We start from the raw sequence: 54,725 nt of genomic DNA, 5'->3' as shown, positions 1-54,725 counted from the left end.
GTCGCGGCGGGGGAGCCGCGGTCGTTCGAGGCGTACTACCCGCCCCCGCTCGACGCCTGGTACGAGGTGCGGGCGTTTCCCGGGCCGGACGGCCTGTCGGTGTACTTCCACGACGTCACCGGCCGGCGGCGCGCCGAGGAGCAGCGCCTGCTGGCCCGCACCGCGGCGGACGCGGCGACCCACCGGCTCGCCGTCCTGGCCACCGTGAGCGACGACCTCAGCTCGACGCTCGACACGGACTACGCCGTCGGCCGGCTCGCGCGGCACCTCGTCCGCGAGTTCGGCTCCTGGTGCCTGGTGACGCTCTGGGACGAGGAGCACCGGCTGCGCGACATCGCGGGCTGGCACGCCGAGCCGCACCTGCGCCCCGCCGTCGCGCGCTACGCCCGGCTGCGCCTCGGAGCGCTCGCGCCCGGGTCCTACCTGCACCGGGCGCTGCGCAGCGGCGAGCTGGTGGTGGTGCCGGACGCGACGGAGCGGATCTCCGTGCTCCTGAGCGGCGAGGCGCGCGACGTGCTGCTCGGCCTGGCCCCGCGTGCCGCGTACGCGGTGCCGATGCGCGCCCGTGGGCGCACCGTCGGCGCCATCACCCTGTTCCTCGACGACGACCAGCCGGACCTCGCGGACGAGGACGTCGCACTCCTGGTGCAGGTGGCGGACCGCGCGGGGGTCGCGCTCGACAACGCGCAGCTCTACCAGGGCCAGCGGCGGATGGCCGAGACGCTGCAGCGCGCGCTCCTGACCGCGCCGGCGCAGCCGCCGGACCTCGACCTCGCGGTCCGCTACGTCCCCGCCGCGAGCGCGGCGCAGGTCGGCGGCGACTGGTACGACGCGTTCGTCCAGCCGGACGGCGCGACGGTGCTGGTGATCGGCGACGTCATGGGCCACGACCGCCACGCGGCGGCGGCGATGAGCCAGGTCCGCACGCTGCTGCGCGGCATCGGGGCGACGAGCGGCGGCACGCCCGCGCAGATGCTCACCGCCCTCGACACGACGATGGAGCGGCTGCGGGTGGAGGCGATGGCGTCCGCCGTCGTCCTGCGCCTCGAGCAGGGCGCCGAGGACCGGGCGGCGGGGCGGACCACGCTGCGCTGGACGAACGCGGGGCACCTGCCACCGCTGCTCGTCACCCCGGACGGCACCGTGCGCGAGCTGCGCACCGAGCCGGAGCTGGTGCTCGGGGTCACCGCGGGCGGCGGCCGCACCGACGCGCAGGTGCCCGTGCCGCGCGGCTCGACGGTCCTGCTGTTCACGGACGGCCTGGTGGAGCGGCGCGGCGAGCACCTGCAGGACGGCCTGGACCGCCTGGCGGAGCTGGTCGCACGGCTGGTGCCCGAGGCCCGCCGGCGGGCCGGGGAGCACGCCGTGCTCGACGCCGCGTGGCTGGCCGACGCGGTGCTCAGCCGCGGCACGGCCGGCGACGCCCCCGACGACGACATCGCCCTGCTGGTGGCCCACCTGGCCCTCCAGGACGGGACCGAGGAGGGCGCGGGACCAGGGCCGGACGTCGATGGCGGGTCGGGCGCGGACGTGTGACGCTGGGCGGACGGTGCGGCGCCCCGGTGGTCGGGGCGCGCCCGCCCACGCACGCGAGGGGGCCTGCGATGGAGCTGCCGACGTCCACGGCCGGCGGGTCGGCGACGACGTTCCCGCCGGGCCCGGGCCGGGTCCCCGAGCCGTGCCTGGATGCGCCGCCCGAGGCGCCGGCGGGCCCGCCGGCGTGGCTGCCGGCCGGCGCGGGTCAGCGGGTGCCGGACCACGTCGTCGACCGGTTCCCCGACCGGTCCGCCGCCGTGCGGACCGTGGGCGTCGAGGAGGAGCTGCTGCTGGTGGACCCCGGCAGCGGACGGGCGGTGCCGGTGGCGCCGGCGGTGCTCGCGCTCGCCGCCGACGCCGCCGGGGCGCCGCTGCTGACCTCCGAGCTGCAGCAGGAGCAGGTCGAGACCGCCACGCCCCCGCGCACGGCGCTCGGTGCCGTGGAGGACGACCTGCGGCTGCTGCGCGCGTGCGCCGGGCGCGCCGCCCGGGCGGCGGGGGTGCTGGCGGTGCCGCTCGCGACCGCCCCGCTGCCGGGCCGGCCCTCGCTGACGCACGACGCCCGGTACGAGGCGATCCGCGACCGGTTCGCGCTGACGTGCCTCCAGCAGCTGACGTGCGGCTGCCACGTGCACGTCGCGGTGCGGTCGGCGCGGGAGGGGGTCGCCGTGCTCGACCGCGTGCGGGTCTGGCTGCCCGTCGTGGCGGCGCTCGCGGCCAACTCGCCCTTCGCGGACGGCGAGGACACCGGGTACGCCGGCTACCGCACGCAGGTGTGGTGGCGGTGGCCCACGACCGGCCCGGCCGACCTGTACGGCTCGGTGGCGGCGTACCGCGAGCGGCTGCGCCGGTACCTGGACTCCGGCGTGCTGCTCGACGCCGGCATGCTCTACGCCGACGCCCGGCTGTCGCACCGGTACCCGACGGTCGAGGTGCGCGTGGCGGACGTGTGCCGGGACGTCGAGGACGCCGTGCTGGTCGCGGCGCTCGCGCGCGGCCTGGTCGACACCGCCGCCCGGGAGTGGCGCGCGGGCCTGCCGGCACCGGCCGTCGACACGGGGCTGCTGCGGCTCGCGGCCTGGCGGGCGAGCCGGTCCGGGGTGTCGGGCGAGCTGCTGCACCCGCTCTCGGGGCTGCCGGTGCCGGCGGGGTCCGCCGTGGCGGCGCTGCTCGCGCACGTCGCGCCGGCCCTCGAGGCGACCGGCGACCGGGCCGTCGCCGAGCGGCGCGCGGAGCAGGTGCTCGCCCGGGGCACCGGGGCGACGTGGCAGCGGGAGGAGGCGGCCCGCGCCGGGCTCGCCGGGATGGTGCGGCGGTCGGCGGTGTGAGCGCGGGGCCACGCCGGGCGCCGCGACGCCCCGGCGTCCGCCCGCCGTCCGCGCACCCGCCCCGCCCCGGCCACCTCGCCGTCGTCCGGCGTTCACCGCCCGCGCCGAGACTGGCCGCAGGCGCGGACGACCGGAGGGGACGACCATGCAGGCGGTGCGGGACGCGGGTGCGCGGTACTCGTGGGTGCAGGTCGACGACCCCGTGTACGTCGTGGACCTGCACACCTCGGCGGGCCGGCCGGCGGAGCGCTGGCGGCTCGTGGGCGCGGGCGACGTGCTCGAGGTGCTCGAGTGGGTGGCGCGCCACCAGCAGGGCCGGGCGGCGGCCGTGAGCCTCGAGGTCGAGGACGCGGGCGGCACCGCTCTCGTCCAGCTCACCCCGGCGACCGGGCTGCGGCGCGTCTCGGGCTGGTGAGGCGGGGCGGCGCGCCGCCCGGCAGACTGGTGCGCGTCCCCTCACCCCGGAGGAGGTGCCCGTCGTGGCCCGTCCGCCCCTGCCCCCCGACGCCGTCGCCATGCTGCGGCGCCCGAACCCCGCCGTGATGGCGACGCTCCGGTCCGACGGCACGCCCGTGTCCGCCGCCACCTGGTACCTCTGGCGGGAGGACGGCCGGGTGCTGCTCAACCTGGACGGCTCCCGGGTGCGGCTGCGGCACCTGCGTCGCGACCCCCGCGTGACGCTGACCGTGCTCGACGGCGACGACTGGTACACGCACGTCACCCTGGTGGGGCGGGTCGTGGAGCTGACGGAGGACGTCGACCGCTCGGGCATCGACCGGCTGTCGCGGCACTACACCGGGCACCCGTACCCGGACCGCGAGAGCCCCCGGTGGGACGCGGTGGTGGAGGTCGAGCGCTGGCACGGCTGGGGCGCGCACCGCGCGTGACCGGCAGGTCGCGACCGGCAGCTCGACCGCGCCGGGTCAGGTGCGGACCACGAGCACCGGGCAGGGGGCGTGCAGGACCAGCGCGTGGCTGGTGGCGCCCAGCGGGATCCGCGGGACGCCGTCCGTCCCGCGGCTGCCGACGACCAGCAGCCGCGCGCCGGCGGCGGCCGTGAGCAGCGCGATCGCGGGGTGGGACTGCACGAGCCGCCGGTCCACGGCGAGCCCCGGGAAGTCGTCGGCGAGGTCGTCCGCCGCACCGTCGACCAGCGCCCGGTCCCCGGCCTCGCCGGGCGGCTGCCAGGCGTGCAGCAGCTCCAGGCGGGCACCGACGCGGTCGGCCTCGCGGGCACCGGCGCGGACGGCGGCCTGGGCGTCGGGCGAGTGGTCGAGGCCGACGACGACGCGGTTCTCGGCGTGCCCCGTCAGCGGCGGGACCACGGCGACCGAGCAGGAGGCCCCGGCGGCGACCTGGTAGGACAGCGAGCCGGAGAACACGCGCTGCGCGGCGGTGGTGCGGCGGGTGCCCACGACCACCAGCTGCGCGGTGCGCGAACGCTGCGTGAGCGCCCGGGCGGGTGTGTCGAGGTCCACCTCGGCCCGGACGGTCAGGCCCGGCTCGGCGCGGCGCACCCGGTCGGCCTCGCGGCGGAGCATCTCGTGGACCCCGCCGTCCACGGCCTGCGACCAGGCGGCCTCCTGCCCGGGTGCCGGCTTGCCGACGGCGTGCACCAGCAGCAGCTCCGTGCGGCGCGCCCACGCCGCCTCGGCGGCCCAGTGCACGGCACGCCTGCTGGAGAGCGTCCCCTCCACGCCGACGACGACCTCGTGACCCATCGCAGCGCCTCCTGCCCGCGTGCTCCCACGCTACGGCGGCGGGGTGCGCCCGGTCAGGGGCCGGTCGGCACGTCGCCCCGAGCCGATGGGCCCGGTGCCGGGACGTCGGACCCGCGGTCTCGTGACGTCCGCCCGTGCCGGTCGCCCACCCGTCCCTGCCACGGTGCGAGCACGGGGCCGCGGCCCCGTGCCGCACGGTGCGGCGCTCGCGGGAGGGAGAGGACCACGATGGACCGGTTGAGCGGGAAGGTCGCCGTCATCACGGGAGCGGCGAGCGGCATGGGGCTGGCCGCGGCGGAGCTGTTCGCCCGGGAGGGGGCGCGGGTGGTGGCCGCCGACGTCGTCGCGGACGTGCTGGAGGCGCAGGTGGGCCGGCTCGCGGGCGACCTGACGGCGGTACCGCTCGACGTCGTGCGGGCGGATCAGTGGGCGCACGTCGTGGACACGGCCGTCCGCGCGTACGGCGGCGTGGACGTGCTGGTCAACAACGCGGGCGTGTTCCTCGCCAAGGGCGTGCTCGAGACCGAGCGCGAGGACTGGGACCGGATCCTGTCGGTCAACGCCATGGGCGTCTGGCTCGGCATGAAGGCGGTGATCCCGCAGATGCAGGCGCGCGGCGGCGGGTCCATCGTGAACTGCTCGTCGATCGCGGGGCTGATCGGCGGCGAGGCGGACGGGCACGGCGCGGCGTACAGCGCGTCGAAGGGCGCGGTGCGGTCGATGACGAAGCACGCGGCGCAGTGGTTCGCCGGCGACGGCATCCGCGTGAACTCGGTGCACCCGGGCGCGGTGTTCACCGGGATGGCCCGGGCGGCCGGGATCGAGTCGCTGGAGGCCATGGCGGCGTTCGACCAGGGCCGCACGCCGCTGCCGCCCCACGCCGGGGAGCCGATGGACATCGCGTACGGCTACCTGTACCTGGCCAGCGACGAGTCGAAGTTCGTGACCGGCGCGGAGCTGGTGATCGACGGCGGCTGGACCACGCACTGACGACGCGCGACCGCGGCCCGCGTCAGGCGTCAGGCGTCGGGCGTCGGGCGTCAGGCGAGGGTGAGGAACAGCTTCTCGAGCTCGTCGGGCGTGAGGCCGTCCTCGGTGCGCACGGAGCCGGGCTCGACGAGGCACTCCTTCATGGCGGTGGCGATCACCGTGTAGCCGGCGCGGTCGAGCGCGCTGGAGACGGCGGCGAGCTGCGTGACGACGTCGCGGCACGACCCGCCGTTCTCGACGGCGTCGATGACGGCGTTGAGCTGTCCGCGCGCGCGGCGCAGGCGGTTGAGGATGCGGCGGGCGGCCTCGGGGTCGGTGGTGGCGGGCATGGGGTCCTCCCGGGTGGTGGGCGCCGGCGGGAGCGCCCGGGGGAGCGCTCCGCGAGCCGGCGCGGTGCTGCGCCACTATGCCCCCGGGGGTATCCGCCGGGCAAGCAGGCGGGTCAGCGGGGCGCGCGGCCGGTGCCCGCCGTGCCGCTGCTTCCCGCGGGCCCGCCGGCGCTCGCGGCGCCGGCCTGCTCCCGGGCGTCGGCGAGCAGCCGGTCCGCGAGCTCGGCGAGCGCGCGGGCCGTGGCCAGCTCCTCGCCGACCTCCCGCACGTCGACGTCGTGCGGGTGCCGGTGCGCGCGTCCCGTCCCCGTGAGGCGCTTCGCGTCGCTCACCGTGAGCACGGCGTGCGCCGTCGTCGTGCCGTGGCCGCGCGACGGCACGTCGGGCGCCGCCGCCAGGTAGACCCGCACGTGCCACGCGAGCGAGACCGGGGGGAGCCGGGCGTCGCGCGACGCGCCGGCCGCCTGGTCCGCGGCCGGCGGCAGGAGCTCGACGGACACGAGCACGCTCGCGCCGCTGCGGTGGCACTCCAGCTCCCGCACGTGCGTGCCGACCTGCTCCCGCAGCGCGGTGAGCACCACGCCGCAGACCGGGCGGGACGCGTCGAGGGTGGTCACCAGGTGGCTGATGCGCTCCGCCCGCGCCCGCACCACCGCCGCGCAGACCAGGTCCCGGGCCGCGGCGTCGCCCCGCGGCGTCGGCGCGGACCGCACCGCGAGGTACGCCCGGCCGGGGTGCTCGTGCTCGAGGCGGACCAGGGCCCCGCGCGACTGCCAGGACACGGCGGCGAACGGGGTGCTGTCCACGGTGCCCTCCCGGTGTGTGCGCTGCACCGCCATGCCACCGGGCGTCCGCCGCCACCGGAAGGGCCGAACGGCCGGGCGGGGCGGGACGGACGGGCACCGGGGGGCGGGCGGGGTCCGAAGTCCCGCGCGCGACGGCCCGTCGGCCCCTGCCCGGCGCGCACCCGGCCTCCGTAGCGTCGGCGGTGGACGCAGAGCCGGGCGAGAGGTGGAGGAGCGGTCCGATGAGCAACGAGGTCGTCGTCGGGGTGGAGGGCACCGTCTCCAGCGAGGGTGCCGTGAGCTGGGGCGCGGAGGCCGCGGCGGCCCGCGGCGCGGAGCTGCTGCTGGTGCACGCGCTCGGTGACGTCGAGTGGGACGACGCGCTCGCGGACGCCGCCCGCGACGTGCTCGACCGGGCCGCCGCGCACGCACGCGAGGTCAGCCCGTCCGTGAAGATCCGCACGGAGGTGGAGGCCGACCGGCCCGCCCGCTGCCTCGTGCGGCGCTCGGGCTCCGCCCGGCTGCTCGTGGTCGGCACCCGCCGGCTGACGCCGGCGCAGCGGGTGTTCTCCGGGTCGCGGTCGTACGAGATCGCCGCGGCCGCGAGCTGCTCCGTCGCCGTCGTCCCGGCGGTGCCGGTGGAGGCGGACAACCGCGTGGTCGTCGGGGTCGACGGCTCGCCGGACAGCGTGGCCGCCGTGGCCGCCGGGGCGCAGGAGGCCGAGCGTCACGGCGCGGTGCTGCAGGTGGTGCACGCCTGGGAGGAGCCGGCGCTCCTGCTCGCGCAGGGGTACGTGCCGCCGGACATGACGGCGCGGCTGCGCGAGAGCGAGGCCGCGGTCCTGGCGCACGCCACGGCCGGGCTCGCGGACCGGTTCCCGGACCTGGAGGTCGAGCGCACGCTCGTGAAGGCGCAGCCCGCGACCGCTCTGCTCGCCGCGGGCTCGCACGCGCGGCTGGTCGTGGTCGGCAGCCGGGGCCTGCACGGCGTCTCGCGGCTGCTCGTCGGCTCGACGAGCCACGCCGTGATCCTGCACGCCCGGCGGCCGGTGCTCGTGGTCCGGGCCTGACCGGACCCGAGGCGTCAGGGGCCGGCAGGCGGTGCGGCGGGCGCACCGCTCCGGTCGACGCCGTCGCGGCGCGCGCCGTCGTGGCGCGCGCGCAGCCGCTTGTGCGTGGCGTCGGCGAGGGCGACCAGCGCCCCGGTCGCCACGGCGCCGGCCCAGCCGCGCGCGTCGGGCCACGTGCCGCCGAGCAGGGACGCCAGCGGGGGCAGGCCCACGAAGAGCGCGAGCGCGGCGGCCTCGCTCGCCAGCGCCCAGGGCAGCAGGGGGTTGCCGCGCAGCCCCGAGCGGGTGACCGGGCGGGTGCGGCTGCGGCACGCGACCGCGTTGACGAGCTGCCCGAGCACGATCGCGGCGAACGCCGCACCGGAGGCCGTCGCGAGCAGCGCCGGGCCGGGCGTCGCACCCCAGGTCCAGCCGCCGGCGAGCAGGACGACCAGGAACGTCGTGAGCGAGCCGACCGCCTCCGCGAGTCCGAGCACGCCGAACGCGCGCCCCAGCAGGTGCCGGTCCACGAGGTGCTCGGCACGCACCGGCCCGTGCAGGGTGCGCGGGTGCGGGGGCTCGGCGCCCAGCGCGAGCGCCGGCAGCAGGTCCGTCCCGATGTCGAGCGCGAGCACCTGGAGCACGCCGATCGCGAGCGGCACCTGCCCGGCGGTCAGCGCCCAGAGCACGAACGGCGCCAGCTCCGCGACGTTGTCGGTGAGGTGGTAGGTGAGGAAGCGCCGGATGTTGTGGGTGGTGGCCCGGCCGAGCTCGACCGCGGCGACGATCGTGCCGAAGTGGTCGTCCAGCAGCACGAGGTCCGAGGCCTCGCGCGCGACGTCGCTCCCGCCGCGGCCCATCGCCACGCCGACGTCCGCCGCGCGCAGCGCGGGTGCGTCGTTGACGCCGTCGCCGGTCATGGCGACGACGTGGCCGCGGGACTGCAGCGCCACGGCGATGCGCAGCTTGTCCTCCGGGCTGACGCGGGCGACGACGGCGCCGTCCGGGACGTCGAGGACGGCGGCCAGCGCGGCGGGGTCGTCGGGCAGGTCCGCACCGACCAGCACCGGGCCGTCGCCGCGCAGCAGGCCCACCTGCCGGGCGACGGCCCCGGCGGTCGCCGGGTGGTCGCCGGTGACCATCGCGAGCCGGATCCCGGCCTCGTGGCACGCCGCGACCGCGCCGGCCACGTCGTCCAGGGGCGGGTCCTCGAGCGCCAGGAGGCCGGTGAGCACCAGGTCGTGCTCGGGGTCGGCCTCGGCGGCCAGGCCGGGGGCCGCGCGCCGCGCGACCGCGACCACCCGCAGCCCGGACGCGGCGAGCTCGTCGGCGCGCGCGGCCGCCCGGACGGCGTCCGCGCCGGGCAGGCAGACCGCGAGCACCGACTCCGGCGCCCCGAGGACGTGCAGCACGTCCGGCGGGGCACCGGCCCCCGCGCCACCGGGCGGGGACGCGGGACCGCCCGGCGACCCGGCGCCCGGCACCAGCACCGCCGACCGCCGGCGCGCGGCCGTGTACGGGTAGCGGCGCAGCGGGACCGGCCGCGGCGCCGCCGTCAGCCGGCGGTCCACCACGTCGAGCGCGGCCTCCATCGGGTCGCCGTCCGCCGTCCACCCGCCCGGCCCGGGCACCGCCCGCCCCTGCACGCACAGCGCCGCCGACCGCGCCGCCCGCCGCACCGCGTCGTCCGCGGTGCCGTCCGCGGAGCCGTCCCCGGTGCCGTCCCCGGCCGGGCCGGGCGACGCGGGCAGCGGGACGGTGGGGTCGTAGTCGGACCCGGGGAGCGCCACCTCGCCGTGCGGCGTCCACACGCGCGCCACCGTCATGTGGTTGCGCGTCAGGGTCCCGGTCTTGTCGGTGCAGACGAACGTCGTCGCGCCGAGCGTCTCCACCGCGTCGAGGCGGCGGACCAGCGCCTGCCGCCCGGCCATCAGCTGGGCCGAGCGGGCGAGCGACAGCGTCACCGTCGGCAGCAGGCCCTCGGGGACGAGCGCCACCATGACGCCGAGCCCGAACACCAGCGCGTCGACGGTGCTGAGCCCCAGCAGCAGCGCGCCGCCGGCCAGCACCACGCCGACCGCGAACGCGGTGTACGACACGAGGCGCACCACCCGGTCGAGCTCGCGGGCCAGCGGGGTGCGGGTCGTGCCGGTCCCGCGGGTCAGCGCCGAGATCCCGGCGAGCCGCGTCGCACCGCCGGTGCGCTCCGCGCGGGCCTCCGCCTCGCCCTCGACCACGAACGTGCCGCACAGCAGCTCGTCCCCGGGTCCGGGGCGCGCGGCGACGCTCTCCCCGGTGAGCAGCGACTCGTCCACCGACAGCGCGTGCGCCTCCAGCACGCGCAGGTCGGCGCACACCCGGTCGCCGGCGGCCAGCAGCACGACGTCGCCGACGACGACCTGAGCCGTGTCGACCGTGCGCACCTCGCCGTCGCGCCGCACGCGGGCCCGGGAGGGCACGAGCACGGCGAGCCGCTCGGCGGCGCGGTCGGCCCGGTGCTCCTGCCAGAACGCGAAGCAGCCGTTGACCACGACCACCACGCCCACCGCCACGGCCAGGGGCGCCATGCCCGCGAGCAGCGCCAGCACGGCGGCCACCCAGAGCATGACGGCGAACCGGTGGGTCATCTGCGCGAGCAGCTGGCGCACCGGGTGCGGGCGGGCCGGGGGAGGCAGCGCGTTGGGGCCGTCGCGGCGCAGCACCGCCGCCGCCTCCGCGGAGCTCAGCCCGCGCGCCGCCGCCGGCGGGGCGACCACCCCGCCGCGCTCCGGGGTCATCGGGCCGCGGGCAGCGTCCCGGCCAGCAGGCGCCCCCACTCCTGGGCGGCCGCCAGCTCGCCCTCCGCCAGGCCGTCGGCCATGCCGAGCACCTCGAACGACCGGGCCTCCACGACGGGGACCGCGCCGCGGTGCCGCAGCGCGCGCTCGGCGGACCGGGCGGCCGAGCCCGGCAGGTTCGGCCGGCGCAGCTTCGTGTCGAACGTCGCGACGAGGAGCGTGTGCGCGGGCATGCGGACGACGTCGAGCCACTCCCGGATGCCGGCGTGCGGGGACACGAGCGCCTCGGCCCCCGTCCGCGCCTCCCGGGCCGCGGACGCCCGGGTCGACTCGCGGCTCATGCCGAAGGCGTGGGTCGGGCCGCCGACCACCAGCAGGGTGACCTCCTCGGGGACCGCGGTGCCGCCGGGCTCCGCGAGCAGGGCCCCGACCTCCACCACCCGCACGGGGACCGTCTCGCGCAGCCCGTCGGCGACGGCGTGCGCGACGTCGCGCGTGCTGCCGAACATCGACTCGTACACCACCAGCGCGGACACCGCGTCACGCCCCCGGGCGGCGGGGCGCCCCGAGCGGGCGGGCGGGGACGGACGCCCCGCGGGGTGCCGCGACGCCCGCGACGCCCCCGCCGGCCGTGCCCCCGCCGGCGCGGTCGGACCCCGCGACGTCGGGCAGGTGCGCGCGGGCCCACGCGACGGCCTCCGCGCGGCACGTGACGCCGAGCTTGCGGTGGATGCTGAGCACCTGCGACTTCACGGTGTTGCGCGACACGTACAGCCGCCCGGCCACCTCGTCGAGCGTCTGCGCGCTGAGGAGCTCCCGCAGCACGACGCGCTCGCGCTCGCTCAGCGCCGGCACCCCCGGCGCGATCCCGGCACCCGGTGCCGGCGACAGGTCCTGGCTCACGACGCCCTCCTCCTGCTCCGCGGCTCACCGAGCCAGGCGCACCTCGCGGTGCTCGATCTCCGAGATGTCGGCGGACGAGGCCGCCAGCAGCCGGTCCGCGAGCTCCCGCAGCGCCCGGGCCGCGGCGAGCTCGTCGCCGATCTCCGGCACGTCGGTCTCGCCCGGACGGCGACGCGCCCGGCCGGTCCCGCTCATGCGGGTGCCCGCGGAGGTGCTGAGGATCGCGTGGGCGGTGGTCGTGGTGTGATCCGCGGCGGGGACGTCGGAGGCCTCGAACAGGTCGATCCGCACGTCCCAGGTGTGCGTCATGGTGGTCGTCGTCCCTCCGGGTCGGTGCGGCACCGGGTGGTGCGCCGCGGCTGCTGGTGTGCTGCCTCAGCGTGGCGGGAGGGCGTGCGCGCACGTCAGAGCCGGACGGTCCGGGCGGCGGGCACCGAAGGTCCCGATCCGGTCGCCGGTCCCGGCCCGGACGGGTCGCTCGGCCGGGCGCTGAGGGCGTTCGGCCCTGGGGCGGGCGGGCGGCCCGCGGCAGCGTGGTGCCACCTGGCAGAGCACGCACCCGGAGGGGGACGTCATGAGCACCGCGCACCAGCCCTCGCACCGGACCGTCCACCCGACGGTCCTCGTGGAGACCGACCTGGTCTCGACCGCCTCGGCGCGCCGGTGGCTCGCCGTGACGCGGCTCGCGATCGGGTTCGTCTTCCTGTGGGCGTTCCTGGACAAGCTGTTCGGCCTCACCTACTCGACGGGGGCCGTCGTCGACGGGCAGCAGCTCGGGACGGCCTGGGTCGACGGCGGGTCGCCGACAGCGGGGTACCTGGCGTCGGTGACCGGCCCGGCCGAGGGGTTCTTCGACTGGCTCGACCCGACCGTCGCCGACTGGCTGTTCATGCTCGCGCTCGCGGGCATCGGCATCGCGGTCGTCACCGGGGCGGGGCTGTCCGTGGCCGCCGGCGCCGGCACGCTCCTCATGGCCCTGATGTGGCTCGCGGAGTGGCCGCCGACGCAGGGGTCGACCAACCCGGCCGTCGACTCGCACGTGATCTTCGCGCTCGTGCTCATCGTCTGCGCGGTCCTGCGCTCGGGCGACACCTGGGGCGTCGGGCGATGGTGGGCGCAGACGCCGGCGGTCCGCCGCTGGCCCGTCCTGCGCTGACCCCGGTCGGGTCGTGCGCCGCTCACCGGGGCGCGGCGCACGACCTCGCTCCCGTCCCCGGCGAGGTCACGATGAGAGCCGCAGTGGGGGACCGGATCGTCGTCCCCGGACCGCAGGTGGACGCCCCGGACCGCGACGGCGAGATCGTCGCCGTCCCGCACCCCGACGGGTCGCCGCCGTACTCCGTGCGCTGGTCGGACACCGGCCACGTGGGCCTGTTCTTCCCCGGTCCGGGCGTGACCGTGCACCACGGCGACGAACCGCCGCGCCACCGCACCTGACACGGGCCGCGCCCCGCGCCGCCCGGCCGCCCGACCCCGAAGGGACCGACCATGAAGCACCTGCTGATCCTGGGCGGCGGCACCGCCGGGACGATGGTCGCCAACCGGCTGCTGCACCGGCTGCGGGTGGAGCGCGACTTCTGGCGCCTGACCGTGGTGGACCGCGACGACCGGCACCTCTACCAGCCGGGCCTGCTCACCGTGCCGTTCGGGGCGGCGACGCCCGACCAGCTCGTCCGGTCCCGGCGCCGGTACCTGGAGCCGGGCGTCGAGCTGGTGCTCGGCGAGGTCGAGGGCGTCGACCCGGCCCGCGGCCGGGTGCACCTGGAGGACGGCCGCGTCCTGCCGTACGACTACCTGGTCGTCGCGAGCGGGACGTCGCCGCGGCCCGACCAGACCCCGGGCATGGCCGGGGACCAGTGGCGGCGGCGGGTGCACGAGTTCTACACGCCCGACGGCGCCGTCGCGCTGCACCGCCGGCTCGAGCGGTGGCTCGGCGGGCGGGTCGTCGTGCACGTCACGGAGATGCCCATCAAGTGCCCGGTCGCGCCCCTGGAGTTCACCTTCCTGCTCGACGACGCGCTGCGCCGCGGAGGCCTGCGGGCCGGCACGGAGCTGACGTACGTCACGCCGCTGGACGGCGCGTTCACCCAGCCGGTCGCCCGCGAGCGGCTCGGCGGCATGCTCGACGCGCGCGGCGTCCGGGTGCGGACGGACTTCGTCGTCGACCGGGTCGACGACGGGCGCCTCGTGTCCGTCGACGACCGGGAGGTCCCGTTCGACCTGCTCGTCACGGTGCCCGTCAACCTCGGGGCCGACTTCGTGGCGCGCTCCGGGATGGGGGACGAGCTCCAGGACGTGCCGGTGGACCCCGGCACGCTGATGTCGCGGGCCCACCCGGGGGTGTTCGCGGTCGGGGACGCCACGGACGTGCCGACGTCCAAGGCCGGCTCGGTGGCGCACTTCGAGGCCGACGTGTTCGCCGACAACCTCGTGTCCTACGACCGCGGGCGGCCCATGACCCGGCTGTACGACGGCCACGCGAACTGCTTCGTCGAGTCGGGCCGGGGCCGCGCCCTGCTGCTCGACTTCGGCTACGACGCCGAGCCGCTGCCCGGCCGGTACCCGCTGCCGGTGGTCGGGCCGCTGAGCCTGCTCGCCGAGACGCGGGCGAACCACTGGGCGAAGGCCGCGACGCAGCGCCTGTACTGGAACGTGCTGCTGCACGGACGCCCGGTCCCGATCCCCAGCCGCGCCCCGCGGCGCGAACCCGCCGCGACCCGTGCCGCGGCCTGACCAGGAGGACGCCATGCCCGTGGTGCAGATCCGCGAGCGCGCGGTGCACGTCGACGACGAGGGGTTCCTCAGCCGCCCCGAGGAGTGGGACGAGGACCTCGCGAAGGCGCTCGCGGAGCAGATCGGGATCACCCTGACCGACCGGCACTGGGAGGTGCTGCGCTTCCTGCGCGCCGACTACGCGGAGCGGGGCCAGACCCCCACGACGCGCCGGGTCGACGTGGTCGGCGGCGTCCCGGTCAAGGAGCAGTTCGCGCTCTTCCCCCGCAAGCCCGGCCGCAAGATGGCCTACGTCGCGGGACTGCCCAAGCCGCACGGCTGCGTCTGAGGAGGACCCGTGACCGACACGACGGCCGCACCCCGGCCCGCGATCGTCCCCGACTTCGGCGACGACGCCGGCGACGACCGGACGATCGCCATCATCTGCTCCAAGGGCAACCTCGACATGGCGTACCCGGGGCTGATCATCGCCAACGCCGCCCTCGGCGAGGGCGTGGAGACGCACCTGTTCTTCACGTTCTGGGGCTTCGACATGGTGGTGCGCTCGCGGATGCACGACCTGCGGTTCTCGCCCGTCGCCAACACCGCGATGCACCTGCCGCTGCGGGACCTGCGGCTGCCCCAGGCGGTGGCCCCGGCCCCCGGGGTCTCGGCGGTGACGACCCGCATGATGCGCCGCCAGCTGCGCGACCTCGGGATCCCGGACGTCCCGGAGCTGCTCGACCAGATCGTCGCGGCCGGCGGGCACCTGTGGGGCTGCCGGATGTCGGCCGACATGTTCGCGCTCGACGAGTCGGACCTGCGCGAGGACCTGGAGGGGATCATCAGCGCGGCGGAGTTCGTCGAGAAGACGGCGGGCGCGCAGCTGCTGTTCGTCTGACGGGCCCTGCCGGTCAGTCGCGCAGCAGCCGCGCGGCGAGCACGGCCGCCTGGGTGCGCCGCTCGACGCCGAGCTTCGCGAGCACGTGCGAGACGTAGTTCTTCACGGTCTTCTCCGCGAGGTACATGCGCTCGCCGATCTGGCGGTTCGTCAGGCCCTCGGCGATGTACGCCAGGATGTGCCGCTCCTGCTCGGTGAGGTCGTGCAGCTCGTCGGGCTCCGGGGGGCCGGCCCGCAGCCGCGCGAGCACGCGTCCCGTGACCGCCGGGTCGAGCATCGAGTGCCCGGCCGCGACGTGCCGGATCGCGGCGAGCAGCTCGCCGCCGCCGATCTCCTTGAGCACGTAGCCCGCGGCGCCGGCGAGGATCGCGGCGAACAGGGCCTCGTCGTCGTCGTACGACGTGAGGATCAGCGCGGCGACCGACGGGTCCTGGGACCGCACCTGGCGGCACACCTCGATGCCGCTGCCGTCGGGGAGCCGCGCGTCGAGCACGGCCACGTCGGGCCGCAGCGCGGGGATGCGCCGCGTCGCCTCGGCGGCCGACCCGCTCTCGCCGACGACCTCGATGTCCGGCTCCTGGCCGAGCAGGTCGCGCAGGCCGCGCCGCACCACCTCGTGGTCGTCGAGGACGAACACGCGGATCTGTGCAGCGGCGCCGCTCTGGGCCATGCTGGTGTTGTACCGCACACCGGCACCCCGGGGCACCCCCCCCGGGCGAGCGAGCAGGTGGGGGCAGGCATGTCGACGGTCGGCGGACGGACGGCGTCGGCGAGGGCCGACGGACTCGCCGTGGCACGGCGGCACGCCCGCGCGCTCATCGACACGATGGTCGCGGTGCAGGACGACGGCGACCTGCGCGACGTGCTCGGCCGGCTCGCGCAGGCCGCGTGCGTGCTGACCGACGCCCGCTACGGCGCGCTCGCCGTGGTGGGCCCCGACCTGAGCATCGGCACCTCGGTCACGGCCGGCGTGCCCGAGGTCCCCGGGCAGCGCGCGTGGGAGCCGCCGGGCGGGCGCGGCGTGCTGCGCGCGCTCGTCGACGACCCCCGGCCGCTGCGGGTGCACGACCTCGCGGTGCACCCGGCCGCCGCGGCGGACCCGCCCCGGCACCCCGGGCTGCACACGTTCCTCGGGGTGCCCGTCCTCGTGCGCTCGCGGGTCTTCGGCGTGCTCTACCTGGCCCACAAGCGGGGCGGCGCGGACTTCACCGCGGACGACGAGGAGCTCATGGTCTCCCTCGCCGCGGCGGCCGGGGTCGCGATCGACAACGCCCGGCAGTACCACGCGGGCCGGCACCGGCAGCAGTGGCTCGAGGCGTCGGTCGAGATCGAGCAGCAGCTGCTCGCCGGCCTGCCCCGCTCCGCGGCGCTGACGCTGGTCTGCGACCGGGCCCGCGAGCTCGCGCGGGCGGACCTGGTGTGCGTGCTGCTGCCCGACGGGGACGACCTGGTCGTGCACGCCGCGAGCGGGCGCGCCGCCGGCGGGGTGCGGGGGGCGCGCGTGCCCGTCGGGCGGTCGCTCAGCGGGGCGGTGCTGCGCGCCGGGGCGCCGGAGGGGGTCGTGGACTTCCGCACCGACCCGCGCGCCGCCACGCTGCGGGGCGCGCCGGTGCTCGGGCCGGCGCGGATCGTGCCGATGTCCGCGCGCGGGCACGCGCTGGGCGTGCTGCTCGTCGCCCGCCGGCCGGGCGCGTCGCCGCTCGGGGAGCACGACAGCGCGATGGTGGACGCCTTCGCCCGGCAGGCGGCGATGGCCCTGGAGCTCGCGACGTCCCAGGTGCAGCGCGGCACGCTGGCGGTCTACCGGGACCGCGAGCGGATCGCCCGGGACCTGCACGACCTCGTCATCCAGCGCATCTTCGGCACGGGCCTCACCGTCCAGAGCATGCGCCCCCGGTTGCCGCAGGAGCTGCGTCCCGCGGCGGACGAGGTGGTCGGCCAGCTCGACGAGGCCATCCGCGACCTGCGGTCGGCGATCTTCGCCCTGCAGCGCCCGGGGATGGCGGAGGGGCTGCGGGGGCGGGTGACGGAGACGGTCGGCGCGGTGGTCCCGGCGCTCGGCTGCGAGCCGCGCATCCGCATGGAGGGGCCGCTGGACACCGTGGTGCCGGAGCCGGTCGCCGGGCACCTGACGTCCGTGCTCACGGAGGCGCTGACGAACGTCGCGCGGCACGCCCAGGCGCACACCGTGCAGGTGCTGGTCTCCGCCCGGCCGGACGCCCTCACCCTGCAGGTGGACGACGACGGCGCGGGGCTGTCCGAGGGCGCCGTCGTCCCCGGGAACGGCCTGCGCAACATGCGCTCGCGGGCCGCGGAGCTGGGCGGCGGCCTCAGCATCCGGGAGCGCCCGGAGGGCGGGACGCGGCTGGTGTGGAGCGTGCCGCTGGGGCCGGTCCGCCCGCCCGGGGCGGGGCCCTGAGCGCGCGGGACGGTCGGCGACCGCGGAGGGGACGACCGGCACCTGCGCCCCGCAGGGGCCCGTCCTAGCGTCACGGGTGACGGCAGCACGCCGTCGCTCGGCGCGGGACGGAGGGAGTCCGGCATGGGCCACGAGGTCGTCGTCGGGGTGGACGGCACCCAGTCGAGCCGTCGCGCGGTGCAGTGGGGCGCGCAGGAGGCGTGGGCGCGGCGGACGGAGCTGGTGCTCGTGCACGCCACGGGTCGCCCCTCGCCGGGGCTCGAGGCGGCGTGGGACGCGATGCTCGAGGCCGAGGTCGCCGCGATGCTGGACCGGGAGGCCGGCCGGGCGCGGCACGACCTGCCGGAGCTGAAGATCCGCACGGAGGTGGACGCCGACACGCCCGCGCGCTGCCTGACCCGTCGCTCGGCGACCGCGCGCCTGGTCGTCGTCGGCACCCGCCGCATGACCGCCGCGGAGCGGGTGTTCACGGGCTCGCTCGCGTACCAGGTGGTCGCCGGGTCGCACTGCTCCGTCGCCGTGGTGCCGCCCGTGACCGGACCGGCGGAGGACCGCGTCGTGGTCGGTGCGGACGGCTCGCCGGACAGCGTCGCCGCCGTGCGCGCGGGCGCCGAGCAGGCCGACCGCGCCGGCGCCGTGCTGGAGGTGGTGCACGCCTGGCAGGAGCCCGCCGTGATCATGAGCGCCACGTGGCTGCCGCCGGACCTGTCCGACGTCACGCGCGAGGAGGAGGAGGTCGTGCTGGCCGAGGCGTCCGCCGGGCTCGGCGAGGACTTCCCCGACCTGGAGATCGAGAGGACGCTCGTGCGCGCGCAGCCCGCCGCGGCGCTGCTGGCCGCCGCGGCCTCGGCACGGCTGCTCGTCGTCGGCAGCCGCGGGCTGCACGGGGTGGCGCGGATGCTGCTCGGCTCGACGAGCCACGCGGTCGTCCTGCACTCGCCGTGCCCGGTGCTGGTCGTGCGGCGCTGACGGGAACGGCGCCGGGGCAGGGAGGACGTGAGCCATGCACGAGCAGACGATGACGCCCGCGGACGGCACGCCGGTCGGCGGGAGGGTCGGCCGGCCGCGTCCGGGACCGGACTTCGCGTGGCACCTGGTGGGCAGCTCGCACGTCGCGGGGACGGCCGACGGCTGCTACGAGGTCCGCTGCATCCGGGACCTGCGGTGGGAGGCGGTGTTCGTGCCCGCGACCGGGACGCCGCCGCAGCTCATCGAGGGGCGCGGCACGATCTTCCGGACGTTCGACGAGGCGCTCGAGGCGGTCGAGGAGTTCGACCACGGGCGCCGCGGGCTGCGCGGGCTGGCGCGCCGGCGCCGGCCGGGTGCCCGCCCCTGACCACCGTGGTACCGGACCCACCGCCCAGAGAGAGGACACCGCCGTGCGCACGCTTCCCCGGGATCCCCGGCACGCCGCCGAGGACGACGACCAGCCCGTCTACCGCGTCGACTTCGTCGCGCACGGCCGGCCCTCCGGCGAGGTGCACCGCGTCTTCGAGGCGCGTGACGTGCTGGAGGTGCAGGGGTGGGCGCAGCGTCGCGCCGGGGGCCGGGACTACGTGATCTCGGTCGAGTACCCCGGCGTGCACGGCACGGGCCTGGCCCGCGTGCTGTCCTCGCACGGCTGACGGCGCCCGAGGGTCGGCTGCGGCGGGGCGCGGGGTCGTTCGGCCCTGGGCGGTCCCGGCTCCCGGGCGGGACCGTGGGTCCGTCGGCCGGGTCGTCGTGCCCGCGCCCCGGAGGAGGGAGCACCCGATGAGCGGCGAGGTCGTCGTGGGCGTCGCGGGCACGCCGTCGAGCGAGCAGGCGGTCCGGTGGGCCGCGGACGCGGCGCGGGCCCGCGGGGCGACGCTCGTGGTCGTCCACGCCCTGGGGCTGCCGGTGAGCGGGTTCGAGAGCGTGTGGGACGACGCGGTCGGGGCCGGCGTGCAGCGGATGCTCGCGCACGAGGTCGAGGTCGCCACGCAGGACCACCCGGGCCTGACGGTGCGCACGGAGATCGACCTGGAGACCCCCGGCCGGGCGCTGACCCGCCGGTCGGGCACCGCGCGGCTGCTCGTCGTCGGCACCCGCCGCACCACCGCCGCGCACCGCGTGTACTCCGGCTCCTTCGCGTACCAGGTGGTCGCGGGCTCGCACTGCCCGGTGGCGGTCGTCCCGCCGTCCCTGCGCGTCCCGGAGAACCGCGTCGTCGTCGGTGTCGACGGCTCCCGCGACAGCGTCGCCGCCGTGGCCGCCGCCGCGCAGGAGGCCGACCGGGTCGGGGCCTCGCTCCAGGTCGTGCACGCCTGGCAGGAGCCCGCGGTGCTGGCGTCCGTGGGCTGGGTGCCGCCCGAGCTGCCGTCGGCGGTGCAGGACGAGGAGCGCGTCGTGCTCGGGGAGTCCACCGCGGGGCTCGGGGAGATGTACCCCGACCTGGAGGTCGAGCGCACGCTCGTGCAGGCGGACGCCGCCGCCGCGCTGCTCGCGACCTGCGCCACCGCCCGTCTCGTGGTGGTCGGCAGCCACGGGCGCGGCGGCGTGGCGCGGATGCTGCTCGGCTCGGTGAGCCACGCGCTGGTGCTGCACGCGCCGTGCCCCGTCCTGGTCGTCCGGTCGCACTGAGCCGTCCGCCGGGGCGGCACCGGGGCGCACGTCCCGCATCGAGGGGAGAGGCATCATGACCGAGGTCGTCGTCGGGGTCGCGGGCACGCTGTCGAGCGAGCGCGCGGTGCACTGGGCAGGGGAGCAGGCAGCGGCGCGCGGGGCCGAGCTGGTGCTCGTCCACGCCGTGGGCCGGCCGCGCGCCGGCTACGGCGAGGTCTGGGAGGAGGCCGTGCGCGCGGGCGTCCGGGAGATGCTCGAGCGGGAGGCGGAGCGCGTGTGCGCCGCGGTCCCCGACCTGAAGGCGCGCACCGAGATCGACCTCGAGACCCCCGCGCGCAGCCTCACGGAGCGCTCGGCGGGCGCCGCCCTGGTCGTGGTCGGCACGCGGCGGCTCGGACCCACCCAGCGCGTGTTCTCCGGCTCCCTGGCCTACCAGGTGGTCGCGGGCGCGCAGTGCCCCGTCGCCGTGGTGCCCCCGCTGACCCGCCCCGCCGCCGACCGCGTGGTGGTCGGGACCGACGGCTCGGCCGAGAGCGCCGCCGCGGTCCGCGCGGCGGCGGTCGAGGCGGCGCGCACCGGCGGCGTGCTCGACGTCGTGCACGCCTGGCAGGAGGCCTCGGTGCTGTGGGCGGTCCGCGTGCCGCCGGACCTCGGGTCCGCGACGCACGCGCACGCCCGCGCCGTGCTGGAGGCGGCGTCGGCGGGGCTCGAGGAGGAGCACCCGGGCCTGGAGGTCCGGCGGCGGCTCGTCGAGACCGACCCGGCCGGCGCGCTGCTCGCCGCCGCCGACAGCGCGCGGCTCCTGGTGGTCGGCAGCCGCGGGCTGCACGGCGTCTCGCGGATGCTGCTCGGCTCGACGAGCCACGCGGTGGTCCTGCACTCCCCGTGCCCCGTGCTGGTCGAGCGCGGCTGAGGTGCCCGGTGGACCGCCCCGCGTCCGCCGGTGCGGAGCGCGCGACGGGCCCGGCGGCGCCCGACCCCGCCGCCTCGCTGCGCCTGCGGGGCGAGGTCGCGCTGCTGCGCTCCGACGCCCGGCTGGCCGTGGACGAGACGCTCCGGCGCGTCGCCGCGGTCCGCGCCCGGCTCGTCGAGCTGCACGGCACGGACCCGGTGGAGCGGGTCGCGTGGTGGGTGCGCAGCCCGGAGAGCATCGTCGCCGCCGCCCTGCGCCGGGGCCCGGAGCCGTCGCCGGGCGCGCTGCGGCGCGGGGTCACGGACGTCGCGGGGGTCCGGCTCGTGTGCACGTCGCGCGGCGACCTGCGGCCGGTGCTCGGCGCGCTGCTCGCGGGGCCCGGCGCGGGCCTGCTGGCGGTCGACGACCACCTCGCCCACCCGCCGGCGTCCGGCTGCCGCGCCCTGCACGCCGTGCTCGCGGTGCCGGTCGCGCTGCCGGGCGGCCCCGGGACCCGCACCGTGGAGGTCCAGGTCCTCACGGCGGTCATGGACGCGTGGGACGCGGTCCGGCGGTCGCTGGACGACCACGCCCCGGAGGACCTGCGGGCGCGGCTGCGGTCGGCGGCCGACCGTGCCGACCGGCTCGACCGCCAGCTCGACCGGATCCGCGCGGACGTCGCCGCCCGGGGAGGGGAGTGACCGTGCTGGCGTGGGAGGTGCGGCCGGCCGGCGTGCTCGCACGCGTCGAGCGCCCGGTGCCCGCGCCGGGTCCGGGGGAGCTGCTCGTGCGCGTCGAGGCGTGCGGCGTCTGCCGCACCGACCTGCACGTCCTCGACGGCGACCTGCCGCCCCACCGCCCGGCCGTCGTCCCCGGGCACGAGGCCGTGGGGCGCGTCGTGGACGCCGCACCCGACGTCTCCGGGTGGGCGACCGGGGACGCGGCCGGCATCGCCTGGCTGCGGCACACCTGCGGCACGTGCGCCGACTGCCGCGCCGGACGCGAGAACCTCTGCCGGGCCTCGCGCTACACCGGGTGGGACGCCGACGGCGGGTACGCCCCGTACGCGACCGTGCCCGCCGCCTACGCCTACCACTGGCCCGAGCAGCTCGACCCGGCCACGCACGCGCCGCTGCTGTGCGCCGGGATCATCGGGTTCCGGGCCCTGTCCCGCGCGGAGCTGCCCGCCGGCGGCGTGCTCGGCCTGTACGGGTTCGGCGGCTCGGCGCACCTGACCGCCCAGGTCGCGCTCGCCCGCGGCGCCCGGGTGCACGTCCTGACACGCGGGGCGGACGCCCGCCGCCTCGCGCTCGAGCTGGGCTGCGCGTCCGCGGGCGGCGCGACCGACGCCCCGCCGGAGCCGCTCGACGCCGCGATCGTGTTCGCACCGGCCGGGGAGATCGTGCCGGTGGCGCTCGCGGCCGTGCGGCCCGGCGGCACGGTGGCCGTCGCCGGCATCCACCTCAGCGACGTGCCGCCGCTCGACTACCGGCGCCACCTGTTCCACGAGCGCACCCTGCGGTCGGTCGAGGCGAACACTCGCGAGGACGGCCGGGCGTTCCTCGCGGAGGCCGTCCGGGCCGGCGTCCGCGTGCACGCCGTGCCGTACCCGCTCGACCGCGCCGACGCGGCGCTCGCCGACCTGCGCGCGGGGCGGTTCGCGGGCGCCGCGGTGCTGCTGCCCGGGCCGAAGAGCCCACCCGGCGGCGTCCGGGCGCGGGCATCCTGGTGACGGCCGGTGACCCCGGCCCCCTGCACGACCCGCCCACCCACGAGGAGAGCACCATGAGCACCGTCACGCCCACCGCCGCCCGTACCACCACCCCGCTGCGCGCGGTCCGCGACGCCCTGGACCACCTGCGCGACGAGCCCGCGCCGCTGTGGGCGCCCGGCAGCCGCGCCCGGCTGACCGGCTGGGTGGCGGGGAGCATGGTCGCCTGGACCGTGGCCGGCGTCGCCGCGACGGCCGCGCTCGGCGCGCTGGTGCGGCTCGCCGGCTGAGCGGCGTCGCCGTCAGCGCGGCGCCGGAGCCTCGGCGGCGAGCGCGTCGAGCGTCCGCCGGGTCGTCGCGAGGGCCGCGTCCAGGACGTCGTCCGGCGCGGTGAGCGCGAGCCGCACGTAGCCGTCCTGCGCGGTGTACACGGTGCCGGCCGAGGTGACGACGCCGTGGCCCCGCAGGGCGGCGACGAGCTCGGCGCTGGTGCGACCGGTGCGCCGGGCGTCCACCCACAGGTAGAACCCGCCGAGCGCGGCGACCGGCTCCTGCGGCGCCCACGGCCCGAGCAGGCGGACCGCGCGCTCGGACCGCGCCCGGTAGACGGCTGCGAGCTCGGCGCCGCGGCCGGGCAGCGACCGCAGCGCCTCGGCGGCGACGAGCTGGGCCGTGACCGGTGCGCAGCCCGCCGTGGTGCCGTGCAGCGCGGCGACGGCCTCCCGCAGGGCCGGGGGTGCCACGAGGGCGCCGACCCGCAGGCCCGTCATCGACCACGTCTTGGAGAAGGTCCGGGCCGCGAGCGTGCGGTCGTGGCCGCCGTCCGCGAGCGGTGACGGGGCGCGGCCGCCCGCGAACACGACGGCCTCGTAGGCCTCGTCGGACAGCACGAACGCGTCGTGCTCCCGCGCCAGCGCGACGACGTCCCGCAGCGCCGCGGACGACGCCACCGCGCCCGTGGGGTTGCTCGGGGAGTTCACGACCACCAGGCGGGCGCCCGCGCGCAGCCCCGCCTCCACGGCGTCCAGGTCGGCGAACGCGTCGCCGGACGGGCCCTGCCGGTAGGGCAGCACCGCGATCCCCAGACGGTCGGCGAGCACCCGGTAGTTGGGCCAGGCGGGGTCGGGCACCACGGCCGCACCCCCGGGCGCGCACGTCGCCGCCAGGGCGACCGCGACGGCACCGGTCCCTCCCACGGTGATGACGACGTCGGCGGGGTCGGGGCGGAACCCGGTGCCGGCCTCGACGTCCTCGGCGACCAGCGCCCGCAGGTCGCTGAGGCCGAGCTTCGGCGTGTAGCCGGTGCGCCCGGCGCGCAGGCTCGCGACCGCCGCCTCCACGAGGACCCCGGGCAGCGGCTGGTCCGGCTCGCCGATCGAGAGGTCCACCTCGTCCGGGGCGGTCTCGGTGGCCATCATGCGGGCGACCGCGTCCCCCGCGGCGGGCGAGGGGGGCTGCGTCGGGGCGGGCGGCGTCGGGGGAGTCGGGGGCACCGAGGGGCCTCTCGTGCGTCGGGAACATGTCGGCCCGACCGCGAGGAGGGGCGTCCCGGCCATCGTAGGAAGCCCTCCGTGTCGGGAACGTGTCGGTTCCGCGGGGTCGAAACCGCGCGGACCGTCCAGCGTCACGCGGCTGTAACACCCGGTCCGTCTCATGGTCACCACGGCACCCCGGGCACCGGCCGACCCCCTGCGGACGGCGCCCGGTGCCGGGATCTCTCCCCCCACCTGATCCTCGACCCGCCCCGAACGGAGTCCCCATGCGCACCTCCCGCACGCGGTTCCTCGTGGCCGGCGCCTCGGCGCTGGTGCTCGGCCTCTCGGCCTGCTCCGGCTCCGCCGACGCGACCGGCGACACCCCCTCGTCGAGCGCCGGCGGCGACCCGGTCGTCGCCGCCGCCGACCCCTCCCTGCTGCCGTACAACTTCCTCGGCGAGGACGGCTCGACCTGGGAGGGCATCAACGTCGACCTGGCCGCCGCGCTGTCCGAGCAGCTCGGCCGGCCGGTCGAGATGACCAGCGCCGGGTTCGACACGATCATCCCGGGCCTGGCGTCCGGCCGGTACGACATGGCGCTCACGGGCATGTTCGACACCAAGGAGCGGCAGCAGACGGTCGACTTCGTCGACTACCTGCTCGCGGAGAACAACTTCCTGACCCGCTCGGACTTCCGCGACGTGGCGTCCATGGACGACCTGTGCGGCGAGGTCGTCGGCATCCCCGGCGGCGCGCTGGAGGCCGGCCTGCTCGCCGACGCCTCGACCGCGTGCACGGACGCGGGCGACCCGGCGATCACCGTCAACGAGTTCGCCGACCTCGACGCGACGGTGCTGGCCCTGAAGTCCGGTCGCATCGACGTCACGCCGAACGACTCGGCCGCGAACGCGTACATCCTGTCCCAGAGCCCCGAGGACCTGAAGACGTCCGGCGGCTACCTCAACGAGGGCTACTTCGCGGCGGCGTTCCCGAAGGACAGCGAGCTCACCGCCCAGGTGGAGGAGGCCTTCGCGGCGATCATGGCCGACGGCACCTACACCGCGATCCTCGAGGACTGGGGCATCCCGTCCCGGGCCCTGGACGAGCCGATCGTCAACGGGTCGCCGTTCTGATGACGCGCCCGGACCTCACCCTGGCGCCGCGGGGCGCCGACAACGTCGTCGTCCCGCGGCCCAGGCCGTGGCGCTGGGTGGGCATGGCCGTGGTCGCGGTGCTCGCGGTCGCGGTGGTCTCGTCCTTCGTCACGAACCCGAACTACCAGTGGGACGTCGTCGCCCGGTACCTGTTCGACCCGCGCATCCTCGCCGGCCTGCGCACGACGCTGCTCCTCACGCTCATCGGCACGGTCATCGCCGCGGCGCTCGGCCTGGTGCTCGCGACCATGCGGCTGTCGACCAGCCCGCTGCTGCGCGGCACCGCGGGGGCGTACGTCTGGTTCTTCCGCGGCACGCCCGTGCTGGTGCAGCTGATCCTCTGGTACAACCTGGCGATCCTGGTCCCGACGGTGAGCATCGGGGTGCCGTTCGGCCCCACGCTGTGGTCGGCGAGCACCAACGACCTCATCACCCCGTGGACGGCCGCGATCCTCGGCCTCGCGCTCAACGAGGCCGCGTACCTCGGCGAGATCATCCGCTCCGGGATCATCTCGGTCGACAAGGGGCAGACGGAGGCCGCGCACGCGCTCGGGCTCGGCCGCCTCGACACGTTCCGCCGGATCGTGCTGCCGCAGGCGCTGCGCGTCATCGTCCCGCCGGCCGCCAACGAGGCCATCGGCCTGCTCAAGTACTCGTCCGTCGTGTCGGTGATCGCGCTGCCGGAGCTGCTGTACGCCGGTCAGCTCATCTACGCCCGCACGTACGAGACCATCCCCGTCCTCATCGTCGTGTGCCTCTGGTACCTCGCCGTGGTCACCGCCCTGACGGCGGTGGAGTCCCGCGTCGAGGCCCGGCTCGGCGCCGGCTTCCGCCGGACCCCGGACGACGTCACCCGCAACGGAAGGTGGGCCCGGTGGCTGCTCCCCAGGCGCTAGTGCAGGTGCGCGAGCTGCGCAAGCGGTTCGGCTCCCACGAGGTGCTGCGCGGCGTCGACCTCGACGTGCGCGCCGGCGAGGTGCTGTGCCTGATCGGCGCCTCCGGCTCCGGCAAGTCGACGCTGCTGCGCTGCATCAACCACCTGGAGCGGCCCGACGCGGGCCGGGTGGTGGTCGACGGCCGGCTCATCGGCATGGAGGAGCGCGGGGGCCGGCTGCACGAGCTGTCCCCGAAGGCGGTGCACGCGCAGCGCGCCGACATCGGCATGGTGTTCCAGCACTTCAACCTGTTCCCGCACCTGACCGTGCTGCAGAACGTCATCGAGGCGCCGATGCGGGTGCGGCGGTACTCGCGGGACGCCGCGGTCTCGACCGCGATGGACCTGCTGACGCGCGTCGGGATGGCCGAGAAGGCCGACGCCTACCCGCGCAGCCTGTCGGGCGGCCAGCAGCAGCGCGTCGCCATCGCGCGCGGCCTGGCGATGCGGCCCGGGCTCATGCTGTTCGACGAGCCGACGTCCGCCCTGGACCCGGAGCTCGTCGGCGAGGTGCTCGACGTGATGCGCGGGCTCGCCGCCGACGGCATGACGATGATCGTCGTCACGCACGAGATGGCGTTCGCCCGCGAGGTCGCCTCGCAGGTCGCCTTCATGGCGGACGGCCTGGTCGTCGAGCAGGGCGCCCCCGCGCAGGTGCTCGGCGCGCCGGCCCACGAGCGCACCCGCTCCTTCCTGTCGAAGGTGCTCTGAGCCGTGGTGGTCGCCACGTCCCCGACGCCGCTCGAGGCCGGCCTCGGCCGCGCGCTGACCCCGCAGGACCTCGCGGTGCTCAGCCCGGCCGTGCTGTGCGCGGAGCCGGGGTCGCCCGCGTCCCGGCTGCGCGGGCGGGCGGGGCGCGCGGAGTGGCCGACGGCGGTGCACGACGACATCACGCGCGCGGCGCACGTCGCGTCCGTCCGCGACACCCGGATCGTGCTGGTCGGGGGCAGCACGTTCGCGTGGGTGCACCAGGCCGTGCGGCAGCTGCGGAGGGCCGGCTCGTTCCCGCTCGCCGTGGTCGCCACCGATGTCACCGCCGACGAGGAGCTCACGCTCCTGGGGGCGGGCGCGAACCTGGTGGTCGAGCCCCGCGCCGGGGCCCGCGAGGTGGTGGCGCGGCTCACGGCGCTGGGCCGCAGCGCCGCCGGTGACGCGCTGCTGCAGGTGCGGTGGTTGCAGGCCGGCCCGATGCGGGTGGACCTGCAGGCCCGGCGCTGCCTGCTCGACGACGAGCCGGTGCCGCTCAGCCAGACCGAGTTCGACCTGCTGGCCTACCTCATGGGGCGCGCCCAGCAGGTGGCGGGGCACCACGAGATCGCCCAGCAGGTGTGGGGGTGGCGGCACGGCGACGTCCGCAACACCCTGCGGATCCACGTCGGCCGGCTGCGGCGCAAGATCGGCGACCCGCCGCGCGCGCCGCGGTGGATCGGGTCCGCGCGCGGCCTCGGCTACCAGTTCCTCCAGCCCGTCGCCGAGCTCGGCGAGGACCGCAGCGAGGAGCGGCTGCGGCAGGCGATCGCGGTGCTCAACGCGCAGGCGGACGCGCTGCAGGCGCTGATCGACACGCTGCCGGCCGCGCAGGACCCGGCGACCATCGCCGAGACGGTCGTGCAGTGGGCCGTGACGCGGGGCTTCGGGGACGCGGCGACGGTGTTCCGGCTCGACGTCGACGACGCCGGCCGCGGCGTCTCGCGGCTGGTGGCGTCGGCGGGGATGTCCGCGCGGTGGCGGCAGTCCATCGCGACCGGGCACCCCATCAGCGAGGGGTTCATGGGCTCGCAGGTGTACGCCCGCGGCGAGGTCGTGCAGATGTCCGACATGACGCGGCTGTCCAAGCGGTTCCCGGTGACCGCCCGGATGTCCACCGCGGAGGACCTGCACGCGTGCGTGATGTTCCCGCTGCACGTGCACGGCCGCGTGTGGGGGGACCTCGCGTTCGTCAGCCGCGCGCCCCGGGCGTTCCCGCCCGCCCGGTCCGCGTACCTGCGGACCGTCGCCGCCGTCGTCGCGCTGGCCGTCGAGGCCCGCACCCGCGACGCGGCGCTGGACGCCGGGGCCGGTGGCGCACCGGACGTGCTGCCGGGGGCCGACCCCGGCGGTGGCGCGCGAGCGGGACGGGAGGCGACGGGTGCGTGAGCTGACGGACGCGGACGTGGCCCGCGTGAGCCTGCCCGCGGTGGTCGCGGAGGTCGCGCGCTGCCTGGCCGACCTGGGCACCGGGGCGGCGTCGCAGGCGCCGAAGGCCGTGCTGCCCACCGGGCCTGGTGCGTTCTTCCTCTCGCTGGCCGGCGTCGTGCCGCGGCTGGGGCTGGCCGCCGCCAAGTGGGCCTCGTACGCCCCGGGCGCGCCGGGCCGGCCGGGGACGTCCACCTCGACCGTGGTCGTGTCCGACGCGTCGGACGGCACCCCGCTCGCCGTCGTCACCGGCATGGCGTTCACGCGGGTGCGCACGGCGGCGACGGCCGTCGCGGTGGCCCGTGCCGCGGCCACCCGGCCGCCGGGCGCGGTCGCGCTGGTCGGCTGCGGGTCCACGAACCGCGCGGTGCTCGACGCGGTGCTCGCCGCGGAGCCGACGGCGGCCGTGCGCGTGCTCGTGCGGACGGCGGCGTCGGCGCGCTCGCTGCACGCCGAGCTGGCGCCCCGCGTGGCGGACCTGCGGGTCGGGACGGACACGGCGGTGCTGGCCGGCGCGGACTGGGCGTTCTCCGCGACCGGCGCGGACGCGCCCGTCGCGGACCTGGCGGCGCTCGCGCCGGACGCGACCGTCGTCGCGCTGGACGGCGCCCGCACGTGGCACCGGCCGCCGGGCGTGCCGGTGCTGGACGACCAGGTGCGGCCGGGCGCCGAGGCACCCGCGGTGCCGCGCCTGCTCGCCGGGCTCGTCGAGCGGCCGCGCGGACCGGTGCTGCTCGACGTCGCGGGCTCCGCCGTCTGCGACGTCGCGCTGGCCGCGTGCCTGCCGGGGGTGCGGCCGTGACGGGCACCACCGGCACCACCCGGCTCGCCCTGGCGCTCGCCGCCGCCGGCGCGTACTCGGCGTTCCCGTCGGCCTGGTACCACCTCGTGCAGGAGCAGACCGGCTCCCGGTGGACCGCCGCGGTGCTGTTCGCCGCCCACGGGGTCGCGCAGGTCGCGGCCATGACGGTGGTCGCCCGGCCGCGGACCGCGGCGCGGGCGTCCGGGGCGGCCACCGGGCGGGTCGTCGCGGCGCTGCTGCTCCTGGACACCGCCGGCGCGCTGCTGCTCGTCGCCGCGCCCGCGCCCGGCGGGTTCGCGCTGCTGCTCGCCGGGCGGGTCGTCACGGGGCTCGCGCTCGGGGCGCTCACGCCGCTGGCGACCGCGGGGCTCGCGCGGCACCCGCGCGGGACGGCGGTCGCGACGGCCGCGGTGCTGGGCGCGGTCGGCGCCGGGGCGCTCCTCGCGGGCGGCCTCGCCGCCGCCGGGTGGACGCGGCCCGCGGTGCTCGGCGTCGGCCTGGTGCTGCTGCCCGCGGCGGCGGTGCTCGTGCGGCGGGTCGAGGTGGCCGGGGTCGTCGGGGCGGTCGGGGCGTCCTCGCCGGTGGCGGTGTCCTCGGCGGTCCGCGTCCAGGCGGCGACGCTGCCCGCCCTGCTGGCCTTCGCCTGCACCGGCGTCCTCGGCCTGTTCTCGTCGACCCTCCCGGGCGTCGTGGCCGCGCTGGCCGGGGGAGCGGCGACCGTCGCGGGCGCGACCACGGGCCTGGTCATGCTGAGCGCCGGCGGTGCCCGGCTGCTGCTCGGCGGCCTGCCCGCCCGGCGGGTGCACGCCCTCGCGCTGGCCGCCGCCGTGGCGGGCGCCGCGGGGGAGGCGGTGGCGCTGCACGCCGGCCACCTCGCCGGGGCGCTCGCGTCGGCCGCGCTGCTCGGCGCCGCCGCGGGCGTCGGGTTCGACGCGGCCCTGCGCGCGGCCGCGCCGCGGGGGCTGACCGCCCTCGCCCGCACGCAGCGCGGCGGCCAGCTCGGCCTCGTCCTGCCGGTCCTGGCCTACCCGGTGGTGGTCGCGTGAGCCACGTCCCGGACCGCCAGCCCGTGCTGCTCGTGCCTCCCCGCCCGCCGACGGACCGCCCCGCACCCGCCCCCTGACCCCTTCGACCTCCGCGAGGAGCGACCCGTGCGAGTGAGCTTCGACATCGGCGGCACCTTCACCGACCTGGTGCTGCTGGACGACGTGTCCGGCCGTGCCTGGCTGGGCAAGTGCCTGACCACCTACGACGACTTCAGCCGCGCCATCGAGCAGGGCATCCGCCAGGTGCTCGACGCGGCGGGCACCGGGGCGGACGCCGTCGGCGACTCCGTCGTCGGCGCCACCACCCTCGTGACCAACGCGCTGATCGAGCGCCGCGGCGCCGACACCGCCCTGCTGACCACCCGCGGCTTCGGGGACACCCTCGAGATCGGCCGCGAGTGGCGGTACGACCTGTACGACGCCCAGCTGAAGCTCCCGGAGCCGCTGGTGCCCGTGGCGCAGCGGTTCGAGGTCACCGAGCGGCTGCGCGCCGACGGCTCGGTCGCCACCCCGCTCGACCTGGACGAGGTGGCCCGCATCGCGGACCGGCTCGCGGAGCTCGGCGTGGAGTCCGTGGCGGTGTGCCTGCTGCACTCCTACGCCAGCGCGGCGCACGAGGAGGCGGTGGGCAAGGTGCTCGCGGACCGGCTGCCCGGCGTGCCGGTCACGCTGTCCGGCCACCTGGTGCCGGTGATCCGGGAGTACGAGCGCACGGTCACGACGCTCGCCAACGCGTACGTCCGCCCGGTCGCGGGGGAGCACTTCGCCGACATCGAGCGCGCCGTCGGCCGGCTCGGCATCGACCAGCCGCTGGTGCTCATGCAGTCGAACGGCGGCGTGATCTCCACCCCGACCGCCCGCGAGCACCCGCTGCGCCTGCTGGAGTCGGGCCCGGCGGCCGGCGCGATCGGCGCCGCGTACGTGGGCCGCCGGCTGGGGCTGGACCGTCTCATCGCGTTCGACATGGGCGGGACCACCGCCAAGGTCTGCCTCATCGAGGGAGGACGCCCGACCGTCCACCACGGGTTCGAGGTCGGCCGGGTGCACCGCCTGAAGGCCGGGTCCGGGCTGCCGGTCAGCATGCCGGTGGTCGACATGCTGGAGATCGGGGCGGGCGGCGGCTCCATCGCGGCGCTCGACGACCTGGGGCTGCTCAAGGTCGGGCCGCACTCCGCGGGCTCCCGCCCGGGCCCCGCGGGGTACGGCCTCGGCGGGGACCGCCCGACGGTCACCGACGCGGACATCGTGCTGGGGTACCTGGACCCGGACTACTTCCTCGGCGGCCGGATGTCGCTGGACGTCGAGGCGTCGCGCCGCGCGATGGTCGAGCACCTCGGGGCCGCGTTCGGCGACGACCCGCTCGCCGCGGCCGCGGGCGTCGTGCGGGTGGTCGACGAGCACATGGCGCTGGCCATGCAGGTGCACGCGACCGAGCGCGGGCACGACCCCCGGACGTTCACGATGCTGGCGTTCGGCGGTGCCGCGCCGGTGCACGCCGCGCGGGTGGCCCGCACGCTGGGGCTGCGCGAGGTGGTCATCCCGTCCGCGGCCGGTGTGCTGTCCGCGACCGGGCTGCTGGTGGCGCCGCCCATGGTCGAGGTGTCCCGCACGCACCTGACCGAGCTCGCCGCCTGGCAGCCGGGCACGGTCGCCGACCTGTACGACGGCCTGGTCGCGCAGGCCGCCGCCGAGCTCGCCCAGCCGGTGGACCGCGTCGAGCGGTTCGTGGACATGCGGTTCGTCGGGCAGGGCTTCGAGATCGAGGTGCCCGTGGCCGACGGTGACGGGCCGGCGGAGTACCTGGCGGCGTTCGGCACCGAGTACGAGCGGGTGTACGGCACCCGGCCGGACTACGACCGCGCGGAGGTCGTGACGTGGCGCGTGCGGGTGTACGGCGCGTTCGAGCAGCCGGAGCTGGTCCGCACCGTCCCGCCGGCCGCGGACGGCCCCGCGCCGGCCCGCAGCCGCACGGTCTGGTTCCCGGAGACCGGCCCGGTGGAGGCGCCGGTGCTGCGGATGCTCGAGCAGCGTCCCGGCTTCGCGGTCACCGGGCCGGCGGTGCTCCAGCTCCCCGAGTCGACCGCGGTGATCGGCCCCGGGGACGAGGCGCGGCTCGACGAGGACGGCAACCTGCACATCCGCATCGACCTGCCCGCCGTGCAGGTGCCGCTGGCGGAGGTGGGCGCATGAGCCCGGAGCGCGCCCGCGCGTGGCTGACCGGCCTCGGCCTGCCCGGCGAGGACCCGGCCGTCCCGGCGACCAGCACCGGGCGGTTCGCCGACGGCGGGCACTACAAGTGGGAGGTCGCCGGCGCCCTGGACGCCCCGTCGACCGCGCGGCTGCACGACCTGCTGGCCGCCGGCGGCGTGCGGCTGCACCAGGTGACGAACACCGTCGGCACGATGCGGTACCTGGACGCCGAGGTGACCGACCTCGTCGCCGTGGCGCGCGAGCGCGGCATCCAGCTGCGGATGGCCGTCGGGCCGCGCGGGCTGCACGACGTGGGCGGGCAGAAGCTCGCGTCGAGCGCGGTCGCCGCGGCCAGCGCGTACCGGCTGCGCGGCGCCGACCACCTCGCGCAGGGGCTGGAGGACGTCGCGCACGCCGTCGACCTGGGCGTGCGCGGGTTCCTCGTGTTCGACGAGGGGCTGCTGCTGGTGCTGCACCGGCTGCGCGCCGCCGGCGAGCTGCCGGCGGACCTGCGGCTCAAGGCGTCGTCCAACATGGGCGCGGCCAACCCCGCGCACGCGCTGCTGCTCGCCGAGGCGGGCGCGGACTCCGTCAACCTCCAGCGCGACCTCGACGTGCGGATGGTCGCCGCGGTGCGCGCCGCGACGCCCGTGCCGCTCGACCTCCACACCGACAACCCGCGCCAGACCGGCGGGTTCCTGCGCGGCTACGACGTCCCCGAGCTGGTGCGCGTGGGCGCACCGGTCTACCTGAAGTCCGGGAACGCCGCGCAGGACTTCGCCGAGACCGCCCCCACCGAGCGCGAGCTCGCCGCGGTCGCCCGCCAGATCCTCCTCGACGACCAGGTGCTGCGGCGCCTGCTCCCCGAGGCGGTCGCGTCCGACCAGCCCGAGTTCTGATGAAGGAGACCCCCATGACGACGACCTGGGACGCCGCGTCGCTGCAGATCGTGTGGCAGCGCCTCATCTCCGTCGCGGACGAGATGGCCGCGGTGCTGCTGCGCACCGCGTTCTCCTCCGTGGTGCGGGAGTCCAACGACCTGGCCTGCGCGGTGCTGACCGCCGACGGCACGCTGCTGGTGGAGTACGGCCGGTCGGTGCCGGTGTTCACCGGCACGGTGGCGGGCACCGCGACCGCGATGGTGGCCGAGCTCGGCAAGCAGAACCTGCGGCCGGGCGACGTGGTCGCCACCAACGACCCGTGGTTCGGCAACACCCACCTGCCCGACCTCACGGCGGTCACGCCCGTGTTCCGCGACGGCGAGATCGTGGCCTACGTGGCGAGCATCTGCCACCTGTCCGACATCGGCGGCACGTCCGAGGGCGCCTTCGCGCAGGACGTGTACGAGGAGGGCTTCTGCCTGCCGCCGGTGAAGCTCGTCGAGGAGGGCGTGCCGAACGCCCTGGTGCGCCGCATCCTCGCGCGCAACGTCCGCGTGCCCGGGCAGGTGCTCGGCGACGTCGACGCCCTGGTCGCGGCGAACGCGCTGGGGGAGCGGCGGCTGCAGGCCATGCTCGACGCCGACCCCGACCTCGACCTGCGGGAGGCCGCCGAGCACATCTGCGGCGCCACCGAGCGCGCCGTGCGTCGCTCCATCGCCGCGATCCCCGACGGCCGGTACACGGCGTCGGTCGACCTCGACGGGTTCGAGGAGCCCAAGACGATCCACGTCACCGTGGACGTCGCCGGCGACGAGCTGGTGGTCGACTACGCCGGGACGTCCCCGCAGTCGCGGTTCGGCATCAACTCCGCGTCCCCGACCTACGGGTACACCCGGTACGGGCTGGCGTGCCTGCTCGCGCCCGACGTGCCGAACAACGAGGGCGCCCTGCGTCCCGTCACCATCCGGGTGCCCGAGGGCTCCCTGCTCAAGCCGACGAAGACGGCCGCGGTGTCGGCCAACTTCCCGGCGCACGCCATCCCGGCGGTCCTGTCCCGCGCGCTGCTCGGCCCGCTGCCCACCCGGGTGTCGGCCGCCGCCGGCACCCCGTTCTGGGTGGTCGGCATCCGCGGTGAGGCGGCGGACGGCCCGTTCGCGTCGCTGCTGTGCTTCAACGGCGGCCAGGGCGCCTCGCAGGGCCAGGACGGCTACGCGACGCTGTCCACCCCGTCGAACGTCTCGAACACCCCCGTCGAGGTCGTCGAGTCGCAGGTTCCGGTGCTCGTCGAGGCCAAGCGGATCGTCCGCGGCTCCGGCGGCGCCGGGCGGTGGACCGGCGGCGAGGGGCAGGAGGTGGTCGTGCGGTCCGTGCACGACGAGCCGCTGGACATCGTGTTCCTCACCGAGCGCATCGAGCACGCCGCCCCCGGCCTGGCGGGCGGGCAGGACGGCGCCACCGGCCTGCTGCGCGTGGACGACGTCGACGTGGCCGCCCCCAAGGGCAGGACCGCCCTGCAGCCCGGCTCGCGGATCCTGCTGCGCACCCCCGGCGGTGGCGGCTACGGCGCCGCCTGACCCCGCCCCCCGAACCGAGAGGACCTCCGACATGACCACCACCACGACCGCCGACTGGGCCGTCCCCGGCAGCACCGTCCTGCCGCCCAAGGGCCGGCTCGCGCTCAAGCTCCGCGCGGGGCAGCGCGTCACCGTCACCGACCTGGAGGGCCAGCAGGTGATGGACTTCATCGCCTCGATGGTCGACGACCCGGACGAGCGGCTGTCCGCCATGTTCACCCGCGTCTCGTCCGGCAAGTGGGACCTGAAGCAGGGCTACACCATCTACTCCGACCGGTGCCGCCCGATGTTCCGCGTCGTGCACGACGACAACGGCACGCACAACATGACCGGCGGCTACTGCACCCGGTACTCCAACGCCATCCGGTACGGCGTCGAGGAGACGTGGGGCTGCCTCGACAACCTCATCGGGGACTGGGAGGAGCTGGGCCTGGACGTCACGGCCATCAACCCGGACCAGTGCATCTCGCTGTTCATGAACATCCTCCACCACCCCGACGGGCGCATGGAGATCGTCGAGCCGACCACGTCGGCGGGCGACCGGATCGTCCTGGAGGTGCTCAGCGACGTGTACGTCGGGTTCTCCAACTGCCCCGAGGAGCACAACCCCTGCAACGCGTACCACGTGACGCCGATGGCGGTCACCGTCGAGTGACGCGCGGCGTCCCGGTGCCGGCGGGCCTCACCGCTCGTCGGCGCCGGGGCGCAGCGCCCGCAGGGCGTTGAGGATCGCCAGCAGGTCGACGGCCTCCTGGCTCACGGCCCCGAGCACCGGCGGGATCGCGCCCAGCGCGGCGACGCCCATCAGCACCACGGACAGCGCCATGCCGATCCAGATGCTCTCCAGGGCCACCCGCACCGTGCGGCGACCGACGCGCACCGCCGCGACCGTCCGGGACAGGTCGTCCGTGAGGACCACGACGTCCGCCGACTCGCTCGCCGCGGTCGAGCCCCGCGCACCCATCGCCACGCCGACGTCCGCCGCGGCGAGCACCGGGGCGTCGTTGACGCCGTCGCCGACCATCATCACCGGGCGCGTCGGCAGGTCGCGCACCAGGCGCACCTTGTCCTGCGGCAGGCACTGCGCGTGCACGCGGGTGATGCCGACCTCCGCGGCCACGTGCCCGACGGTCGCCGGGGCGTCGCCGCTCAGCACCAGGCGCTCCGTGATGCCGAGCGCCTCGAGCGCGTCCATGGTCGCGCGCGCCTCGGGCCGCGGGTGGTCCCGCATCACCAGGGTCCCGGCGGCCCGGCCGTCGACCGCGACGTACACCGCGAGCTCGCCCGGCCCCAGGGGCTGCTCCACCACCCCGGTCGCCGACGCGGCGACGTGCGCGCGCTTGCCGACCACCACCAGGTGCCCGCCGGTGCGCGCGGTGACGCCCGCCGTCGCCTCCTCGCGGGCGTCCACCGCCGGCGCGAGCGGCAGCCCGCGGGCCGCGGCCGCCGCCAGGACGGACGCCGCGAGCACGTGCGACGAGTACTGCTCCGCGGACGCCGTCGCGGCCAGCAGGTCGTCCGCGGTCCACGGCGGCACGGGGTGCACGGCGACCAGCTCCGGCCGGCCGGACGTCAGCGTGCCGGTCTTGTCGAACGCGACCGCCCGGACCGCCGCCAGGCGCTCGAGCGTGCCGGCGTCCTTGACGATCACCCCGCCGCGCGCGGCCCGGCTCATGCCGGCGAGGAACGCCACCGGCGCGGCCAGCAGCAGGGGGCAGGGGGTCGCGACCACCAGCACCGCGGCGGCCACCGTCGGGTCGCCGTGCCACCACCAGGCCGCGCCGGCCACCGCGAGCGCCAGGACCGTGAACGGCGCGGCGTACCGGTCGGCGAGCCGCACCACCGGCGCGCGGGACTCCGCGGCCTCCTGCACCATCGCGACGATGCGCGCGTACTGGCTGTCGGCCGCGGCGGCGGTCGCCCGGACCACCACGGCCTGCTGGGTGTTGAGCGCGCCGGACAGCACCGGGTCGCCCGCCCGGTGCGTCACGGGCAGGCTCTCCCCGGTGAGGGACGACTCGTCCAGGTCGGCCTCGTCGCTCACCAGCGTGCCGTCGACCGGCAGCACCTCCGCCGGCCGCACCAGCAGCAGGTCACCGGCCCTCAGCTCCGCGACGGGCACGTCGACGGGCGTGCCCGCCGGGTCCAGGCGGTGCGCGGTGGTGGGCGCCCGCTCCAGCAGCGCCCGCAGCTCCGTGCGCGCCCGGGTCGCCGCGGCGTCCTCCAGCGCCTGACCCCCGGTCAGCATCAGCACGACGACCAGGGCCGCGACCGTCTCGCCGACGGCGACCGTGGCGACCACCGCCGTCACCGCCAGCAGGTCCACGCCCCACCGGCCCGCGCGCAGCTCCCGCACCATCGCGACCGCCAGCCGCGCCGCCACGAGCAGCGCCCACGCCGAGCCGACCCACCGGGCGACCACGGGCTGCCCCGCGGCCCCGAGCGACGCCGTCAGCAGCCCGACGGCGAGCGTCACGGCGACCAGCGGGTAGCGCCGCACCGCGGACGCCAGCCGACGCGGCGGGCGGTCCGGGGGCGTCCCGGGTCGTGCGGGGAGCATGGCCGGTGCGGTCGTCACGGTGGCCTCCTCCGCGGCCTCCTCCCGTGGGCCGCTGTCCTCGGTGGTCCCTCCACGGTACGTGCGGCTGCGGGGCGGCCCGCGGGGCCGGAGGTCCCAGGCCCCACCGTGCCGGACCCGGCAGGCGCCTACCGCGGCATCTTGACGGCGGTGCCCAGGACCTCCCCGGTGAGGGAGTCCACGACGACCCAGGTCCCGGCCGTGGAGGAGTCGGGGACCACGGGCGAGACGGAGTCGGCGAGGGGCCCGCAGGTCCTCCGGTCCCAGGTCGAGGCGACCGAGCCGGTGTCGCCGTCGAGCACCGCGACCGCCGGGTGCTCGCGCAGGACGTCGGGCCACTGGGCGGGGTCGTGCTGGACGTGACCGTCCTCGTCCGCCGGGGTGCCGTTCCACCACCCCTCGAGGTTGTCCTCCTGGGGCATTCGCGGCGGGAACTCGGCGCACAGGTCCTCGACCGGCTCCGAGGTCGCGGCGTCCCGCTCCGGCGTCGCGGGCGCGCTCGCAGGCGCCCGGCCGGTGCTGCTGCCGGACGGGGGAGCGGTCGGTGACTGGGCGGTCGTCGGGGTGTCCGCAGTGGTGCAGGACGTCACGAGCGCCAGGACGACGACGCAGGCGAGGGTCGTGGGTCCCGGGCGGTGTCGCATGGTGGCTCCGTGCCGGACGAGGGCTTCCCGTGGTGCTGAGCAGGCGTTCGGCGACTGTAGCCGACGCAGGAGGGGACACGAGGGTGATCCGCGTGACCGTCACCGGATCGCCGCGTCCGCGGGTGGTACCGGTCGCACGGCGCCCGACGGACAAGTGGAACCCCCGCCACCGCGAGGGTGACGGGGGTTCCGGTCGTGCGGGTCAGGCGCTACGGGAGCAGCCGTGACACCTGACGATCACACGTCGTAGTACAGCTCGAACTCGTGCGGGTGCGGGCGCAGCCGGATCGGGTCGACCTCGGCGGAGCGCTTGTAGTCGATCCAGGTCTGGATGAGGTCCGGCGTGAAGACGTTGCCGGCGGTCAGCCAGTCGTGGTCGGCCTCGAGGTTGTCGAGCACCTCGGCGAGCGAGCCCGGGACCTGCTGGATGAGCGCGTGCTCCTCCGGGGGCAGCTCGTACAGGTCCTTGTCGACCGGCTCCGGCGGCTCGATGCGGTTCTGGATGCCGTCGAGGCCCGCCATGAGCATGGCCGCGAAGGCCAGGTACGGGTTGGACGACGGGTCCGGCACGCGGAACTCGATGCGCTTGGCCTTCGGGTTCGAGCCGGTCACGGGGACGCGGATGCACGCCGAGCGGTTGCGGGCCGAGTAGACCAGGTTGACCGGCGCCTCGAAGCCCGGGACCAGGCGGTGGTAGGAGTTCACCGTCGGGTTGGTGAACGCCAGCAGCGACGGGGCGTGCTTGAGCAGGCCGCCGATGTACCAGCGGGCGAGGTCGGACAGGCCGCCGTAGCCCTTCTCGTCGAAGAACAGCGGCTTGCCGTCCTTCCACAGCGACTGGTGCACGTGCATGCCCGAGCCGTTGTCGCCGAACAGCGGCTTCGGCATGAAGGTCGCGGTGCGGCCCTCGGCGTGCGCCACGTTCTTCACGACGTACTTGAACAGCTGCACCTTGTCGGCCGACTTGGCGAGCGTGTCGAAGCGGTAGTTGATCTCCGCCTGGCCGGCGGTGCCGACCTCGTGGTGCGCGCGCTCGACCTGCAGGCCCAGGGCGTCGAGCTGCAGCGAGATCTTGTCGCGCAGGTCGGCGAAGTGGTCGACCGGCGGGACCGGGAAGTAGCCGCCCTTGTACGGGGTCTTGTGGCCGAGGTTGCCACCCTCCTCGACGCGGCCCGTGTTCCAGGCGGCCTCGATGGAGTCGATCGAGTAGTACGACGTGTTCTGCTTCGTCTCGAAGCGCACGTCGTCGAAGATGTAGAACTCGGCCTCGGGGGCGAAGAACGCCGTGTCCGCGATGCCGGTGGACCGCAGGTACGCCTCGGCCTTGGCGGCGACCTGACGCGGGTCACGGCTGTAGGGCTCGTCGGTGTACGGGTCGACGATGTGGAAGTTCAGGCAGAGGGTCTTCTCGGTGCGGAACGGGTCCAGGTAGGCCGTCGTCACGTCCGGGATGAGCTTCATGTCCGACTCGTTGATGGCCTGGAATCCGCGGATCGAGGACCCGTCGAACATCTGGCCCTCGACGAAGAAGCTCTCGTCCACGGAGGCGGCAGGCACGTTGAAGTGCTGCATCACGCCGGGCAGGTCGCAGAACCGGACGTCGACGAACTTGACGTCCTCGCTCTTGATGAAGGCCAGGACTTCCTCTGGCTTGCTGAACATCCGCTGCTCCTCGGGTTGGCTTGCCCTCAGTCGGGCACGTCGAGGCTAGGGCGGCGCAGTTTCCCTCGGGTGTACCGATTGTTTCCGACGTGTTACGTGACCCCCGTGCCGCGTTGCGACCGTGTGACGTGGGGGTGCGGGCACCCCGTGCGGGGCCGGTTACCGTGGTCGCATGGTCGATCGCGAGGACGTCGGGTCGTGGCTGTCCGGCCCGCCCACCGGTCAGCCCGGCACCGCCCGGGGGAGCCGGCTCGGGCTGCCGCCGGAGGGTCGTGGGTCGCAGGCGCCGATGGGCCGGCGGGTCGTGGCGCTCGTCGTCGACTGGTTCGTCTGCCAGCTCATCGCGTTCGCGTTCTTCCCGGCCGACGCGCAGGCGTGGGCGACGCTCGCCGTGTTCGCGCTCGAGAACGTGCTGCTGGTCGGCACGACCGGCACGACCCTGGGGCACCGGCTGCTCGGCATCCGGGTGCGCCGGGTGGCGCCGCCGCGCACGCTGCTCGACACCGGCGACGGGCCCGCGCCCGACGCCGGGCCGGACGTCCCCCCGAACCTGCTGCTCGGCCTCGTCCGCACGGTCCTGCTGTGCCTGGTGATCCCGGCCGTCGTGTGGGACGCGGACGGCCGCGGGCTGCACGACCGCGCGGCGGGGACGGCGATCGTCCGCCGCTGACCCGCTGACCCGCTGACCCGCTGACCCGCTGACCCGGCCGCTGCTCACCCACCCACTGCCCTGCCGTTCGGATCCGAATGGCCGGACGCGCCGGGCGTGTCGGGGCGTACGGATCCGAACGGTCGGAGACAGCGGGTGCGCCGGAGCGTACGGATCCGAGCAGCCGGAGACAGCGGGCGTGCAGGGGCGTACGGATCCGAACGGCCGGACGGGCCGGGCGTGCAGGGGCGTAGGGATCCGAACAGGCGGACGCGCCGGGCGTGCCGGGCCTTCGGGATCCGAACGGACGGAGGCAGCAGGGTGGGGGTGGCGGGTCGACGCCCGAGCCCGCCCGACAGCCCGACCGGGTCAGCGGCCGCGCATGCCCTTGCGGTCGGGGCGCACGCGCAGCGGGTCGATGCCCTTGGGCACCGGCATCTTCACGGCACCGAGCGCCTGGAGGCGCTTGACGACCTCGCCGACCTCCTGCTTGGTGAGCTGCGGCTTGAGGCGCTGCACCTTGCGGGCGAGCTGCGGCAGCGGGACCTGGCCCTCCTCGCGGCCGACCTCGATGACCGTGATCGGCACGCCCTGCAGCACGCGCGCGGTCCGCTTGCGCTCGGACTCGAGCAGCTTGTCGACCCGGTGCGCCGGGCCCTCGCCGATCAGCACGATCCCCGGCCGGCCCACGCCGCGGAACACCATGTCCTGGGTGCGCGGGGCGACGGCGACGGGCTCCTGCGTGAACGTCCAGCCGCGGCGGATGGTGCCGAGCGCGGAGATCGCGGCGCCCGGCTGGCCCTCGATGCGGGCGTAGGCGGCGCGCTCGGCCCGGCGCGTCAGCGTGAACATGGCGGCGAGCGCCGCGAACGGCAGGCTCAGCAGCAGCATGTACAGCCACGGGCCCCACAGCAGGCCGATGAGCAGACCCACGGCGACGACGCCGAAGAACACCGCGAGGATCAGCCAGGTGACCGCGGCGTCCTGCTCGCGGGTCATCTGGTACGCCTGCCAGACCTGGTGGTACCACCGGGTCTTCTTCACCTTGGCGGGCTTCGCGGGCGCGCTCGCGGACGCGGACTTGTCACGGGCCATGACCGTGGAGTCTACCGGCGTGCGGGGGTCCGCCGGACGTCGGCGGCGGGGACCTCCGTCCCTGGCGCGGGGGTGACGGGGCGCGCGAGCCTGGGCGGACAGCCGCGGCACGCCGGGCCGGGGCTCGGAGCGCGGGGGAGGCGACGATGCGGGTCCTGGTGACGGTGGCGTCCCGGCACGGCGGGACGAGGGAGATCGGTCAGGCCGTCGCGCAGGTCCTGCGGGACGCGGGTCACGACGTGACGGAGGCGGACCCGGACGAGGTCCGGGCGCTCGACGGCTACGACGCCGTCGTGCTCGGCTCGTCGGTGTACGTCGGACGGCTGGCGGCGGCGCTCCGGGAGCTCGTGGACCGGCTGGCGGGCGCGCTGGCGTCGCTGCCGGTGTGGCTGTTCTGGTCCGGGCCGGTCGGCACGCCGCCGCTGCCCGCGGGGGAGCCGGACGACGTGGGTGTCGTCGCCCGCCGGGTCCGCGCCCGGGAGACCCGGTGCTTCGCGGGCCGGCTGGAGCGCGAGGAGCTGGGGCTGGCGGAGCGGGCGCTGGTCGCGATGATCGACGCGCAGCCCGGTGACTTCCGGGACTTCGAGGACGTCGAGGAGTGGGCGGCGGGGATCGCCCGCGAGCTGTCCCGCCCGCAGCGCGTCGAGCGGGGCTGAGCGCCGCGTCCGGGCGGGTCAGCCCGCGCCGCGGCGGGCCACGAGCAGCAGCAGGTGGCGCAGCTGCTCGACCTGCTCGGGTGTCAGCCCCTCGGTGACGAGCTGCTCGGCCGCGACCGGGTCGGAGGCCGCGAGCACGGCCGCGCGCCCCGCGTCGGTGATGGACACCTGCTGCTTGCGCCGGTCGGTCGCGTGCGCGGTGCGCGTGATGTAGCCGGTCCGCTCGATGCGGGCCAGGACGCGGCTCATCGTCTGCTCGGTGACCTCGCACAGGGCGGCGAGCTCGGCCTGGGTGCGGGGTCCGCGCAGCAGGATCACGAGCACGGGCTGGCTGGCGTGGTTGAGCTCCCAGCCGGCGAGGTGGCTGTTCCAGTCGCGCTCGACGCGCCGCGCCGCCGCGGACAGCAGGCGGCCGACCGGCCAGCCGGAGGGGTCGGGGGCGGCCATCGCCGCCCAGCGGGGGTGCTGGTCGGCCGCGCCGTGCTCCCCGTGCCGCTCCACCTGGTGTCCCTCCTGGCGCCCCCGGCGCCGCGTCCCCGGCTCATGTTGCCGGAAGCGCGCGCGTCGCGCATAGTGCTCAGCATGCTGAGGATCTGGCGTGGGGTCGGGAGCGGTCTGCTGGTGCTGGCGCTGGCGGCCGCGTGGCTGGCCGTCGGGGCGTTCGGCGGCATGGCGCAGGGCCGGCTGTCGCAGGTGCAGACCAACGACTCGGCGGCGTTCCTGCCGTCGTCCGCCGAGTCGACGCGCGCCGCGGAGCTGTCGTCCGGGTTCACCGAGGCGGAGTCGCTGCCCGTGCTGGTCGTGCTGGCGCCCGAGGGCGGCGGGGCGCTCGACCCGCAGGCGCTCGCCGTCGTGCAGCCGGTCGTCGAGGACCTGCCGGGCGTCGCGATCCCCGGCGCGGACCCCGCCGCGGGAGACCCCGCCACCCTCGGGGACGTGCTCACCGGCGAGCCCGTCGTCGTGCCCTCCGAGGACGGCGAGGCGCTGCTGGTCCCGCTCTCGCTCGACGCGGACGCGACGGAGCAGGCGCTCGCCGACGACGAGAGCGTCGTGGGGGGCGTCGTCCAGGCGGTGCGCGACACGCTCGCGGACGAGCTCGGCGCCACCGCGGACAGCGCGGGGGAGGCGGGGCTGAACGCCTGGGTCACCGGGCCCGGTGGCTTCGTCGCGGACCTCACCAACGCGTTCGGCGGCATCGACGGCGTGCTGCTGCTCGTCGCGCTCGGCGCCGTCCTCGTCATCCTCGTGCTGGTGTACCGCTCGCCGTTCCTCCCGCTCGCGGTCATCCTCACGGCGGTCTTCGCGCTCTGCGCCGCCGCCCTGGCCGTCTACCACCTCGCCGACGCCGGCACCCTGACCCTCAACGGGCAGGCGCAGGGCATCCTCTCGATCCTCGTCGTCGGCGCGTCCGTCGACTACGCGCTGCTGATCGTCGCCCGGTACCGCGAGGAGCTGCGCCACGTCGAGCGGCCCGCCGCCGCGATGCGCCGCGCCCTGCGCCGCAGCCTCGAGCCGATCGCCGCGTCCGCGGGCACCGTCGTCGCGGGCCTGCTGTGCCTCCTGCTGTCCGACCTGGCGTCGAACCGGAGCCTCGGCCCGGTCGGTGCGCTCGGCATCGCGTCGGCGTTCCTCGCCGCGTTCACCCTGCTGCCGCTGCTGCTCCTGGTGGCCGGCCCGCGTTCCCGGGCGCTGTTCTGGCCGCGCATCCCGCGGCCGCACGCCGCGGCGCACGTCGCCGGTCCGGAGGACGCCGGTCCGGCCGACGCCCCGGAGGAGCCGGACGCGGCGGGCGCCCGCGCCGGCGCGCACGTCGCCGCGGGGAGCGCCCCGGACCCGCTGCCCGCCACGGGCCTGTGGGGTCGTCTCGCGCGCTGGGTCGGGCGCCGCGACCGCGTCGTGTGGGTCGTGACCAGCGTGGTGCTGCTCGGCTGCGCGGCGTTCGTGCCGACGTTCCAGGCGTCGGGCACCAGCCAGGCGGACGTGTTCCTGACGGACGTCGACTCCGTGGCCGGCGAGGAGGTGCTCGCCGCGCACTTCCCGGCGGGCGTCGTGCAGCCGGCGGTGGTCGTGGTGGACGCCGACGAGGCCGACGCGGTCGTCGAGGCCGCGCTCGGCGTCGAGGGCGTGCAGGCGGCGGCGCCGTACACCGGTGCGTCCGCGACGGGCGCACCGGGCGGCGCGGGCGGCGCGGGTGCGGGTGACGGCGCAGCGGCGGGCGACGGGTCCGGCGACGGGTCCGGCGACGGGGCGCAGGGTGCCGCGGAGCCTGCCGAGCCGGTCGTGGTCGACGGCCGCGTCCGGGTCGACGTGACCACCGAGGCCGCCGCCGACACCACCGAGGGCGTCGCGACCGTCGGGCGCCTGCGGGACGCCGTCCACGAGGTCGCCCCCGACGCGCTGGTCGGCGGTGCGGCGGCCGAGACGCTCGACGCCCAGGACGCCGGCACCCGCGACCTGCGGGTGATCGTGCCCGTCGTGCTCGTGGTGATCCTGCTGATCCTCATGCTGCTGCTGCGGTCCGTGCTCGCCGCGGTGCTGCTCATGCTGGCCAACGTCCTGTCGTTCGCCGCCGCGCTCGGCGTGGCCGCCGTGGTGTTCGACCACGTCCTCGACTTCCCGGGCGCGGACCCGGCCGTGCCGCTGTACGCCTTCACGTTCCTCGTGGCGCTCGGGGTCGACTACTCGATCTTCCTCATGACGCGGGTGCGCGAGGAGAGCGCGCGCGTCGGCACACGGGACGGCGTGCTGCGGGGCCTGGCGGTCACGGGCGGCGTCATCACGTCGGCGGGCGTCGTGCTGGCGATGACGTTCGCGGCGCTCGGCGTCATCCCGCTGCTGTTCCTGGCGCAGCTCGCGTTCATCGTGGCGTTCGGCGTCCTGCTCGACACGCTCGTGGTGCGCAGCCTCCTCGTGCCCGCTCTGGTGCACGACGTCGGCGCGCGCACCTGGTGGCCGTCCCGCCTGTCCCGGTCGCCCGCCGGCAGCGACGCCCCCGGGGCCGGGGAGGACGGGGCGCGGGCCTAGGGTGTCGGCCATGACGGACGCGCTGCGGGTGGGACTGGTCGGCTACGGCTCGGCGGGGCGGGGGATCCACGCGCGCCTGCTGCGGGACGTCGGCGCGCAGGTGGTCCGGGTGGTCAGCCGCAACCCGGCGCGTGCCACCGCCGCGGAGCGGGACTGGCCGGGTGTCGCCGTCGACGCGGACGTGCCGGCGCTGCTCGCGCACGCCGACGCGCTGGACGTCGTCGTGGTGGCGAGCCCGACCGGCGACCACGTCGAGCACGTCCGCCTCGCGCTGGCCGCCGGGCTGCCGGTGGTCGTCGACAAGCCGCTGGCCCCCACCGCCGACGAGGCCGCCGAGCTCGCGCGCCTCGGGGCGGAGGCGGGCGACCGGCTGACCGTGTTCCAGAACCGGCGATGGGACCCGGAGCAGCTCACGCTGCGGGCCCTGCTGGACGCGGGGGAGCTCGGGCGGGTGCACCGGTTCGAGCGGCGGTGGGAGCGGTGGCGCCCCGTCCCGCAGGACCGCTGGAAGGAGAACGACACGCGCGCCGGGGGGCTCCTGCTCGACCTCGGCGCCCACCTGGTCGACTCGGCGGTCCAGCTCTTCGGACCCGTGGCGTCGGTGCACGCCGAGCTCCGCAGCCTCACGACGCCGGCGACCGACGACGTGTTCCTCGCGCTCACGCACGCCGCCCGGCCGGACGGCACCGCGGTCATCAGCCACCTGCAGGCCGGTGGTCTCGTCGGCGCGCCCGGTCCCCGCACGCGCGTGCTGGGCGACCGCGCGGCGTACCTCGTCACCAGCTTCGAGGGGGAGGCCACGCCGTTCTCCGGGCTCGACGACGAGGTGGGCGGTGAGCACGAGGGCTGGCTGGTGCACGGCGACGAGCGCGTCCCCGTCCGCCGGGCCCCCGGAGGGCACGCGGACTTCTACCGCGCGGTCGAGGCGTGGGTGCGCGGCGCCGGGCCCGTCCCCGTCGACCCCGCGGACGCCGTCGTCACCGCGCGGGTGCTGGACGCCGCCCGGGTCGCCGCGGACGAGGAGCGGGTCGTCCGGCTGGACGGCTGACCCCGCGGCCGCCGCGCGCCACCGGCGGGGGTCAGGGGAGCAGCGCCGCCGCCGCGGCCTCCGGGGTGGGGTGCCGGTGGACGAAGCCGGCCGCGGTCAGCGCGTCGGGGACGGCGCGCAGCGACCCGAGGATCTCCTGCGAGAACTCCCCGAGCGCCACCCGCAGCGCCCACGCGGGGACGGGCAGGACGGCGGGCCGGTGCAGGCGTGCGGCGAGCGCACGCACGACCTCGACCTGCGTCGCCGGCTGCGCGACGAGGTTGACCGGCCCGGACACCGGCGCGTCGAGCAGGTGCAGGACGGCACGCACCTCGTCCTCCAGGGTGATCCAGCTCCAGTACTGCCGGCCGCTGCCGAGCGGGCCCCCGAGCCCGAGACGCACTAGCGGCAGCAGGCGGCCGAGCGCCCCGCCCCGCGCCGACAGCACGATGCCGGTCCGCAGGAAGGCCACCCGCACGTCCGGGTGCTCGACAGCGGGCGCGGCGGCGGCCTCCCACCGCCGGACGACGCCCGCCAGGAACGTGTCGCCGTACGGCTCGTCCTCCGTGACGACGTCGTCGCCCCGGTCGCCGTACGCGCCGGTGGCCGACCCCTGGAGCAGCACGCGGGGCGGGGAGTCCAGGCCGGCGAGCGTCGACGCGATGAGGCCCGTGCCGCGGGTCCGGGACTCCAGCACGACGCGCTTGCGGTCGGCGGTGAGCCGCTTGTCGCCGACGCCGGCGCCGGCGAGGTTCACGACCGCGTCCGCACCCGCCAGGGCCTCCGGCGGGAGCACGCCGGCGTCCGGGTCCCAGGTGCGCTCGTCCGGGGTCCGCGCGGGGCGCCGCACGAGGCGTCGCACCTGGTGCCCCTCCGCCGTCAGCCGCGCGACCAGCGCCGTCCCGATCAGCCCGCTCGAGCCCGCCACCACGACGATCATGCGCCGACCCTACGCGCGAGGGGCCGTCCACCGCGCGGCGTGCAGCCCCTAGGGTGGGGCGCCATGGAGGCCGCCGCCCGACCGACCGCCGGCACGCCCGCGCCCGGGCCCGCGCGTGCCGCCGGCCCGCCGCCGCTCGCCGTGGTGGCCGCCGAGGCCGGCGTGTCCGTGCCGACCGTGTCGAAGGTGCTGAACTCGCGCCGCGACGTCGCGGAGGCGACCCGGGCGCGGGTCGCGGAGGCCCTGGCCCGGCACGGGTACACGGTCCGTCCGTCGGGCAGCCGCCGCACCGGGCTGATCGACCTGCGCGTGGTCGACCTCGACTCGACGTGGGCGGAGGCGGTGGTCCGGGGCGCGGCGCAGGCGGCGTCGCGGCTGGGCTCGGACCTCGTCGTGACGGTCGACCCGGATGCGCAGGCCTGCGGTGCGTGGGTGCGGCACGCGCTCGACCGCGGCACCGACGGCCTGGTCAGCGTGGTGGGGGTGCCGGACGCGGCGTCGCGGGCGGAGCTCGCCCGGGCGCAGGTCCCCGTGGTGGTCGTCGACCCGCGCACGCGCTGCGACCCGGACGTGCTGGTGGTCGGGGCGACGAACTTCCGGGGCGGGCTGGACGCGACGGCGCACCTGGTCGGCCTCGGGCACCGGCGCATCGCCACCATCACCGGCCCGCTGGAGCAGGACAACGCGGTCGCGCGGCTGGCGGGGTACCGGACCGCCCTGATCCAGGCGGGCATCGGCGGCGACGACGACCTGGTGCGCACCGGCGACTACTCGGTGGACGGCGGCTTCCGGGCGGCGAACCTGCTCCTGGAGCTCGACGACCCGCCGACGGCCGTCGTGGCCGGCAGCGACGACACCGCGCTCGGCGTGCTGCGCGCCGCACGGGAGCACGGGCTGCGGGTGCCGGACGACCTCGCGGTGACCGGCTTTGACGACCTGCCGGTGGCGGCGTGGCTGGACCCTGCGCTCACCACCGTGCGGCAGCCGCTGGCGGAGATGGGGGACGCCGCCGTGAGCCTCGTCCACCGCGCCCGGGAGGGGCAGCGGGGCCCGGCGCACCTGGAGCTGGCCACGACGCTGGTGGTGCGGTCCTCGACGGCACCGCCGCGCTGAGCGGTCGCACGGGTCGCACCGGGTCGCACCGGACGGGCCCGGGGCTGCGCCGGGACGCGGCGGACGTGCCCCCGCGCCGGACGACGCGGGGGCACGGGCGGTCCGCCCGGGCGGGGATCAGGCCCGGCGCCGTGCCCGCGCGACGAGGAGCGCCGTCCCGCCGGCCAGCGCCGCGAGCGCGACGCCCAGCGGCAGCGCGAGCGACGCCCCGGTGGTCGCGAGGTCGCGCGGCGTCCCTGCCGTGGTCGGCCCCTCGGCGGACACGCCGCCGTCGGCGCCGTCCCGGGGCTCCTCGGCCCCGGGCTCCACGACGCCGGGCACGTCCGGGCCGGGCTGCGGCCCCGGCGCGGGCGCGGGCGCCGCGGGGACGCGTAGCGTCACGGCCTCGCCGGTCACCGTGATCCCGGCGTCGTTGGTCGTCGAGACCGCGAGCGTGTGCTCGCCGGGGGTCGTGACCGCGGGGACGTCGCACGCCCACGCGCCGTCGGCGTCGACGTCCGCCGTGCACCACGCGGCGCCGTCCGGCCCGGCGACCGTCAGGTGCGCACCGGGCTCGCCGGTGCCGGCCAGGCGCTCGATGCGCGCGACGGTCGAGCCCGGCGCCGGGTCCGCGACGACCGGGGTGACGGGCGCCGCCGCCGACGAGAACACCTCGGCGGCGAGCACGGGACGCAGCCGCTCGGTCATGTCCGGGCCGACGACGTGGTCGCGCAGCAGGCCGTCGCCGAGGTAGTTGCCGATCGCCGCGACGATCATCGCCTGGTCGAGCGAGAGGTGGCGCTGCGCCACGGTCCCGGACCGCACCGCCACGGCGTCCGCGAACCCGCCGGGCCCGTAGACGTCGAAGTCGGACGCCAGCCGCGTGAGGTTCTCCACGACGCCCTCCGGGTCGTACTCGAGGCCCAGGAACGCCGCGTGCGGCGTGACGACCCCGTCGCCGAACTCGGGTGCGGGGTTCGTCGCCTCGCGGCAGCCGTGGAACCCGAGGTCGACGTCCGTCGTGCCGTCCGACAGGTAGCCGTCGGACCGCAGGCCGAGGGAGTCGACGCCGTACTCGGCGTAGCCGCCGTGCGGGTTGCTGGCGGGGGAGAAGCCCCAGTAGCCGTAGCCGGCCACGTCGAGCCCGTGCCGCTTCTGCGCCTGGACGACCAGCGGGTGGTTCACGCCCCAGGACCGCGGTGCCCACTCGGACTCCGGCACCAGCATGTCCGGCATCAGCGCCTCGAACATCGAGCCGCCCCAGCCGGGGACGAGCGCCGTGTCGCCGTCGTGGTAGACGCCCTCGTAGACGTCGACGCCGTCGTAGGTGCGCGTCACGCCGCTGGGCCGCTGCTCCTGCCAGGACCAGTCGCACGTCGACGGGAAGGTCCGGTAGGTGCCCCAGTAGGCCTCCGGCGGGATCTCCCCGTCCGCGATGCCGAGGTACAGCGCGATGCGGGTCTCGGACACCGTCGTGTCGTAGTGGTGGCAGGTGTAGTAGACGGTCGTGCCGCCCTGGTAGTTCCCGGGGACCGAGCAGCCCGACGGCTCCTCGTCCCAGAACCCCCCGCGGATCAGCCCGACGCCGAGGTCCGGCCGGCCGTCCGGGTTGTAGTAGACGCCGAAGTGCATCGAGTCGTAGAGCGCGGTGGCGTCGTCGGCGAGCCGGGGCTCCGCCGACGCGACCACGCGCAGCGCCGCGGCGAGCCAGCCGTTGTCGACCGACGACAGGAAGTGCTCCACGACGGCGCCGTCGTCGGGCCAGGTGTCGACCCGGTCGCCCGTGGCGGGGTCGTACCAGTTGTAGAACATGCCCGACTCGTCGTGCCGGTCCATCGTGCCGAGCGTCGCGAGGGTCGTCGACATGCGCTGGTAGGCGTCCTCCGCGTCGAGCAGGCCCAGGTCGCGCGCGACGACGGTCGACCACAGGTAGCCGCCGATGTTGGTGGGCGACGTGTACGCGCTGGCGGTCGCCGGGTCGAGCGAGCTCTCGATGTTGTCCGCGACGAGCCCGGTGGCGGGAGCCGTCATCGCGTCGAGCGAGGTGTAGGTGTCGGCGAGCCAGGTGCGCAGCAGCGCGTCGTCGACGGCGGCGGGCACGGGCGCGGCGGCCGGTGCCGCGTCCGCCCGGGCCACCGGGGCCGTGGCGGTGCCGGCCAGGGTGGCCGCGAGGCCGAGCCCGAGCGCGGCGACGCCCGCGGCCAGCGCCCGACCGCGGGGACGGCGGGCGCGGCCGGGGTGTGCGGGCGGTGCGGGCGGTGCGGGGTGGTCGGGTACGGGCGGGGTGCTGGGGCGCGGGTCGGGCGGGCGCTGCTCAGTCATCGGTCACATCCTCGTTGGCCGGAGCCGAAATTTCGACGTCACTTGTCGAAATGGCGCCAGCACGCTAACGGGGGCGACCGGCAGCGTCAACGCGGGACGGCCGCGGACGTGCGAACGCCCCGGCGGCCACGAGGGCTGCCGGGGCGTCCGCGCGCTGCGGTCAGGCGCAGGTCAGAGGCCGACCTCCGCCTCGAACGCGCCCTCCTCGATCCGCTGCTTCACGGTCATCAGGTACCGCGAGGCGTCCGCGCCGTCCACCAGGCGGTGGTCGTACGACAGCGCGAGGTAGCACATGGACCGGATCGCGATGACCTCGGCGCCGTCCTCGTCGGTCGTGACGACGGGCCGCTTGACGATCGTGCCGGTGCCCAGGATCGCGGACGTGCCGCCCGGGACGATCGGCGTGTCGAACAGCGCGCCGCCCGAGCCGGTGTTGGTCACCGTGAAGGTCGCGCCGGACAGCTCGTCCGGGGTGACCTTGTTCGCGCGGGTGCGGCCGGCGAGGTCGGAGATCTTCCGGGCGATGCCCGCCAGGTTGAGGTCGCCGGCGTCGCGGATCACGGGCACGACCAGGCCGCGCTCGGTGTCGACCGCGATGCCCACGTTCTCCGTGCCGTGGTAGGTGATCTCCTTGCCCTCGAGCACGCCGTTGATCTTCGGGTGCACCTTGAGCGCCTCGACGGCGGCCTGCACGAAGAACGGCAGGAACGTGAGGTTGACGCCCTCGCGGGCCTTGAAGGAGTCCTTCGCCTTCGCGCGGAGCCGCGCCACCTTGGTGACGTCGACCTCGACGACGGTCGTCAGCTGCGCCTGGCTGTGCAGGGCCTCGACCATGCGCTCCGCGATGACCTGCCGCAGGCGGCTGGCCTTCTCGGTGGTGCCGCGCAGCGGGGACGGCTCGACCGGCTTGGCCGGGGCCGCCGGGGCGGACGGGGCCGACGGCGCGGCGGGGGCCTGCGGGGCGGCGGCGGCGCGGGCGGCCTCCTCCGCCTTCGCGGCGGCCTCCAGCACGTCCTCCTTGCGGATGCGCCCGCCCACGCCGGTGCCGGTCAGCGTCGCGACGTCGACGCCCTTCTCGGCGGCCAGCTTGCGGACCAGCGGCGTGAGGTACGAGCCCTGGGCCTGCGCGGGGGCGGCCGGGGCCGGCGCGGGCTGGGCGGGCGCCGACTGCGTCGGGGCGGGCACCGGGGCCGGGGTCGGCGCGGGGGCCTTCTCCGGCGCGGCGACCTGCGGCGCGGCCTCGGTCGCCGCGGGGGCGGACGCCTGGGCGGCGCCGTCCTGCGCCGGGGCCGAGGCCGAGGCCGTCGGGGCCGAGCCCGATCCGATCACGGCGAGCGGGGCGCCGACCTGGGCGGTCTCGTCCTCGCCGACCAGGATCTGCTGCAGCGTGCCGGCGAACGGCGACGGCACCTCGGTGTCGACCTTGTCCGTCGAGATCTCGAGCAGCGGCTCGTCGACCTCGACGGTGTCGCCGACCTGCTTCAGCCAGCGGGTCACGGTGCCCTCGGTGACGGACTCGCCGAGCGCGGGGAGCGTGACCTGCTGGCCGTCGCCGTCCTGCGCGGCGGCGGCCGGTGCGGCCTGCTCCTGCGCGGCGGGCGCGGCTGCCTCGGCCTCGGGGGTCGGGTCGCCGTAGCCCTCGCCCTGCGTGGTCTGCTCGGCGGGCGCCGGGGTCTCCTCCTGCGCCGGGGCGGCCTCGGCCGGGGCCGAGTCACCGCCCGCGCCGGACCCGTCGCCGATCACCGCGAGGACCGCGCCGACCTCGGCGGTCTCGTCCTCCTGGACGAGGATCTGCTCGAGGACGCCGGCGAACGGCGAGGGGACCTCGGTGTCCACCTTGTCGGTCGAGATCTCCAGCAGGGGCTCGTCGACCTCGACGCGGTCGCCCACGTTCTTGAGCCAGCGGGTGACGGTGCCCTCGGTGACGGACTCGCCGAGGGCGGGAAGCTGCACGTTGTCGGACATGACCGCTCGTGTCTCCTTCGATGCCTAGTGGTCAGTTGTGGGCGTGCAGCGGCTTGCCGGCGAGCGCCAGGTGCGCCTCGCCGAGAGCCTCGTTCTGCGTCGGGTGGGCGTGCACGAGCGCCGCGACGTCCTCGGGGTAGGCGTCCCAGTTGACGATGAGCTGGCCCTCGCCGATCAGCTCGCCGACGCGGGCGCCGATCATGTGGACGCCGACGACCGGGCCGTCCTTCTGCCGCACGAGCTTGACGAAGCCCGTGGTCCCGAGGATCTGGCTCTTGCCGTTGCCGCCCAGGTTGTACTCGAGGGTCTCGACGGCGTCGGCCCCGTGGACCTCCTTGGCCTTCGCCTCGGTCAGGCCGACGGACGCGACCTCCGGGTCGGAGTACGTCACGCGCGGGATGCCGGACTCGACGATCGGCTGCGGGTTCAGGCCCGCGATCTCCTCGGCCACGAAGATGCCCTGGGCGAACCCGCGGTGCGCGAGCTGCAGGCCCGGCACGATGTCGCCGACCGCGTAGATGCTGCCGACGCCGGTGTGCAGGCGCTCGTCGGTGATGACGAAGCCGCGGTCCAGCGTGATGCCCTGCTCCTCGTAGCCGAGGCCGGACGTCGACGGGCCACGGCCCACCGCGACCAGCAGCAGGTCCGCGTCGAACGTCTTGCCGTCCTCCAGCGAGACGTGCACGCCGTTGTCGTCCTGCGTGACGCCGGAGAACCGGACGCCCAGGTTGAAGGCGATGCCGCGCTTGCGGAACGCCCGCTCGAACGCCTTCGACAGCGCCTCGTCCTCGTTGGGGACCAGGTGGGGGAGCGCCTCGATGATCGTGACGTCCGCGCCGAACGACTTCCAGACGCTCGCGAACTCCGAGCCGATGACGCCGCCGCCGAGGATGATCGCGGACTTCGGCACCCAGTCGAGCTGCAGGGCCTGGTCGGACGTGATGACGCGCCCGCCGATCTCCAGCCCGGGCAGCGACCGCGCGTACGACCCGGTGCCGAGCACGATGTGCCGGCCCGTGACGCGCTGGCCGTCCACCTCGACGGTGTCCTGCGCGACGAGCTTGCCGTAGCCCTCGATCACGGTGATCTTGCGCGACTTGATGAGGCCCTGCAGGCCCTTGTACAGGCGGCCGATCACCGACGCCTTGTACTCGTTGACGCCGTTCATGTCGATGCCCGTGAGCTGCGTGTGGACGCCGAAGTGCGAGCCCTCGCGGGCGTTGTCCGCGAGCTCGGCCGCGTGCAGCAGGGCCTTGGTGGGGATGCACCCCTTGTGCAGGCAGGTGCCGCCGACCTTGTCGGCCTCGATGAGGGCGACGCTCATGCCGAGCTGGGCGCCGCGGAGCGCAGCCGCGTAGCCGCCGCTCCCTCCGCCCAGGACGACGATGTCGAAAGCGGACCCGGTCGTGTCGGACACGTGAAGACTCCTCCGGCGCAGACATGTGTGGAACGCGGTGCTCCGCGACCATCTTGTCATCTCCACCTAGGCCGGACGACCCAGACCACCGGCCACGACGTGTGATTCTGGAGACAGTCATCCCATGTCTGGGTGCCGCCGGGCCGGAGTCGGCCCGCCGGGTGAATCCCCACCGGGTCCCCGGGCGCGCCGGTTACCCTCACCGCATGGGTCTGTTCTCCCGCCTGCGCCGATCGCGCCCCGCCGGCCCCGCGCCCGAGTCCGCGCCCACCGGCCGCGCCGCCCGCGAGGAGACCCTCGAGCACCTGCGCGAGTTCACCCGCACCCGCGTCGGCGTCGAGGCGTACGTCGAGCCGCAGACCAACGTCACCCAGACGACGATCATGCTCATCGCCACCGACGGCGAGTGGACGCGGCGCCGGGTGCCCGACGCGCGCGCCGCCCACGAGCTGGCGCGCTCGCTCGGCCTGCCCGTCTACGACGTCCAGCGCACCGGCTACCCGCAGCGGATGCGCGACTGGAACAGCCGGCAGCGCATCGCGCGCGAGCGAGCGGCGCAGGAGCGCGCGGCCCGCCGCGCCACCGACCCCACCTGACGGCCCCACCGGCGCACCGTCCCGCGCCGCCGCCCGCATGCACCCGCTCGCCACCCCCTTCCCCTCGGAGGCTCCGAACGCGCTCGGAGGTCAGGGCGCGTCATCGGAGGGCTCCGCGGAGACCTCCGGTCTCCCGTCGGAGGCTCCGACGGGAGACCGGGTGGGGTGGTGGGCCGTCAGCGGGTCGCGCG

Annotated in this window: 55 protein-coding genes (2 of these 55 running past the window's edge); 36 read left to right on the top strand and 19 right to left on the bottom strand. The window is 76.7% G+C overall.

The window, feature by feature from the left end; all coding sequences use genetic code 11:
- The 4 genes from P9841_RS03200 to P9841_RS03185 all read left to right on the top strand — a co-directional run.
- On the top strand, positions 1-1,536 hold the 3' portion of the coding sequence (locus P9841_RS03200) for a SpoIIE family protein phosphatase (protein ID WP_283320668.1). 1,083 nt of this gene lie to the left of the window's left edge; only the last 1,536 of its 2,619 coding nucleotides appear in the window; its start codon lies beyond the left edge, outside the window; it ends in the stop codon at positions 1,534-1,536.
- 68 nt (positions 1,537-1,604) lie between these two features.
- Positions 1,605-2,864, top strand: a complete 1,260-nt coding sequence (locus P9841_RS03195; protein WP_283320667.1) for a carboxylate-amine ligase — start codon at positions 1,605-1,607, stop codon at positions 2,862-2,864.
- Positions 2,865-3,009: 145 nt separating this feature from the next.
- The gene (locus P9841_RS03190; RefSeq protein WP_283320666.1) at positions 3,010-3,279 is read left to right on the top strand and encodes a hypothetical protein; all 270 of its coding nucleotides are present in this window, start codon (positions 3,010-3,012) and stop codon (positions 3,277-3,279) included.
- A 64-nt stretch (positions 3,280-3,343) separates the two neighbouring features.
- Positions 3,344-3,751, top strand: a complete 408-nt coding sequence (locus P9841_RS03185) for a TIGR03618 family F420-dependent PPOX class oxidoreductase (RefSeq protein WP_283320665.1) — start codon at positions 3,344-3,346, stop codon at positions 3,749-3,751.
- A gap of 36 nt (positions 3,752-3,787) precedes the next feature.
- Here the strand turns inward: P9841_RS03185 and P9841_RS03180 are convergent, their stop codons facing one another.
- Complete coding sequence (locus P9841_RS03180; protein WP_283320664.1) at positions 3,788-4,585, bottom strand: universal stress protein; 798 nt, start codon at positions 4,583-4,585, stop codon at positions 3,788-3,790.
- A gap of 228 nt (positions 4,586-4,813) precedes the next feature.
- Here P9841_RS03180 and P9841_RS03175 point away from each other — a divergent pair, with 228 nt between their 5' ends.
- The gene (locus P9841_RS03175) at positions 4,814-5,575 is read left to right on the top strand and encodes a glucose 1-dehydrogenase (protein WP_283320663.1); all 762 of its coding nucleotides are present in this window, start codon (positions 4,814-4,816) and stop codon (positions 5,573-5,575) included.
- Positions 5,576-5,625: 50 nt separating this feature from the next.
- Here P9841_RS03175 and P9841_RS03170 read toward each other — a convergent pair whose 3' ends face one another.
- Together P9841_RS03170 and P9841_RS03165 are read right to left on the bottom strand one after the other, a co-directional pair.
- On the bottom strand, positions 5,626-5,904 hold the full coding sequence (locus P9841_RS03170; RefSeq protein WP_283320662.1) for a metal-sensitive transcriptional regulator: 279 nt from the start codon (positions 5,902-5,904) through the stop codon (positions 5,626-5,628).
- A 113-nt stretch (positions 5,905-6,017) separates the two neighbouring features.
- Positions 6,018-6,710, bottom strand: coding sequence for a dsRBD fold-containing protein (locus P9841_RS03165; protein WP_283320661.1), 693 nt, complete (start codon positions 6,708-6,710; stop codon positions 6,018-6,020).
- A 221-nt stretch (positions 6,711-6,931) separates the two neighbouring features.
- On the opposite strand from P9841_RS03165, the gene P9841_RS03160 reads away from it, so the two are divergent.
- Entirely contained in the window at positions 6,932-7,759 is an 828-nt protein-coding gene (locus P9841_RS03160; protein ID WP_283320660.1) for a universal stress protein, read from the top strand.
- A 14-nt stretch (positions 7,760-7,773) separates the two neighbouring features.
- Here the strand turns inward: P9841_RS03160 and P9841_RS03155 are convergent, their stop codons facing one another.
- The 4 genes from P9841_RS03155 to P9841_RS03140 are packed head-to-tail and all read right to left on the bottom strand — an operon-like array spanning position 7,774 to position 11,727.
- The gene (locus P9841_RS03155) at positions 7,774-10,515 is read right to left on the bottom strand and encodes a cation-translocating P-type ATPase (protein ID WP_283320659.1); all 2,742 of its coding nucleotides are present in this window, start codon (positions 10,513-10,515) and stop codon (positions 7,774-7,776) included.
- Positions 10,512-11,051: a flavodoxin family protein gene (locus tag P9841_RS03150; protein ID WP_283320658.1), complete on the bottom strand. Its 540-nt coding sequence runs from the start codon at positions 11,049-11,051 to the stop codon at positions 10,512-10,514. Before P9841_RS03150 ends, P9841_RS03155 begins: the two co-directional genes overlap by 4 nt.
- Positions 11,052-11,055: 4 nt before the next feature.
- Positions 11,056-11,418, bottom strand: coding sequence for a LuxR C-terminal-related transcriptional regulator (locus tag P9841_RS18960; RefSeq protein ID WP_343300766.1), 363 nt, complete (start codon positions 11,416-11,418; stop codon positions 11,056-11,058).
- Between the two features lie 24 nt (positions 11,419-11,442).
- Complete coding sequence (locus P9841_RS03140) at positions 11,443-11,727, bottom strand: dsRBD fold-containing protein (RefSeq protein ID WP_283320657.1); 285 nt, start codon at positions 11,725-11,727, stop codon at positions 11,443-11,445.
- A gap of 265 nt (positions 11,728-11,992) precedes the next feature.
- Here P9841_RS03140 and P9841_RS03135 point away from each other — a divergent pair, with 265 nt between their 5' ends.
- The 5 genes from P9841_RS03135 (at position 11,993) to P9841_RS03115 (ending at position 15,031) form a co-directional block, all read left to right on the top strand.
- The gene (locus tag P9841_RS03135) at positions 11,993-12,574 is read left to right on the top strand and encodes a DoxX family protein (RefSeq protein ID WP_283320656.1); all 582 of its coding nucleotides are present in this window, start codon (positions 11,993-11,995) and stop codon (positions 12,572-12,574) included.
- A 71-nt stretch (positions 12,575-12,645) separates the two neighbouring features.
- Positions 12,646-12,855, top strand: a complete 210-nt coding sequence (locus tag P9841_RS03130; protein ID WP_222172173.1) for a DUF1918 domain-containing protein — start codon at positions 12,646-12,648, stop codon at positions 12,853-12,855.
- Between the two features lie 51 nt (positions 12,856-12,906).
- Positions 12,907-14,151 (top strand): type III sulfide quinone reductase, selenoprotein subtype, encoded by a 1,245-nt coding sequence (sqr, locus tag P9841_RS03125; RefSeq protein ID WP_283320655.1) that lies wholly within the window; start codon positions 12,907-12,909, stop codon positions 14,149-14,151.
- Between the two features lie 13 nt (positions 14,152-14,164).
- Positions 14,165-14,479, top strand: coding sequence for a TusE/DsrC/DsvC family sulfur relay protein (locus tag P9841_RS03120; RefSeq protein WP_283320654.1), 315 nt, complete (start codon positions 14,165-14,167; stop codon positions 14,477-14,479).
- Positions 14,480-14,488: 9 nt separating this feature from the next.
- Entirely contained in the window at positions 14,489-15,031 is a 543-nt protein-coding gene (locus P9841_RS03115; protein ID WP_283320653.1) for a DsrE/DsrF/DrsH-like family protein, read from the top strand.
- A 13-nt stretch (positions 15,032-15,044) separates the two neighbouring features.
- Here P9841_RS03115 and P9841_RS03110 read toward each other — a convergent pair whose 3' ends face one another.
- Positions 15,045-15,701 (bottom strand): response regulator, encoded by a 657-nt coding sequence (locus tag P9841_RS03110; RefSeq protein ID WP_283320652.1) that lies wholly within the window; start codon positions 15,699-15,701, stop codon positions 15,045-15,047.
- Positions 15,702-15,821: 120 nt separating this feature from the next.
- On the opposite strand from P9841_RS03110, the gene P9841_RS03105 reads away from it, so the two are divergent.
- The 9 genes from P9841_RS03105 (at position 15,822) to P9841_RS03065 (ending at position 22,926) form a co-directional block, all read left to right on the top strand.
- A complete protein-coding gene (locus tag P9841_RS03105; protein WP_283320651.1) occupies positions 15,822-17,450 on the top strand; it encodes a sensor histidine kinase in 1,629 nt (542 codons plus the stop codon).
- A gap of 123 nt (positions 17,451-17,573) precedes the next feature.
- Positions 17,574-18,419: a universal stress protein gene (locus tag P9841_RS03100; protein ID WP_283320650.1), complete on the top strand. Its 846-nt coding sequence runs from the start codon at positions 17,574-17,576 to the stop codon at positions 18,417-18,419.
- A 34-nt stretch (positions 18,420-18,453) separates the two neighbouring features.
- A complete protein-coding gene (locus P9841_RS03095) occupies positions 18,454-18,786 on the top strand; it encodes a hypothetical protein (protein WP_283320649.1) in 333 nt (110 codons plus the stop codon).
- Between the two features lie 43 nt (positions 18,787-18,829).
- Positions 18,830-19,075 (top strand): hypothetical protein, encoded by a 246-nt coding sequence (locus P9841_RS03090; protein WP_283320648.1) that lies wholly within the window; start codon positions 18,830-18,832, stop codon positions 19,073-19,075.
- 127 nt (positions 19,076-19,202) lie between these two features.
- Entirely contained in the window at positions 19,203-20,051 is an 849-nt protein-coding gene (locus P9841_RS03085; protein WP_283320647.1) for a universal stress protein, read from the top strand.
- A 55-nt stretch (positions 20,052-20,106) separates the two neighbouring features.
- Positions 20,107-20,946 carry a universal stress protein gene (locus P9841_RS03080; RefSeq protein ID WP_283320646.1) on the top strand — a complete coding sequence of 280 codons (840 nt, stop codon included), beginning with the start codon at positions 20,107-20,109 and terminating at the stop codon, positions 20,944-20,946.
- Between the two features lie 8 nt (positions 20,947-20,954).
- Positions 20,955-21,626 carry a GTP pyrophosphokinase gene (locus P9841_RS03075; protein ID WP_283320645.1) on the top strand — a complete coding sequence of 224 codons (672 nt, stop codon included), beginning with the start codon at positions 20,955-20,957 and terminating at the stop codon, positions 21,624-21,626.
- A gap of 2 nt (positions 21,627-21,628) precedes the next feature.
- Entirely contained in the window at positions 21,629-22,657 is a 1,029-nt protein-coding gene (locus tag P9841_RS03070; protein WP_283320644.1) for a zinc-binding alcohol dehydrogenase family protein, read from the top strand.
- A 53-nt stretch (positions 22,658-22,710) separates the two neighbouring features.
- Positions 22,711-22,926, top strand: coding sequence for a hypothetical protein (locus P9841_RS03065; RefSeq protein WP_283320643.1), 216 nt, complete (start codon positions 22,711-22,713; stop codon positions 22,924-22,926).
- Between the two features lie 12 nt (positions 22,927-22,938).
- Here the strand turns inward: P9841_RS03065 and P9841_RS03060 are convergent, their stop codons facing one another.
- Positions 22,939-24,054, bottom strand: coding sequence for a pyridoxal phosphate-dependent aminotransferase (locus tag P9841_RS03060; protein ID WP_283320642.1), 1,116 nt, complete (start codon positions 24,052-24,054; stop codon positions 22,939-22,941).
- Positions 24,055-24,395: 341 nt separating this feature from the next.
- On the opposite strand from P9841_RS03060, the gene P9841_RS03055 reads away from it, so the two are divergent.
- The 10 genes from P9841_RS03055 to P9841_RS03010 all read left to right on the top strand — a co-directional run bounded on the left by P9841_RS03055 (position 24,396) and on the right by P9841_RS03010 (position 35,522).
- Positions 24,396-25,244: an ABC transporter substrate-binding protein gene (locus P9841_RS03055; RefSeq protein ID WP_283320641.1), complete on the top strand. Its 849-nt coding sequence runs from the start codon at positions 24,396-24,398 to the stop codon at positions 25,242-25,244.
- On the top strand, positions 25,244-26,161 hold the full coding sequence (locus P9841_RS03050; RefSeq protein WP_283320640.1) for an amino acid ABC transporter permease: 918 nt from the start codon (positions 25,244-25,246) through the stop codon (positions 26,159-26,161). The genes P9841_RS03055 and P9841_RS03050 overlap by 1 nt, the downstream gene beginning before the upstream one ends.
- Entirely contained in the window at positions 26,140-26,910 is a 771-nt protein-coding gene (locus tag P9841_RS03045; RefSeq protein WP_283320639.1) for an amino acid ABC transporter ATP-binding protein, read from the top strand. Before P9841_RS03050 ends, P9841_RS03045 begins: the two co-directional genes overlap by 22 nt.
- A 3-nt stretch (positions 26,911-26,913) precedes the next feature.
- Positions 26,914-28,335 (top strand): winged helix-turn-helix domain-containing protein, encoded by a 1,422-nt coding sequence (locus P9841_RS03040; RefSeq protein ID WP_283320638.1) that lies wholly within the window; start codon positions 26,914-26,916, stop codon positions 28,333-28,335.
- The gene (locus P9841_RS03035; RefSeq protein ID WP_283320637.1) at positions 28,328-29,176 is read left to right on the top strand and encodes a hypothetical protein; all 849 of its coding nucleotides are present in this window, start codon (positions 28,328-28,330) and stop codon (positions 29,174-29,176) included. The genes P9841_RS03040 and P9841_RS03035 overlap by 8 nt, the downstream gene beginning before the upstream one ends.
- Positions 29,173-30,222 carry a hypothetical protein gene (locus P9841_RS03030; RefSeq protein ID WP_283320636.1) on the top strand — a complete coding sequence of 350 codons (1,050 nt, stop codon included), beginning with the start codon at positions 29,173-29,175 and terminating at the stop codon, positions 30,220-30,222. The genes P9841_RS03035 and P9841_RS03030 overlap by 4 nt, the downstream gene beginning before the upstream one ends.
- Positions 30,223-30,327: 105 nt before the next feature.
- Complete coding sequence (locus tag P9841_RS03025; protein ID WP_283320635.1) at positions 30,328-32,412, top strand: hydantoinase/oxoprolinase family protein; 2,085 nt, start codon at positions 30,328-30,330, stop codon at positions 32,410-32,412.
- Positions 32,409-33,311 carry a hypothetical protein gene (locus P9841_RS03020; protein ID WP_283320634.1) on the top strand — a complete coding sequence of 301 codons (903 nt, stop codon included), beginning with the start codon at positions 32,409-32,411 and terminating at the stop codon, positions 33,309-33,311. The genes P9841_RS03025 and P9841_RS03020 overlap by 4 nt, the downstream gene beginning before the upstream one ends.
- A 14-nt stretch (positions 33,312-33,325) precedes the next feature.
- Positions 33,326-34,867 (top strand): hydantoinase B/oxoprolinase family protein, encoded by a 1,542-nt coding sequence (locus P9841_RS03015; protein ID WP_283320633.1) that lies wholly within the window; start codon positions 33,326-33,328, stop codon positions 34,865-34,867.
- A 31-nt stretch (positions 34,868-34,898) separates the two neighbouring features.
- Positions 34,899-35,522, top strand: coding sequence for a DUF1989 domain-containing protein (locus P9841_RS03010; protein WP_283320632.1), 624 nt, complete (start codon positions 34,899-34,901; stop codon positions 35,520-35,522).
- Between the two features lie 27 nt (positions 35,523-35,549).
- Here P9841_RS03010 and P9841_RS03005 read toward each other — a convergent pair whose 3' ends face one another.
- From P9841_RS03005 to glnA, 3 genes are all read right to left on the bottom strand, one after another.
- Positions 35,550-37,427 carry a heavy metal translocating P-type ATPase gene (locus tag P9841_RS03005; protein WP_283321840.1) on the bottom strand — a complete coding sequence of 626 codons (1,878 nt, stop codon included), beginning with the start codon at positions 37,425-37,427 and terminating at the stop codon, positions 35,550-35,552.
- Positions 37,428-37,573: 146 nt separating this feature from the next.
- A complete protein-coding gene (locus P9841_RS03000; RefSeq protein ID WP_283320631.1) occupies positions 37,574-38,089 on the bottom strand; it encodes a hypothetical protein in 516 nt (171 codons plus the stop codon).
- 237 nt (positions 38,090-38,326) lie between these two features.
- A complete protein-coding gene (gene glnA, locus P9841_RS02995) occupies positions 38,327-39,751 on the bottom strand; it encodes a type I glutamate--ammonia ligase (RefSeq protein WP_283320630.1) in 1,425 nt (474 codons plus the stop codon).
- Between the two features lie 172 nt (positions 39,752-39,923).
- On the opposite strand from glnA, the gene P9841_RS02990 reads away from it, so the two are divergent.
- On the top strand, positions 39,924-40,421 hold the full coding sequence (locus P9841_RS02990) for an RDD family protein (RefSeq protein WP_283320629.1): 498 nt from the start codon (positions 39,924-39,926) through the stop codon (positions 40,419-40,421).
- 348 nt (positions 40,422-40,769) lie between these two features.
- Here P9841_RS02990 and P9841_RS02985 read toward each other — a convergent pair whose 3' ends face one another.
- Positions 40,770-41,495, bottom strand: a complete 726-nt coding sequence (locus P9841_RS02985) for a DUF4191 domain-containing protein (protein WP_283320628.1) — start codon at positions 41,493-41,495, stop codon at positions 40,770-40,772.
- 146 nt (positions 41,496-41,641) lie between these two features.
- On the opposite strand from P9841_RS02985, the gene P9841_RS02980 reads away from it, so the two are divergent.
- A complete protein-coding gene (locus tag P9841_RS02980; RefSeq protein ID WP_283320627.1) occupies positions 41,642-42,151 on the top strand; it encodes a flavodoxin domain-containing protein in 510 nt (169 codons plus the stop codon).
- Positions 42,152-42,169: 18 nt separating this feature from the next.
- Here the strand turns inward: P9841_RS02980 and P9841_RS02975 are convergent, their stop codons facing one another.
- Entirely contained in the window at positions 42,170-42,652 is a 483-nt protein-coding gene (locus P9841_RS02975; protein WP_283320626.1) for a MarR family winged helix-turn-helix transcriptional regulator, read from the bottom strand.
- 81 nt (positions 42,653-42,733) lie between these two features.
- On the opposite strand from P9841_RS02975, the gene P9841_RS02970 reads away from it, so the two are divergent.
- Entirely contained in the window at positions 42,734-45,175 is a 2,442-nt protein-coding gene (locus tag P9841_RS02970; RefSeq protein ID WP_283320625.1) for an MMPL family transporter, read from the top strand.
- A 10-nt stretch (positions 45,176-45,185) separates the two neighbouring features.
- Complete coding sequence (locus tag P9841_RS02965; protein WP_283320624.1) at positions 45,186-46,223, top strand: Gfo/Idh/MocA family protein; 1,038 nt, start codon at positions 45,186-45,188, stop codon at positions 46,221-46,223.
- Between the two features lie 31 nt (positions 46,224-46,254).
- Here P9841_RS02965 and P9841_RS02960 read toward each other — a convergent pair whose 3' ends face one another.
- Complete coding sequence (locus P9841_RS02960; protein ID WP_283320623.1) at positions 46,255-47,142, bottom strand: TIGR01777 family oxidoreductase; 888 nt, start codon at positions 47,140-47,142, stop codon at positions 46,255-46,257.
- 63 nt (positions 47,143-47,205) lie between these two features.
- Here P9841_RS02960 and P9841_RS02955 point away from each other — a divergent pair, with 63 nt between their 5' ends.
- Entirely contained in the window at positions 47,206-48,255 is a 1,050-nt protein-coding gene (locus P9841_RS02955) for a LacI family DNA-binding transcriptional regulator (RefSeq protein WP_283320622.1), read from the top strand.
- Between the two features lie 117 nt (positions 48,256-48,372).
- Here the strand turns inward: P9841_RS02955 and P9841_RS02950 are convergent, their stop codons facing one another.
- The 3 genes from P9841_RS02950 to lpdA form a co-directional block, all read right to left on the bottom strand.
- Complete coding sequence (locus tag P9841_RS02950; protein ID WP_283320621.1) at positions 48,373-50,556, bottom strand: glucoamylase family protein; 2,184 nt, start codon at positions 50,554-50,556, stop codon at positions 48,373-48,375.
- A gap of 171 nt (positions 50,557-50,727) precedes the next feature.
- Positions 50,728-52,521 carry a 2-oxoglutarate dehydrogenase, E2 component, dihydrolipoamide succinyltransferase gene (gene sucB, locus P9841_RS02945; RefSeq protein WP_283320620.1) on the bottom strand — a complete coding sequence of 598 codons (1,794 nt, stop codon included), beginning with the start codon at positions 52,519-52,521 and terminating at the stop codon, positions 50,728-50,730.
- Positions 52,522-52,552: 31 nt separating this feature from the next.
- Positions 52,553-53,938 (bottom strand): dihydrolipoyl dehydrogenase, encoded by a 1,386-nt coding sequence (lpdA, locus tag P9841_RS02940; protein ID WP_283320619.1) that lies wholly within the window; start codon positions 53,936-53,938, stop codon positions 52,553-52,555.
- Positions 53,939-54,144: 206 nt separating this feature from the next.
- Here lpdA and P9841_RS02935 point away from each other — a divergent pair, with 206 nt between their 5' ends.
- On the top strand, positions 54,145-54,534 hold the full coding sequence (locus P9841_RS02935; protein ID WP_283320618.1) for an oxidoreductase: 390 nt from the start codon (positions 54,145-54,147) through the stop codon (positions 54,532-54,534).
- 176 nt (positions 54,535-54,710) lie between these two features.
- Here the strand turns inward: P9841_RS02935 and P9841_RS02930 are convergent, their stop codons facing one another.
- Positions 54,711-54,725, bottom strand: partial view of a leucyl aminopeptidase gene (locus tag P9841_RS02930; RefSeq protein ID WP_283320617.1) — the end only. The gene runs 1,485 nt beyond the window's last position; the window shows 15 of its 1,500 coding nt (coding positions 1,486-1,500); its start codon lies off the right edge, out of view; it ends in the stop codon at positions 54,711-54,713.

The sequence above is a fragment of the Cellulomonas sp. ES6 genome (genome assembly GCF_030053835.1).
Classification (GTDB): Bacteria; Actinomycetota; Actinomycetes; order Actinomycetales; family Cellulomonadaceae; genus Cellulomonas.
This window is presented reverse-complemented; position numbering and strand designations above follow the sequence as displayed.

Excerpts from the sequence above, each read along its gene's own strand:
- P9841_RS02990 (WP_283320629.1), top strand. The coding sequence starts at position 39,924 with ATGGTCGATCGCGAGGACGTCGGGTCGTGGCTGTCCGGCCCGCCCACC.
- P9841_RS03080 (WP_283320646.1), top strand. The coding sequence starts at position 20,107 with ATGACCGAGGTCGTCGTCGGGGTCGCGGGCACGCTGTCGAGCGAGCGC.
- P9841_RS03100 (WP_283320650.1), top strand. The coding sequence starts at position 17,574 with ATGGGCCACGAGGTCGTCGTCGGGGTGGACGGCACCCAGTCGAGCCGT.
- P9841_RS03015 (WP_283320633.1), top strand. The coding sequence starts at position 33,326 with ATGACGACGACCTGGGACGCCGCGTCGCTGCAGATCGTGTGGCAGCGC.
- P9841_RS03005 (WP_283321840.1), bottom strand. The coding sequence starts at position 37,427 with ATGCTCCCCGCACGACCCGGGACGCCCCCGGACCGCCCGCCGCGTCGG.
- P9841_RS03180 (WP_283320664.1), bottom strand. The coding sequence starts at position 4,585 with ATGGGTCACGAGGTCGTCGTCGGCGTGGAGGGGACGCTCTCCAGCAGG.
- P9841_RS03175 (WP_283320663.1), top strand. The coding sequence starts at position 4,814 with ATGGACCGGTTGAGCGGGAAGGTCGCCGTCATCACGGGAGCGGCGAGC.
- P9841_RS03055 (WP_283320641.1), top strand. The coding sequence starts at position 24,396 with ATGCGCACCTCCCGCACGCGGTTCCTCGTGGCCGGCGCCTCGGCGCTG.
- P9841_RS03010 (WP_283320632.1), top strand. The coding sequence starts at position 34,899 with ATGACCACCACCACGACCGCCGACTGGGCCGTCCCCGGCAGCACCGTC.
- P9841_RS02970 (WP_283320625.1), top strand. The coding sequence starts at position 42,734 with ATGCTGAGGATCTGGCGTGGGGTCGGGAGCGGTCTGCTGGTGCTGGCG.
- P9841_RS03140 (WP_283320657.1), bottom strand. The coding sequence starts at position 11,727 with ATGACGCACACCTGGGACGTGCGGATCGACCTGTTCGAGGCCTCCGAC.
- P9841_RS02935 (WP_283320618.1), top strand. The coding sequence starts at position 54,145 with ATGGGTCTGTTCTCCCGCCTGCGCCGATCGCGCCCCGCCGGCCCCGCG.
- P9841_RS02960 (WP_283320623.1), bottom strand. The coding sequence starts at position 47,142 with ATGATCGTCGTGGTGGCGGGCTCGAGCGGGCTGATCGGGACGGCGCTG.
- P9841_RS03110 (WP_283320652.1), bottom strand. The coding sequence starts at position 15,701 with ATGGCCCAGAGCGGCGCCGCTGCACAGATCCGCGTGTTCGTCCTCGAC.
- P9841_RS03020 (WP_283320634.1), top strand. The coding sequence starts at position 32,409 with ATGAGCCCGGAGCGCGCCCGCGCGTGGCTGACCGGCCTCGGCCTGCCC.
- P9841_RS03130 (WP_222172173.1), top strand. The coding sequence starts at position 12,646 with ATGAGAGCCGCAGTGGGGGACCGGATCGTCGTCCCCGGACCGCAGGTG.
- P9841_RS03190 (WP_283320666.1), top strand. The coding sequence starts at position 3,010 with ATGCAGGCGGTGCGGGACGCGGGTGCGCGGTACTCGTGGGTGCAGGTC.
- P9841_RS03095 (WP_283320649.1), top strand. The coding sequence starts at position 18,454 with ATGCACGAGCAGACGATGACGCCCGCGGACGGCACGCCGGTCGGCGGG.
- glnA (WP_283320630.1), bottom strand. The coding sequence starts at position 39,751 with ATGTTCAGCAAGCCAGAGGAAGTCCTGGCCTTCATCAAGAGCGAGGAC.
- P9841_RS03155 (WP_283320659.1), bottom strand. The coding sequence starts at position 10,515 with ATGACCCCGGAGCGCGGCGGGGTGGTCGCCCCGCCGGCGGCGGCGCGC.
- P9841_RS03050 (WP_283320640.1), top strand. The coding sequence starts at position 25,244 with ATGACGCGCCCGGACCTCACCCTGGCGCCGCGGGGCGCCGACAACGTC.
- P9841_RS03135 (WP_283320656.1), top strand. The coding sequence starts at position 11,993 with ATGAGCACCGCGCACCAGCCCTCGCACCGGACCGTCCACCCGACGGTC.
- P9841_RS02985 (WP_283320628.1), bottom strand. The coding sequence starts at position 41,495 with ATGGCCCGTGACAAGTCCGCGTCCGCGAGCGCGCCCGCGAAGCCCGCC.
- sucB (WP_283320620.1), bottom strand. The coding sequence starts at position 52,521 with ATGTCCGACAACGTGCAGCTTCCCGCCCTCGGCGAGTCCGTCACCGAG.
- P9841_RS03160 (WP_283320660.1), top strand. The coding sequence starts at position 6,932 with ATGAGCAACGAGGTCGTCGTCGGGGTGGAGGGCACCGTCTCCAGCGAG.
- P9841_RS02955 (WP_283320622.1), top strand. The coding sequence starts at position 47,206 with ATGGAGGCCGCCGCCCGACCGACCGCCGGCACGCCCGCGCCCGGGCCC.
- sqr (WP_283320655.1), top strand. The coding sequence starts at position 12,907 with ATGAAGCACCTGCTGATCCTGGGCGGCGGCACCGCCGGGACGATGGTC.
- P9841_RS02980 (WP_283320627.1), top strand. The coding sequence starts at position 41,642 with ATGCGGGTCCTGGTGACGGTGGCGTCCCGGCACGGCGGGACGAGGGAG.
- P9841_RS03085 (WP_283320647.1), top strand. The coding sequence starts at position 19,203 with ATGAGCGGCGAGGTCGTCGTGGGCGTCGCGGGCACGCCGTCGAGCGAG.
- P9841_RS03060 (WP_283320642.1), bottom strand. The coding sequence starts at position 24,054 with ATGATGGCCACCGAGACCGCCCCGGACGAGGTGGACCTCTCGATCGGC.
- P9841_RS03170 (WP_283320662.1), bottom strand. The coding sequence starts at position 5,904 with ATGCCCGCCACCACCGACCCCGAGGCCGCCCGCCGCATCCTCAACCGC.
- P9841_RS02965 (WP_283320624.1), top strand. The coding sequence starts at position 45,186 with ATGACGGACGCGCTGCGGGTGGGACTGGTCGGCTACGGCTCGGCGGGG.
- P9841_RS02950 (WP_283320621.1), bottom strand. The coding sequence starts at position 50,556 with ATGACTGAGCAGCGCCCGCCCGACCCGCGCCCCAGCACCCCGCCCGTA.
- P9841_RS03065 (WP_283320643.1), top strand. The coding sequence starts at position 22,711 with ATGAGCACCGTCACGCCCACCGCCGCCCGTACCACCACCCCGCTGCGC.
- P9841_RS03000 (WP_283320631.1), bottom strand. The coding sequence starts at position 38,089 with ATGCGACACCGCCCGGGACCCACGACCCTCGCCTGCGTCGTCGTCCTG.
- P9841_RS03120 (WP_283320654.1), top strand. The coding sequence starts at position 14,165 with ATGCCCGTGGTGCAGATCCGCGAGCGCGCGGTGCACGTCGACGACGAG.
- P9841_RS03195 (WP_283320667.1), top strand. The coding sequence starts at position 1,605 with ATGGAGCTGCCGACGTCCACGGCCGGCGGGTCGGCGACGACGTTCCCG.